A 54,531-nucleotide genomic window follows, 5' to 3' on the forward strand; every position below is an offset into this window, starting at 1 on the left:
CCGGATGGTACTGCGCACGACGGCAAAGCCTGACGACGTCATCTGTGTCACCGGCACCATCGGCGACGCGGCCCTCGGGCTGAAGCTCCACTCCGGTCCAGACTGGGCCGAGGGCCTATCGCCTGAGGAACGGGCGCATCTCGCCGACCGCTATCTCCACCCCCGGCCGCGCCATCGCCTCGCGGCAGCCCTGCGAAGCCATGCCAGCGCCGCCATGGACGTCTCGGATGGCCTCGCCGGAGATCTCGCCAAGATGATGCGGGCAAGCGGCGTCGGCGCCCTCATCGAGGCCGACCGGGTGCCGCTGTCGGGTGCCGCGGCGAAGGCTGTGCAGGCTTCGCCCGACCTGCTCGACCTCGCCCTAACCGGCGGGGACGACTACGAGATCCTCTGCACCGTGCCGGAAAAGAATCTCGACAGTTTCCGGAAAGAGGCCGATACGGTCGGGATCACCCTGTCCGTCATCGGCCGAGTCGTCTCAGGACATGACCTGCCGGTCTTTCGGATCAACGGTCTCGAAAGACGCTACGATGTCGGCTCCTACCAGCATTTCTGATAGTTCATTCCAGGCACCTTCCAGCGACGTCGTCGCCAAGCACAATGCCGTCGTCCTGGCCGTCGCCATGGCACTCGGCGGCTCGAGTCCGGCCATCGTCGTGTCGCTCGGCGGCCTCGTGGGGCAGGCGCTCGCATCGAACAGGGAACTGGCGACACTCCCCGTCAGCCTGCTCAATCTCGGGCTGGCGCTCGGCACCATCCCGGCCGCCTTGCTGATGCGCAAGGCAGGACGGCGAATCGGCTACATCATCGGCGCAGGGATCGGCCTTGCGGGAGGCTGCCTGGCCGCCTTCGGCATCGCCTCGTTCAGTTTTACCCTGTTCTGCCTCGGGACCCTGATCATCGGCAGCTACGGCTCCTTCAACCAGAGCTACCGCTTCGCCGCGACGGATTCCGCCTCCGAATCCTTCAAGCCCAGGGCGATCTCCTGGGTCATGACCGGAGGCCTGGTGGCCGGCGTGATCGGGCCGCAAACCGTGATCTGGACCAGGGATGCGGTCCAGGCAGCTCCATTTGCGGGAGCGTTCCTGGCACAGGCGACCCTGGCCCTGCTCTCGATGATCGCGATTTCGTTCCTGCGACCGGCGCCTGTCAGCCCCACGTCCACGAAGGCGGCCGGCCGTCCTCTGATCGAGATCGTGCGTCAGCCCCGGTTCATCGTGGCGGCGGTGACGGGCCTTGTGTCCTACAGTCTCATGACCTTCATCATGACGGCAGCCCCTTTGGCGATGATCGACTGCGGCCACTCGATCGGCGCGGCGGCGCTCGGCATCCAATGGCATATCCTGGCCATGTTCGGCCCGAGCTTCTTCACCGGTCGCCTGATCGCCCGATTCGGCAAGGGAAAGGTGACGGCCACGGGCCTGGTTCTGATTGCTCTTTCCGCCCTCATCGGCCTGTCGGGCATCGGCATCGCCCACTTCTGGACAGCGCTCATCCTTCTCGGGGTCGGATGGAACTTCGGCTTCATCGGCGCGACCGCCCTGGTGACCGATTGCTACCGGCCGGAGGAGCGTGCCAAAGTCCAGGCGGCCAACGACTTCCTCATCTTCGGCTCAGTCGCCATCGCCTCCTTCTCTTCAGGGAAGCTCCTGAGTGCGGGTGGCTGGGAGAGCGTGAACTGGCTGGTCTTCCCGCCCGTCCTCATCGCGCTAGTTCTGCTAGCTTGGCAGCAGAGGACGAAGGCGATCGCACCCGCTTAAAGTATTAAGGCGTTCCTGTGGGTTCTGCGTGCAGGATTGTTGCGAACGGCCTAGTTTTTTGTCACCAAATACGACGTTCGCTGGGGGTGGAGGTCCTTCAAGGCCAAAATGTGGGCCTTGAAGAGTGGCTTTTTGCTTTCCCATAACAAGGATGGCATGATGGCACTGACCCTTATTATCTTGGGTGGTCTTCTTTCGATTGCGTATGGCTTCTGGGCCATCAGCGACGTGATGAAGCGGGACGCCGGTTCTCAGCGTATGCAGGAAATCGCGGGGGCGATTGCCGAAGGCGCAAAAGCTTATCTTCGCAGGCAATATTTCACGATCGCGATCGTCGGCATCGTCCTGTTCGTGATCATCGCCTACTTGCTCGGCATTCGGGTTGCCATCGGCTTCGCCATCGGTGCCATTCTTTCCGCTGCGGCAGGCTTCATCGGCATGAACGTATCGGTTCGCGCCAATGTTCGTACGGCCCAAGCTGCAACCCAATCCCTGGGCGCCGGTCTCGACGTTGCCTTCAAGTCGGGTGCCGTGACCGGTATGCTGGTGGCGGGCCTCGCCCTTCTCGGCGTCGCAGTCTATTACGGCTATCTCACTCGCGTTGCAGGCTTGGCTCCGTCCGACCGCGTGGTCATCGACAGCCTTGTGGCCCTCGGCTTCGGAGCCTCGCTGATCTCGATCTTCGCCCGTCTCGGCGGCGGCATCTTCACCAAGGGTGCCGACGTCGGCGGCGATCTCGTGGGCAAGGTCGAGGCCGGCATTCCCGAGGACGACCCGCGCAATCCGGCGACCATCGCCGACAACGTGGGCGATAATGTCGGCGACTGCGCCGGCATGGCGGCCGACCTGTTCGAGACCTACGCGGTGACCGTGGTCGCCACCATGGTTCTCGCGGCCATTTTCTTCGCCGGCCAGGCAACGCTCGACACCATGCTGTTGTATCCGCTCGCCATCGGCGCTGCCTGTATCGTCACCTCGATCATCGGCACATTCTTCGTGAAGCTCGGGCAGAACGAGTCCATCATGGGCGCTCTCTACAAGGGGCTCATCGTGACCGGGGTTCTGTCGGCGGCGGCGATTGCCGCGGTCACCTGGCAGATGATCGGCTTCGGCCCAGTCGCCGGGGCCGACTTCACGGGTCAGGCCCTGTTCTGGTGCGCCATCGTGGGTCTGGCCGTGACGGCACTCATCGTGGTCATCACCGAGTACTACACCGGCGTCGGCTTCCGTCCGGTGCGCTCTATCGCCCAGTCTTCCGTGACTGGCCATGGGACGAACGTGATCCAGGGCCTTGCGGTCTCGCTGGAGGCGACTGCTCTGCCGACCATCGTCATCATCGCGGGCATCATCGTGGCCTTCAAGCTCGCGGGTCTGTTCGGCATTGCGATTGCGGTGACGGCCATGCTGGCTCTCGCCGGCATGATCGTTGCCCTGGATGCCTTCGGCCCGGTGACCGACAATGCCGGCGGCATTGCCGAAATGGCTGGTCTGCCGAAGGAGGTCCGCAAGTCGACGGACGCTCTCGATGCGGTCGGCAACACCACGAAGGCGGTGACGAAGGGCTATGCCATCGGCTCCGCAGGCCTCGGCGCCCTGGTGCTGTTCGCGGCCTATACGTCGGATCTGAACTACTTCACCCAGAACGCCGCGCAGTATCCGTACTTCCAGGGCGTGGCGCCGAACTTCTCCTTGACCAATCCCTATGTTGTGGTCGGTCTCCTGTTCGGCGGTCTCATCCCGTTCCTTTTCGGCGGCATTGCCATGACGGCGGTAGGCCGGGCGGCGGGGGCGGTGGTGGAGGAAGTGCGTCGTCAGTTCCGCGAGAAGCCGGGCATTATGGCCGGCACCGACCGTCCCGATTACGGGCGTGCGGTCGACATGCTCACCCGTGCCGCGATCAAGGAAATGATCGTGCCTTCGCTCCTGCCGGTGCTGGCGCCGATCGTGACCTACTTCGTCGTCTACTGGGTAGCCGGCAAGTCCGAGGCCTTCTCGGCCGTGGGCGCCATGCTGCTTGGCGTGATCGTGACGGGCTTGTTCGTCGCCATCTCGATGACCTCGGGAGGCGGCGCCTGGGACAACGCCAAGAAGTCCTTCGAGGACGGCTTCACGGATGCCTCGGGCACGACCCATCACAAGGGCTCTGAAGCCCACAAGGCTTCCGTCACGGGCGATACCGTCGGAGACCCCTACAAGGATACGGCAGGACCTGCTGTGAACCCGGCGATCAAGATCACCAACATCATCGCCCTGCTGCTCCTCGCGATCCTCGCCCACTCATAAGAGCGGCACTGCCAAACAGCATGAGACCCGCGGCGAAAGCCGGGGTTTTCGCTTTTGCAAGCGCCTCAAAGCAAAATGGCCGGGACAAAGCCCGGCCACCCTGAATTCTCGCGCCGATGTCGGATCAGCTGAACGGGTTGAAGCTGGTCACGCCCTTGAAGATCTGGCCGATGAAGCTGGCCTCTTCGCCGCCGGCCGGGGTGGTGCGGCTGATGAAGTCGAAGACCTTGCCGTCCTGGAGGCCGTAAAGGGCGATGCGCTCGACCCGCAGGCCCTGGTCGAAATAGACGGCGGTCACCTGCTGGTCCACCACCTGCTCGCCCATGAACTGCAGCGTACGGCGGGATTTCTGGCTGATGTAGTACCAGTTGCGGTTGCCGACCGTGGACACGGTCGAAGGTGTTCCGAGGGTCTGAAGGACCTGGTCGGCGCTCATGCCCTTCTTCACCTGAGCGATGGCGCGCTCATCCGCGACGTAGCCGCGTTGGAACTCGTCGCCCATCGTGCAGGCGGCTACGGACGAGGCGAGAACGGTTGCAGTAGCCAGGCGCATCAAAAGGGTATGATATCGACGCATCGTACGGTTCTTCCAGAAATGGGGCGCGGATAAGCTTGCGCCTACGGATGGTGATGGCGTAACCCGAGGCTACGATTTTGACAAGCTTGGAAGGGCAGAGCCGTGATCTTCAGTCTCTTCCGCAAGGACCCCCGGCGCACCACCATCGCATCCCTCTACAAGAGAATCGCGACGGCATCGCGCATGCCCGGGCTCTATGCGGCACTTGGCATTCCGGACACTCTGGAAGGGCGGTTCGAGGCCCTGTCGCTGCATATGGTTCTGGCCCTGCGTGCCCTGCGTGAGTTCCCGCATCCCGCCGATGAGGTCGCCAAAGACCTGACCGATGCCTTCTTCCGGGATATGGATGCCTCATTAAGAGAAATGGGCGTCGGCGATACCCTTGTGCCGAAGCGGATGAAGAAGGTCGCCGAATCCTTTTATGGGCGGGCGCATGCCTATGATACGCCCCTCAACGGCGCCGACGAGGTAGGTCTGGCGCTGGCCCTCGGCCGCAACGTCTACGGCAGCGAGGCACCGGCCACCCCCCTGGCGCGTTATGCTCTCGCAGCCGATCGGGGATTCAAGACGGTGGATCTGGATACACTTCTGGAAACAGGGCCTGTTTTCCCTGCGCCTGAGACCTTTGCTTAAGGAGGCAATCTGATGACACCCGAAACCGTGGGACCTTTGTCGCGGCTCGTCGACATCATGAGGATCCCGCCCCGTGGGCAGGAGGTCCATGTGGAGGCGACGGCCGAGGAATGTGCCGCCCTGGCTCAGGATTTCGGCTTGCCAGGAATCCAGGCACTTTCCGGCGATTACCACTTGCAAGCCTCCGCCAAGGGCATCCATGTGACAGGAGTGGTCAAGGCTTCGATCACACAGATCTGCGTGACGACCCTCGAACCCTTCGATTCCATGATCGAGGAAGAGGTCGAGGTGGATTTCGCGGAGTCTTCAGGCATGCCGGCGGAGCCGCCGACCGACATCCATGAATATGAGCCGCCGGATGAGATCGTGAATGGTCAGATCGACTTGGGCGCGCTCACGGCCGAATTTCTTGTACTCGGGCTCGATCCCTATCCGCGCAAGCCTGGTGTCGACTTCAGTTATCGGGATCCTGCGGACGAGAAGGATTCGCCATTCGCAGCATTGAACAAGCTGAAGGGGAGCAAGTAGGGGACTGGCGGCAGCGATCCTTACGGCATATGTCCGGCTGATCTCAGGACCACAGAATTCAGTTGCGGAGCGACCGCAAACCGCTATTTTCCGCCCCCTGTTGAATGACTTAAAAGAAAGAACAATCGTTCATGCCGAAGCCGGTGCGTATTTCGCTTGATGCGATGGGGGGCGATCACGGTCCGTCCGTCGTGATCCCGGGCGCAGCCTTGGCCTTGGAGCGCCACCCCGATCTCCGCTTCCTGATGTTCGGCAATGAAACGATTGTTGCGCCTCTCCTGAACGCTCATCCCAAGCTGAAGGAAGCCAGCGAGCTGCGCCATACGGACATCGCCATCGCCATGGACGAAAAGCCCAGCCAGGCCATCCGGATGGGGCGGGGCAAATCCTCCATGTGGCGGGCCGTCCAGGCCGTCCGTGATGGAGAAGCTGATGCTGCCGTCTCAGCCGGCAACACCGGGGCTCTGATGGCGACCGCCAAGGTCTGCCTCAAGACGATGGCGCATATCGAACGCCCGGCGATTGCATGCATGTGGCCGACCATGAGGGGCGAGAGCATCGTGCTCGATGTCGGTGCGACCATCGGCGCGGATGCGGGCCATTTGGTGGATATGGCAATCATGGGCGCTGCCATGGCGCGCATCGTGTTCGACCTGGATCGCCCGACCGTGGGGCTTCTCAATGTCGGCACAGAGGAAATCAAGGGGATCGAAGCGGTCAAGGAAGCCAACCGAATCCTGAAGGAATCGAACCTTCCGCACTTGGATTATCGCGGGTTCGTGGAGGGTGACGATCTCGGCAAAGGCACCGTCGATGTGGTCGTGACCGAAGGGTTCACGGGCAATATCGCCCTGAAGACCGCTGAGGGAACGGCTAAGCAGATCGCCCAGTACCTGCGCTCGGCCATGAGCCGTACCTTGATGGCGAAAATCGGCTACCTGTTCGCGAAACAGGCCTTTAACGCTCTCCGGGACAAGATGGACCCGCGCAAGGTCAATGGCGGTGTCTTCCTGGGTCTCGAAGGAGTGGTCGTCAAAAGCCATGGCGGCACGGACGATCTCGGCTTCGCAAGCGCCATCGACGTCGCTTACGACATGGCGCATTTTGAATTGATGAACACAATCCGGAGCATGTTGGACCATGATCCGGTGGGCCAAACGGCCTGAGGAAGGCGCATCTTGAAACGCACCCGTTCCGTCGTACGCGGCATCGGCTCCTATCTGCCGAGGCGCAAGCTGACAAACCAGGACCTCGAGAAGTTCGTGGAAACTTCGCACGAGTGGATCGTGCAGCGGACCGGCATCGAGGAGCGCCACATCGCCGACGATGACGAAACCACGTCCGTTCTCGGGATCAAGGCAGCGGAAGCGGCCCTGGCGGACGCCGGGCTCACGGCCGACGACATCGATCTGGTCATCTGTGCCACCTCGACGCCCGATTATACATTCCCATCGACGGCCACGATGATCCAGACCGGCCTCGGCATGACCCATGGGGCAGCCTTCGACCTCCAGGCCGTCTGCACGGGCTTCGTCTATGCCGTGGCTACGGCGGACAAATTCCTGCAGTCCGGCTCGCACAAGCGTGCCCTTGTGGTCGGTGCCGAGACCTTTTCCCGCATCCTCGATTGGAATGACCGCACCACCTGCGTGCTGTTCGGCGACGGGGCAGGGGCCATCGTCCTCGAGGCCCAGGAGGGGGAGGGCACGTCCGCCGACCGTGGCGTCCTGACGTCCCACCTCCGTTCAGATGGGCGCTACCGCGACAAACTTTACGTCGACGGCGGCCCGGGCTCGACGAAAACAACCGGCGTTCTGAAGATGGAGGGCCGCGAGGTCTTCAAATTCGCCGTCGGCATGGTGGCGGACGTCGTGCAGGACGCCTTCAAGGCGACCGGCACGAGCGCCGAGGAGCTGAAGTGGTTCGTGCCGCACCAGGCCAACAAGCGCATCATCACGGCGAGCGCGGACAAGCTGGGTATCGCGCCGGAGAAAGTCGTCATTACCGTCAACAAGCACGGCAATACCTCTGCTGCTTCGATTCCCCTCGCTTTGGACGCTGCCCGAAGGGATGGGCGGATCAGGGACGGGGATCTCGTCATGATCGAGGCCATCGGTGGCGGCTTTACCTGGGGAAGCGCCCTGATCCGCTGGTAGCTCCGAAGGACTTCGACTCTGGTGGTATCCGGTATTTCTACCTTGGCGGTTGACCATAGGGAGCCATCTGCATAGCGTCGTCGGGGACGACAAGACCAACGAACTCATTCGCGCTGGGGAGCTCAATGGCTGGCAAGACGATAACGAGAGCGGATCTGAGCGAGGCCGTCTATCAGAAGGTGGGTCTCTCGCGGACCGAATCGGCTGAACTGGTGGAGCGGGTCCTGGGCGAAATCTGCGACAGCCTGGCCGCCGGGGAGACCGTGAAGCTCTCATCCTTCGGATCGTTCATCGTGCGCAGCAAGGGAGAGCGTGTCGGCCGCAATCCCAAGACCGGTGTCGAGGTTCCAATCGATCCCCGTCGGGTCATGGTGTTCAAGCCTTCGAACGTCTTGAAGGCGCATATCAACGGTGAGACCTTCGAAGGCGAGGATTGATCCGGCTATGGCGAGCGGCGTCATGGACAAAAGCCCCGACGCATTCCGCACGATCAGCGAGGTCGCTGAAGACCTCGACGTCCCTCAGCATGTGCTGCGCTTCTGGGAAACCCGCTTCAACCATATCAAGCCGCTCAAGCGTGGCGGCGGGCGGCGCTATTACCGTCCTGACGACGTCGACCTGCTAAAGGGCATACGCCAGCTTCTCTACGGCGAAGGCTATACGATCAAAGGCGTTCAGCGGATCCTGAAAGAGGAAGGGGTTCGCTTCGTCCAGGGCATCGGGCGCGGAGAGCAGAGCGTCACGACGCTTCATCCCGAGGCGACACAAGCAGGCGTCAGGGAGATTGAGCTTCCTGACGGAAGTCACCTTTACGAGGACGAGGATGCAGCCTGCGCCCGTCTTCAGCAGGGTTTGTCTCCGGAGGCACTTCATGGACTCCAGGCTGCCCTCGAGGAGCTCTATGAGTGTGACCGGGTGCTGTCCTCCCTGAAGAGTTCGGGTGAGGTCCCGGCGGGTGAGTGAGGCCTCGTATGATAGGAGCCTCGGCCGAGGTCCGAGATGCCTTATCGCCTCTGCAATTCCGTTTTTTGCAGGCTTTCCAAAATGAGCGCATTCAACCCTTGACAGGGGTCAGGGTGGCCCTTAAACCGCACCCACACCGCTTCGGCGGTCCGATGCGCGGGCGTAGCTCAGTCGGTTAGAGTGCCGGCCTGTCACGCCGGAGGTCGCGGGTTCGAGCCCCGTCGCCCGCGCCACTTTTCTTCCTCAAAGTCAGTTCGATACCAGTCCGAATGGATGAATTCCGGGCGCGATTCGACATTCCGATAGTCGTGCTCGTGGATAGAAAGCGGCACTTTTCCCGCAGAGCTGCATTCCCTCCATGGTTTTGAGGCGCTTGGCGAAGCTGGACGTTATCGGCGCGTGAGTGTGGTTCCGTTGCCTATGTCGACGTCCAGATCGTTCACGAGCTTCTCCAACGGGGTGGCTCAGGTTGCGGGTCGTCCTGTCACGTTCGGAATCTGCCTCATCGTGAACACAGGAACGACCATCATAACCTTCCTGATGGTGTTTCTGATTCAAAACACCCAGAATCGCGATGCCGCCGCCATTCAGGCCAAGCTTGACGAGCCGACCCGGGCTAACGCCGTCTAGAACGTGTTCATCGGCATCGAACATTTGACCCAGGTGGCGCTCAACGGGATTCGGGTCAGGTACGAGGCTAAGGCCAAGGCGGAGATCGCCGCCGGGGCAAGCCGAGGCCGCGGCCAGCCGAAAGGCGGCGAAAGCAGCCGACATGGCCATATCCTAGTTTGGAATGGTTCTTTTTGCGGCAGTGCAAACACTTGTCAGGGAAGGGGAACTCAGCTAAGCCTCCCGCGCAATCAGCGCGTTGTCGCAGGGGCTTTTATCGGGCCTTTCTGGGGCTTAAATGCGTTTCAGATTGCCGGCTTTCGGCCGCGCTCCGTTCGTTCTAGGTGTCGTATGACGAATCTCCTCGCCGACTACCTGCCTCTCGTAATCTTCATCGGCGTGTCGCTCCTGATCGGGGTGGCGCTGCTCGTGGCGCCTTTCATCGTGGCCTACAGCCGTCCCGATACCGAGAAGCTGTCCGCCTACGAGTGTGGTTTCAATGCCTTCGACGATGCCCGCATGAAGTTCGACGTGCGGTTCTACCTCGTCGCCATCCTTTTCATCATTTTCGACCTGGAAGTGGCATTCCTGTTCCCCTGGGCCATCACGTTCGGGAACCTGGGCTGGTTCGGCTTCATCTCCATGATGATCTTCCTCGGTGTCCTGACGGTCGGATTCATTTACGAGTGGAAGAAGGGGGCCCTTGAATGGGATTGATCTCCGATAACCAGTCGACCCTGGTCGCTCCCGCGCCGCGCGGCATCGTCGACCCGAATACCGGCAAGCCGGTTGGATCGACGGACCCATACTTCGTCTCCCTCAACGAGGAGCTGTCCGACAAGGGCTTTCTCGTCACCTCGACCGAGGATCTCATCACCTGGGCGCGCACCGGTTCGCTCATGTGGATGACCTTCGGCCTGGCGTGCTGCGCCGTCGAGATGATGCAGATGTCCATGCCGCGGTATGATGTCGAGCGCTTCGGCTTCGCTCCGCGCGCCTCGCCGCGCCAGTCCGACGTGATGATCGTGGCCGGTACGCTCACCAACAAGATGGCTCCCGCCCTCCGCAAGGTTTACGATCAGATGCCGGAGCCGCGCTACGTCATCTCCATGGGCTCCTGTGCCAATGGCGGCGGCTACTATCATTACTCCTATGCCGTGGTTCGTGGCTGCGACCGCATCGTGCCGGTCGACATCTACGTTCCGGGCTGCCCGCCGACGGCTGAGGCGCTCCTGTACGGGGTGCTGCTTCTGCAGAAGAAGATCCGCCGGATCGGCACCATCGAGCGCTGAGCAAAGGTCATTGCATGAGTGCTGATCTCCAAGCCCTGAGTGACTATATCGCCTCATCCCTCGGTGAGACGATCGAGAACCGGGCCATAGCTTTCGACGAGTTGACGATCGTCGTCCGCCGCGAGGATATCGTGCGGGCGGCGACATTCCTGCGGGACGACCCGCAGTGCCGCTTCGTCTGCTTCATCGATATCTGCGGCGCCGATTATCCGGCCCGCGAAAAGCGCTTCGACGTGGTCTATCACTTCCTGGCTCCGCACCATAACCGCCGCATCCGCGTGAAAGTGGAAACTGACGAGGTGACGCCAGTTCCTTCTCTGGTTGAAGTCTGGCCGGCGGCGAACTGGTTTGAGCGCGAGGCCTATGACCTCTACGGGATCCTGTTCTCGGGTCATCCTGACCTCCGCCGCATCCTCACCGATTATGGCTTCGAGGGGCACCCCCTGCGTAAGGATTTCCCCATGACGGGCTATGTGGAGGTCCGCTATGACGATGGTCAGGGTCGCGTGGTCTACGAGCCAGTGAAGCTCAGTCAGGAATTCCGCAACTTCGACTTTCTCTCTCCATGGGAAGGCACGGACTACGTGCTCCCGGGGGACGAGAAGGCCAAGGCTTAAGAGGAGCGGAAAGGGCGACCCATGGGCGAGCATAATATCCGCAACTTCACGATCAATTTCGGCCCGCAGCACCCGGCTGCGCACGGCGTTCTGCGCCTCGTTCTGGAGCTGGACGGCGAGGTGGTCGAACGCGTCGATCCCCATATCGGTCTGCTGCATCGCGGCACCGAGAAGCTGATCGAGTACAAGACCTACGTTCAGGCCAATCCCTATTTCGACCGATTGGACTATGTCGCGCCGCTGAACCAGGAACATGCCTACTGCATGGCGGTCGAGAAGCTCCTTGGCATCGAGGTTCCGCGCCGTGCCGAGCTGATCCGAGTCCTTTACTCCGAGATCGGGCGCCTTCTCTCCCACCTTCTCAATGTGACCACGCAGGCCATGGACGTCGGCGCTCTCACGCCGCCGCTTTGGGGCTTCGAGGAGCGCGAGAAGCTCATGATCTTCTACGAGCGGATTTCCGGCTCGCGCATGCACGCCAATTACTTCCGTCCCGGCGGCGTGAACATGGACATCCAGCCGGAGCTGATCGACGATATCGAGGCTTTCTGCGATCCGTTCCTGAAGGTTCTCGACGATCTCGACACCCTTGTCATCGGCAACCGCATCTTCAAGCAGCGTAACGTCGACATCGGCGTTCTCACCCTGGACGATTGCTGGAAGTGGGGCTTCTCCGGGGCTATCGTCCGCAGCTGCGGCGTCGCCTGGGATCTGCGTAAAGCTCAGCCGTATTCGCTCTACGAGGAGATGGAATTCGACGTCCCCGTCGGCAAGAACGGTGACAATTACGACCGCCAGGTCATCCGCATGGAGGAGATGCGCCAGAGCGTGCGGATCATGCGCCAGTGCCTGAACAAACTACGGGTGCCGGATGGGCAGGGTCCGGTGACGACGCTCGACGGCAAGGTCGCTCCGCCTTCGCGCAAGGATATGAAGCGCTCCATGGAAGCGCTGATCCATCACTTCAAGCTTTATACGGAAGGCTTCCACGTCCCCGCGGGCGAGGTCTATGTGGCCGTCGAGGCTCCGAAAGGCGAGTTCGGCGTGTACCTCGTGTCAGACGGTACCAACAAGCCTTACCGCTGCAAGGTCCGTGCTCCGGGCTTCGCCCACCTTCAGGGTATGGATTTCATGTGCCGCGGCCACATGCTGGCCGACGTCGCAGGTGTCCTGGGTTCCATCGACATCGTGTTCGGCGAGGTCGACCGCTAACGAAAACCGCCCCGGTTCCGGGACGGATATCCACGCTGTTTGAAGCGTGCTGGACAAGTTCAAGTCGCGAGTGGCCGGGCCTCATGCCCGGCCATGGCGATGAGGAGAAGAGTGTATGGCCGTTCGTAAGCTCGCGCCTGAAAACATGCAGCCCGAGAATTTCGTTCTCTCCGCCGAGACCGAAGCTTTCGCGGACAAGGAAATCGCCAAGTATCCGCCCGGCCGGCAGGCTTCGGCCGTGATCGCTCTCCTGGGCAAGGCTCAGGAGCAGGCGGGCGGCTGGCTGCCGCGCAAGGCCATCGAGGCCGTGGCGACCAGGCTCGACATGCCGGTGATCCGCGTGATGGAGGTGGCGACCTTCTACACGATGTTCAACCTTGAGCCGGTCGGAAAGTATTTCATCCAGTTCTGCGGCACGACGCCCTGCGTCCTGCGCGGGGCCGGGGACATCAGACAAGTGCTGGAGCGCCGTATCGGCGATCAGAACCATGTGACGGCGGATGGGAACTTCTCCTGGCTCGAGGTCGAGTGCCTGGGCGCCTGCTCCAATGCGCCGATGGTGCAGATCAACGACGACTATTACGAAGACCTGACGACGGAGAACTTCGAGAAGCTTCTCGACGATCTCGCCGCCGGTCACCCTGTGAAGGTGGGTTCGCAGATCGGCCGCAGTCGATCGGAGCCCTTTGAGGCGGTGAACACCCTTCAGGATCCGACTCTCTACGACGGCTCTCTCGTCGGTGCCTGGCGCAAGCGCTTCGAGGAGCAGGCAAAGGCGGCCGAGACGGCAGAACCCGCAGCTGCCATGGCTTCGATTCCTCAGGAGGTGAAGGCCGCCAAGCCGACCGCCGGACGACCGATCGAGAGCGATGCTGCCGATACGCCGGCCAAGCGCGCGAAGGAAGGCGAAACACCGATCAATCCGGCTGACCAAAGGGAAGCCGCTGATCCGTCGAAAGCCACCAAAGGGCAGTCGCACACGGAAGCCGAGCCGAGACATGCTCCACAGAGCGGCAAGTCTTACGTTGCGTCGCCGAAGAAAGACGGTGAGGCCGTGCCGAGCAGCCCGACGACACCGGTTGCCGGCACGCCGCCTGCACAAGCCGAGACCCGCCGCGACGGTAGCGAAAGCAAACCGGACGTGATCGTCGATAAAGACAACAAGTCGTCCTGATGGAGTGATCGGGAATGCTTCAGGACAATGATCGTATCTTCACCAACCTCTACGGCTTTCATTCGCCGGACCTTAAGGCCGCGAAGATGCGCGGCGCCTGGGACGGAACGAAGTTCCTCCTAGAGCAGGGGCGCGACTGGATCATCAACGAGATGAAGGCGTCCGGCTTGCGCGGCCGCGGCGGCGCAGGCTTTCCCACGGGCCTGAAGTGGTCCTTCATGCCCAAGCAGTCGGATGGCCGGCCGCACTACCTGGTCGTGAACGCGGACGAGTCGGAGCCGGGCACCTGTAAGGACCGCGAGATCATGCGGAACGATCCGCATCTTCTCGTGGAGGGCTGCCTCATTGCGTCCTTCGCCATGGGGGCTCACGCGGCCTACATCTACATCCGCGGCGAGTACGTGGCCGAGCGCCACGCGCTTCAGCGCGCGGTGGAAGAGGCCTACGAGGCCAAGCTCATCGGCAAGGACAACATCCACGGCTATCCCTTCGACCTCTACGTCCACCACGGCGCTGGTGCTTACATCTGCGGCGAGGAGACGGCTCTCATCGAGAGCATGGAAGGCAAGAAGGGCATGCCGCGTCTGAAGCCGCCGTTCCCGGCCAATATGGGCCTGTACGGTTGCCCGACCACGGTGAACAACGTCGAGTCGATTGCAGTTGCCGGCACGATCCTGCGCCGCGGCGCCTCCTGGTTCTCCAGCATCGGCCGCCCGAACAACGTCGGCACCAAACTCTTCTGCGTGTCGGGCCACGTCAACAAACCCTGCAACGTGGAAGAGGCGATGGGCCTCACCTTCCGGGAACTGATCGACCGCCATTGCGGCGGCATCCGGGGCGGCTGGGACAACCTGCTCGGCGTCATCCCGGGCGGTTCGTCCGTGCCGATCGTTCCGGCCGAGCAGATCGCCGACGCCTACATGGATTTCGACACCCTGCGGAATCTCAAGTCCGGCCTCGGCACCGCCGCCGTGATCGTGATGGACAAGTCTACCGACATCGTTCGCGCAATTGCCCGCATCTCGTACTTCTACAAGCATGAGAGCTGCGGCCAGTGCACCCCGTGCCGGGAAGGTACGGGCTGGATGTGGCGTGTGCTCACCCGCATGGCCGAAGGCCGCGCCCAAAAGCGCGAAATCGACATGCTCCTCGAAGTTTCGACTCAGATCGAAGGCCACACCATCTGCGCGCTCGGCGACGCGGCGGCTTGGCCGGTTCAGGGTCTGATCCGCCACTTCCGTCACGAGATTGAGAAGCGGATCGACGATTACGCGGCAAACCCGCATTCCGAATCCGTCCTGATTGCGGCGGAGTGAGATTGAAGATGGCGAAAATCATCGTTGATGGCGTCGAGGTCGACGTTCCCGCGGAATACACACTGCTCCAGGCCGCTGAGGCAGCGGGAGCAGAAATTCCGCGCTTCTGTTACCATGAGCGGCTCTCGATCGCCGGCAATTGCCGCATGTGCCTCGTGGAGGTTAAGGGCGCGCCGAAGCCGGTCGCATCCTGCGCCTGGGGCGTGCGCGACTGCCGTCCCGGCCCGAACGGCGAGCCGCCGGAGATCTCCACGAAGTCGCCGACGGTGAAGAAGGCGCGGGAAGGAGTGATGGAATTCCTCCTCATCAACCACCCGCTCGATTGCCCGATCTGCGACCAGGGCGGCCAGTGCGACCTGCAGGATCAGGCCATGGCCTATGGCGTCGACACCAGCCGCTACCACGAGAACAAGCGCGCGGTGACCGACAAGTATCTCGGCCCGCTAGTGCGCACCTCCATGAACCGGTGCATCCACTGCACCCGCTGCGTGCGCTTTTCCGCCGAAGTGGCTGGCGTGCCGGATCTCGGCGCCCTGTGGCGCGGCGAGGACATGGAGATCACGAGCTATCTCGAGCGAGCCCTTGGATCGGAGCTGCAGGCCAACGTGGCGGATCTCTGCCCGGTCGGCGCGCTCACCCATAAGCCGGAATCCTTCCACTATCGTCCCTGGGAGCTCACCAAGAGCGATTCCGTCGACGTGATGGATGCGGTCGGCTCCTCGATCCGCATCGATTCCCGTGGCCGCGAGGTCATGCGCATCCTGCCGCGCGTGAACGAGGCGGTGAACGAGGAGTGGATCACCGACAAGACCCGCCAGATCGTGGACGGACTGCGCCTCCAGCGCCTCGACCGCCCCTTCGTGCGTGAAAACGGGCGCCTGCGTCCTGCTTCCTGGCAGGAAGCTTTCGCTACCATCGCCAGCCGCGTGAAGGGCACGGATCCGAGACGAATCGGCGCCATCGTGGGCGATCTTGCCGCTGTCGAGGAGATGTATGCCCTGAAGCTCCTCATGGAAAGCCTCGGCGTTACCAACATCGACGCCCGCCAGGATGGAACTGTGCTGTCGCCGGTCTATGGCCGTGGCTCCTATCTCTTCAACACCACCATTGCCGGTGTCGAGGACGCGGACGCGATCCTGATCGTGGGTTCGAACCCGCGCATCGAGGCTTCGCTGGTCAATGTCCGCATCCGTAAGCGCTGGCGTATGGCTCCGCCGCCGATTGCCATGATCGGTGAGCACGCGGATCTGACCTATCCCTACGATTACCTCGGCGCTGGTCCCGAGACGCTGGCCGAGCTTGCTGCGGGCCGTCACAGCTTCATCGAAAAGCTTCGTGGTGCCGAGCGTCCGCTGATCATCGTGGGGCAGGGCGCTCTCTTCCGTCCGGATGGTCTCGCCGTTCTCTCGGCTGCCGCGCAGCTTGCCCGCGATGTGGGCGCCGTCAAGGACGGCTGGAGCGGTTTCTCGGTCCTGCACACCGCAGCTTCCCGCGTCGGTGCGCTTGATCTCGGACTCGTGCCGGGCGAGTGGGGCCTGAACGCTCAGACGATGGCGCAGGGTAACGTGGACGTGCTGTTCAACCTCGGCGCGGATGAGATCGACATCGCTCCCGGCGCCTTCGTGATCTATCAGGGAACCCATGGCGACCGTGGCGCACACCGCGCTGACGTGATCCTGCCGGCCGCGACCTACACGGAAAAGTCCGGTACTTACGTGAACACGGAAGGACGGGTGCAGCTCGCCAATCGTGCGGCCTTCGCTCCGGGCGAGGCTCGCGAAGACTGGGCCATCCTGCGCGCGCTCTCCGACGTGCTGGGTCACCGTCTGCCGTTCGACTCGCTCAATGCTCTGCGGGCGAAGCTCTATGCGCATTACCCGCACTTCGCAACCATCGACACGGTCCAGCCGGCGGATGGGTTTGCGGCCGTCCAGGCGCTTGCCGGCATCGGCGGCACGCCTGGCCGCGAGCCGTTCGTGAGCCCGGTGAAGGACTTCTATCTGACGAACCCGATTGCCCGCGCCTCCGGCGTCATGGCCGAGTGCTCTGCGCTCGCCCGTGAGCTGAAGCTCGAGGCGGCTGAGTAAGAGGAACGGATCATGGAATTTGGAGACATCCTCCTCGCGGTCGCGATCATGCTGGGCAAGAGCCTGCTCATGCTGGTGGCGCTTCTCATCTTCATCGCCTATGCGCTCTATGCCGACCGCAAGGTCTGGGCGGCGGTTCAGCTGCGCCGCGGCCCGAACGTGGTCGGTCCCTGGGGGCTGCTCCAGTCCTTTGCCGACCTGCTCAAGTTCGTACTGAAGGAGCCGGTCATTCCGGCTCCGGCCAACAAGGGCATGTTCCTGCTGGCCCCGCTGGTGATGTGTACCCTGTCACTCGCGGCCTGGGCGGTCATTCCGCTGAATGCCGGCTGGGCCATCGCCGACATCAACGTGGGCATTCTCTACATCTTCGCGATCTCGTCGCTCGGCGTTTACGGCGTCATCATGGGTGGCTGGGCGTCGAACTCGAAGTATCCATTCCTCGGTGCACTTCGCTCCGCGGCCCAGATGGTGTCCTACGAGGTCTCCATCGGCTTCGTCATCGTGACCGTGCTGATGTGCGCTGGAACGCTGAACCTGTCGCAGATCGTGGAATCGCAGAACACCCGCCTCGGCATCCTGGGCTGGTACTGGCTGCCGCTCTTCCCGATGTTCGTGGTGTTCTTCATCTCGGCCATGGCCGAGACGAACCGCCCGCCTTTCGACCTGCCCGAGGCAGAATCGGAGCTGGTCGCCGGGTACATGGTGGAATATTCCTCCACGCCGTACCTCCTCTTCATGCTCGGCGAGTACGTGGCCATCATGACCATGTGCGCCCTTGGAACGATCCTGTTCCTCGGTGGCTGGCTGTCGCCGATCCCATTCGCACCCTTCACATGGGTGCCGGGCGTGATCTGGTTCGTACTGAAGGCGAGCTTCCTCTTCATCCTCATCGCCATGGTGAAAGCCCTGGTGCCACGCTACCGCTACGATCAGCTTATGCGCCTCGGCTGGAAGGTCTTCCTTCCGCTCTCCCTGGCCATGGTCATCATCGTGGCAACTGTCCTGATGGCGACCGGCAATGCGCCGGGCGTCCGCTAAAGGAGATCGGCCATGCAGCTCGACCGCATTGCCCAATCCCTCCTGCTGAAGGAGTTCATCTCGGGCTTCATCCTGACGGTGAAGTACTTCTTCAAGCCGAAGGCGACCCTCAACTACCCCTTCGAAATGGGCCATCGCGGGCCTCGCTTCCGTGGTGAACACGCCCTGCGTCGCTATCCCAACGGGGAAGAGCGCTGCATCGCCTGCAAACTCTGCGAGGCCATCTGCCCTGCCCAGGCGATCACCATCGAAGCCGGTCCGCGTCGCAACGACGGCACCCGCCGCACGACGCGCTACGACATCGACATGGTGAAGTGCATCTATTGCGGCATGTGCCAGGAGGCGTGCCCGGTGGACGCCATCGTGGAAGGCCCGAACTTCGAGTTCTCCGTGGAGACCCGCGAGGAACTCTATTACGACAAGGCCAAGCTTCTCGATAATGGGGAGCGTTGGGAGCGGGAAATCGCGCGCAACATCGCGAAGACTGCGCCTTACCGGTAAGAGAGCTTTCTACCCGACTAGGGCAGGGGGCAAGCAGGTCCGGCGGGTTGTGCCCTTCGGATTCGGATTTTATAGACAGGCCGCCGGATTCTCCGGCGCCACGTCGGAAGGGGCCGCCTCGGGCGGCTTGAGTTGAACATGACGGTTACCGCCGCCTTCTTCTACCTGTTCGCGACGATCACGATCGCCTCCGGCTTCATGGTGATTGCCTCCCGCAATCCCGTGCAGTCGGTGCTTTTCCTCATCCTGGCCTTCGTCAATGCGGCGGGGCTGTTCCTGATGATGGGGGCCGAGTTCCTGGCGATGATCCTGGTCATCGTCTACGTGGGCGCGGTCGCGGTGCTCTTCCTCTTCGTCGTGATGATGCTCGACGTCGACTTCGCCGCGCTACGCCAGGGCTTCCTGCAATACCTGCCCATCGGCGGATTGATCGGCGTGATCTTCCTGCTCGAGCTGATCCTGGTCGTAGGTGCCTATGCGGTCGATCCGGGGCTCGTCCGCTCGCCGGCCGTTCCGATTCCGGCGCCCGACGTCATGACCAACACCGAGGCGCTCGGCCAGGTTCTCTACACCCGCTATTTCTATTTCTTCCAGGCAGCCGGCCTGATCCTGCTGGTCGCCATGATCGGCGCAATCGTGCTGACCCTGCGTGAGCGTGTGGGCGTACGGCGCCAGGACATTTCCAAGCAAAACGCCCGGACGCAGGAAACCGCCGTCGAAGTGCGGAAGGTTCCCTTCCGTCAGGGAATCTAAGGAGGCACGCAATGGTTATCGGACTGGGCCACTATCTCACCGTCGCCGCCGTGCTCTTCACGCTCGGGGTGTTCGGCATTTTCATCAACCGGAAGAACGTGATCGTCATTTTGATGTCCATCGAGCTGATCCTGCTCGCAGTGAACATCAACATGGTCGCCTTCTCGACCCACCTGAACGATATCGTCGGTCAGATCTTTGCCATGCTGATCCTCACGGTCGCGGCGGCGGAGGCGGCCATCGGCCTTGCCATTCTGGTGGTCTTCTTCCGCAACCGCGGCTCCATCGCGGTCGAAGACGTCAACATGATGAGGGGCTAGGCCCGAACGGACTGGCGAAGTAAACGAACATGTATCACGCAATCGTCTTCCTGCCGCTCGTCGGCTTCCTCATCGCAGGCATTTTCGGGCGCGTCCTCGGCGCCCGGCCGAGCGAAATCATCACCACGGCTCTGCTCTTCGTGGCGGCCGTCCTGTCCTGGGTGTCCTTCATCCAGGTGGGCTTCGGCGACGGTGCCACCCGCGTCCAGGTCGCTCAATGGATGTCGGTCGGCGATCTCCAGGTCGATTGGGCGTTCCGGATCGACACACTGACCGCCATGATGCTGGTGGTGGTCAACACCGTCTCGGCGCTCGTGCATCTCTATTCCATCGGCTACATGCACGAAGATCCGCACCGTCCGCGATTCTTCGCCTATCTGTCGCTCTTCACCTTCGCCATGCTCATGCTGGTGACGGCCGACAATCTGGTGCAGATGTTCTTCGGCTGGGAAGGCGTGGGCCTCGCGAGCTACCTGCTCATCGGCTTCTGGTATCAGAAGGACTCGGCCAACGCGGCCGCCATGAAGGCGTTCATCGTCAACCGTGTCGGTGATTTCGGCTTCCTGCTCGGCATCTTCACGATCTTCGTTCTGTTCAACGGCGTCACCTTCGACCAGATCTTCCCGCGCGTCGGCGAGTTCGCGAATGCCCGGTTCAACTTCCTCGGGATCGAGTGGCATGCCCTGACCATTGCCGGCCTGCTGCTCTTCATGGGCGCCATGGGCAAGTCAGCGCAGTTCCTGCTGCACACCTGGCTCCCGGACGCGATGGAAGGCCCAACCCCGGTATCCGCGCTCATCCATGCCGCCACCATGGTGACCGCCGGCGTATTCATGGTCGCTCGCCTGTCTCCGGTCTTCGAGTATGCTCCGGCGGCTCTCACGGTCGTTACCATCATCGGCGGCATCACGGCTTTCTTTGCCGCGACCATCGGTCTGGTTCAGAACGACATCAAGCGCGTCATCGCCTATTCGACTTGCTCGCAACTCGGCTACATGTTCGTCGGTCTGGGCGTCGGCGCCTACGGCGCTGGTGTTTTCCACCTGTTCACGCACGCCTTCTTCAAGGCGCTGCTGTTCTTGGGCGCCGGCTCGGTTATCCATGCGATGCACCATGAGCAGGATATGCGCCACATGGGCGCCCTGCGCCGTTACATCCCGCTCACCACGGCGATGATGGCGATTGGCACGCTGGCACTTACCGGCTTCCCGTTCACGGCCGGCTATTACTCGAAGGATGCGATCATCGAGGCGGCCTACGCGGCTCATTCCTCGGCCGGCTCTTTCGCCTTCCTGGCTACGGTCGTCGCCGCCTTCATGACCTCGTTCTACTCCTGGCGTCTATTCTTCCTCACCTTCGAGGGAGCCGCACGCTGGGGTCATGGACACCAAAGTCATTCCGCCCATGCTCCGCATGACCACGAGGGTGTGGAGCATGACGATCACAGCCGCGACGTCGAGGCGGCGCATCATGCCCAGCATGAACACGGTCACCATGGGGCTCACACCCCTCATGAGAGCCCACTTGTGATGCTTTTGCCTCTCATCGTGCTCGCCATCGGCGCGGTCGTGGCTGGCGTAGTCTTCCACGGGGCCTTTATCGGCGAGGGTTACCAAGAGTTCTGGAAGGGCGCTCTGTTCACCCGTCCGGAGAACCACATCCTTGAGGAGATGCACCACCTCCCGGGCTGGGTGCCGCTGCTGCCGACAATCATGATGATCCTGGGTTTCCTGCTCGCGGTGTATATGTACATCGTCGACGCCAAGCAGCCGGCGAAGCTCGCGGCCGATCATCCGATCCTGTACCGCTTCCTGTTGAACAAGTGGTACTTCGACGAGCTGTACGATGCGATCTTCGTGCGTCCAGCCATGGCGATCGGACGCTTTTTCTGGCGCACGGGCGACCAGCGCATCATCGACGGGCTTGGACCTGATGGCATCTCCGCGCGCGTCCTCGACGTGACGCGCGGCGTGGTGCGGGTCCAGACGGGCTACGTCTATCACTATGCCTTCGCCATGCTGATCGGTGTTGCGGCTCTCGTGACCTTCTATCTTTTCAGGGGAGCCCACTAATGCTTGGCTTCGGCATTCTCTCCGGCCTTCTCATTCTGCCGCTCGTCGGAGCGGCCTTTATCCTGACCCTGCGTGGCGACAGCGAGGCAGCTCGCTCCAACGCCCGCTGGGCTGCCCTTGCCACGACGATTGCGACCTTCCTGCTGTCGCTGGTGGCCTGGGCGCGCTTCGACGTATCGTCGGCTTCGTTCCAGCTCGTGGAAAGCCATGTCTGGCTGACCGAGACCATCCGCTTCAAGCTCGGCGTCGACGGCTTCTCGATGCCGCTCATCCTGCTCACCACGTTCCTGATGCCGTTCTGCATTTTGGCCTCGTGGGAATCAATCGAGAGCCGGGTCAAGGAATATTTCGTCGCCTTCCTCGTCCTCGAGACCACGATGATCGGCGTGTTCTGCGCCCTCGACCTCGTGCTGTTCTACCTGTTCTTCGAGGCGGGCCTCATCCCGATGTTCCTCATCATCGGCATCTGGGGCGGCAAGCGGCGCATCTATGCGAGCTTCAAGTTCTTCCTCTACACGCTCCTTGGCTCCGTTCTGATGCTTCTGGCCATCATGGCCATGTACTGGACCGCAGGCACGACCGACATTCCGACTTTGCTTGCCTATAAATTCGCGTCGAACCTGCAGATATGGCTCTGGCTTGCCTTCTTTGCCTCGTTTGCGGTGAAGATGCCCATGTGGCCGGTCCATACCTGGCTCCCTGATGCGCACGTGGAAGCGCCGACGGCGGGCTCGGTCATCCTGGCCGGCGTTCTCCTGAAGATGGGCGGCTACGGCTTCATCCGAGTGTCGCTGCCCATGTTCCCGGATGCGTCGCTCTATTTCGCCCCGCTGGTCTATGCTCTCTCCGTCATCGCGATCATCTACACCTCGCTGGTCGCCCTGATGCAGGAGGACATCAAGAAGCTCATCGCCTATTCATCGGTGGCGCATATGGGCTTTGTCACCATGGGCCTGTTCAGCATGAACGAGCAGGGCATCCAGGGTGCCATGTTCACCATGATCTCTCACGGCCTCGTCTCGGGCGCGCTCTTCCTGTCCGTTGGCGTGATCTACGACCGGATGCATACCCGCGAGATCAAGGCCTATGGCGGCTTGGTGAACCGGATGCCGCTCTACGCGGCGGTCTTCCTCATCCTGACCATGGCGAACGTGGCTTTGCCCGGTACCTCAGGCTTCATCGGCGAATTCCTGACCCTCATGGGAGCTTTCCGCTCCAACACCTGGGTCGCCTTCTTCGCCGCGAGCGGCGTGATCCTTTCGGCAGCCTATGCGCTCTGGCTCTACCGGCGCGTGGTTTACGGAAAGCTCGACAAGCCGGCCCTTCAGGGCATCACGGATCTGAATCGTCGCGAAATCATCACCTTCGCACCGCTCATCCTGCTCATCATCTACTACGGCGTGCAGCCCGGCCCCATCCTCGACGCCTTCGCGGCACCGACGGATGCGCTCATGAACAGCGTCCAGGCTGCGCTCGCCACTGTGAAAACGGCCGCTGTCGCCGCACACTGAGGTTCCGATGAATCCCGCCTTCACCATTCCCGCTTTCGGTCCGATGCTGCCAGAGATCCTCATGGCAGTCGGAGTTCTCGTCCTGGTCCTGTTCGGCGCTTTTCGCGGCGAACGGCCGGGCTATGGAATGAGCATCATTGCGCTGGCGCTTCTCGCCGTCACCTTCGTGGCGGTCTTGATGCTTCCGTCCGAGCGGGTCGAGACCATGGCCGGCTCCTTCGTGGTCGATGGCTTCGCCAAGTTCATGAAGGCGCTCACGCTCCTGGCGTCCGCCGGCGGGATCATCCTCTCTCTGGACTATATGCGCCGCGAGGGGATCTACCGGTTCGAATACCCGATCCTGATCGTGCTCTCGACCATTGGCATGATGATGGTGATTTCGGCGAACGACCTGATCGCGCTCTATCTCGGTCTCGAACTGCTCAGCCTCTCGTCCTACGTGATCGCGGCCTTCGACCGTGACAACCTGCGCTCGACCGAGGCTGGCCTGAAGTACTTCGTGCTCGGTGCGCTCTCCTCGGGCATGCTGCTTTACGGCGCCTCGCTAGTCTATGGGTTCACCGGCAGCGTGTCCTTCCCGGTTATCGCCACGGTCCTGCAGGGCGATGTGGGCATCGGCGCCATCGTTGGCCTCGTCTTTGTCGCTGCCGGCATCGCTTTCAAGATTTCTGCTGTGCCTTTCCACATGTGGACGCCGGACGTGTATGAGGGCTCTCCGACTCCTGTGACAGCCTTCTTCGCCGCTGCCCCCAAGATGGCCGGCATGGCCATGGCCACCCGCGTGTTCATCGATGCCTTCCCAGGCATTCTGATCCAATGGCAGCAGATCATCGTCTTCATCTCGATCGCTTCGATGGCTCTCGGTTCCTTCGCGGCCATCGGCCAGCGCAACCTCAAGCGCCTGATGGCCTATTCCTCCATCGGCAACGTGGGCTATGCGCTGATCGGTCTTGCTGCCGGCACGCCGGAGGGCATCCAGGGCGTCGTCATCTACATGGCGATCTACCTTGCCATGACGCTCGGCTCTTTCGCAGTCATCCTCGGCATGCGCCGGGGCAATGTGATGTTCGAGTCGATCGACGATCTTTCGGGCCTTGCCCGCACTCATCCTGCGCTGGCGTTCTGCCTGGCCATGATGATGTTCTCGCTGGCCGGCATTCCGCCGTTGGCAGGCTTCTTCGCCAAGTTCTATGTCTTTGCCGCCGCCATCCAAGCCAACCTCGTGACCCTTGCTGTCATCGGCGTCGTGACGAGCGTGATCGGCGCCTATTATTACCTGCGCATCATCAAGGTCATGTACTTCGATGCGCCGGTCGAGAGGTTCGAGCGCATGTCGCCGGGCGTGAGCTTCGTCCTCGTGGTGTCGAGCGCCGTGGTGCTGCTGTTCTGGCTTGTCCCGGCCCCCATCGTCAACGCAGCGGGCGCCGCCGCGCGCTCCTTGTTCTGATCGTGCGTCTGTCGCCTGAGACTGAGTCCGCCGGTTATCGGCTTCTCTCGCTCGAGGCGACGAACTCGACGAACGACGACGCACTCCAGGCTGCCCGGTCGGGTGATCCCGGACAGATTTGGATCACTGCGGCCGAGCAGCTTGCGGGACGGGGGCGGCATGGCCGGCAGTGGTCGTCTCCTCCCGGAAATCTCTATGCCAGCCTGCTTCTGATCGATCCTTGCGATACGCCGTCTGCACCGCAGCTCGGATTCGTGGCCGGGCTAGCGTTGCATGAGGCAGTCGAGTCCGTCACGGGTGTCAGCGCGCCGCGCCTTTCCCTGAAATGGCCGAATGACCTCCTGCTCGATGGCGCCAAGGTGTCCGGCCTATTGCTGGAAGGTCATCGACTTCAACCTGACGGACCACTCGCCATCGTCATCGGCTTCGGGGTGAACGTGGCTTTCGCGCCCACCGGTACGCCCTACCCAGCTTCCGCGTTGCAGGCTGTCAAGTCTGGCCTTAACAGGGACGAGATATTCCGCGCCCTGTCCTCCGCTTTCGCCCGAACGTTCTCGGCGTGGCGCATGTCAGCCCGGATGAATGCATCAGATTCGTTCGGAGCGATTCGGCGGCTTTGGCTTGAGCGTGCGGCGGGAGTCGGACAGGAGGTGACCCTTCGACTTCCCTCGGGCGATAAGATGGGCGTCTTCAAGGGGCTCGACCGTTTTGGGCGTCTGCAGCTGAAAAGCGACGATCGGATGGAACTCATCGATGCAGGCGACCTTTATTTTCCCAATTTGCTGCACGATATAGCCAAGCCTAGCGCTGGCTCGAAAAGGTCTCAAATTTAATGGCTTCCCACCAGGACGAATTGGTCTTTCTTCCCCTCGGAGGACTCGGCGAAATCGGGATGAATGCCGCGCTCTACGGCTTCGGGCCAGAGGACGATCGGCAGTGGATTCTGGTCGATTGCGGCATGGGTTTCGGCGGTGAGGAGAACCTGCCTGGCATCGACGTCGTGTATCCCGATTTGCGCTTCATCGAGGAAGAACGCCACAACCTGCTGGGCATCTTCATCACCCATGCGCACGAGGACCATATCGGTGCCCTCGTCGAGATGTGGCCGCGCCTTAACGTCCCGGTCTACGCGACGAAATTCGCCATCGGCCTGTTGGAAACGCGTCGCTTGTCGGAGGCCGATGCCCCAAAGGTCGATCTCAGGGAAATCGTGCCCGGTCAGCGTTTGGAGATCGGTTCCTTCGATATCGAATATGTGCCTGTCGCGCACTCGATCCCGGAATCCAATGCTCTCGCCATCCGCACGCCTCACGGGCTCGTGGTGCATACGGGTGACTGGAAGCTCGACAACACGCCCTATCTCGGCAGCCTGACATCGGAAGAGACCTTCCGTGCTTTGGGTGACGAGGGAGTGCTGGCGCTCATCTGCGATTCCACCAACGTGGTCCGCGAAGGTACGAGCCCAAGCGAATCCGATGTCTCCAAGAACTTGGCGCAGCTGATCAAGGATGCGCCGCATCGCGTGGCGGTCACTACCTTTGCCTCCAACGTTGCGCGCATCCGCTCCGTGGCGGAAGCGGCTCGCGAGTGCGGTCGCGAGGTGGTGGTGGTTGGCCGTGCCATGGATCGGGTGGTCGATGTGGCAAAGGAATGCGGCTTCCTTGACGGCCTGCCGGAATTCCGCTCCGCGGAAAACTTCGGCTATATGCCTCGTGACAAGATCGTTGCCATCCTGACGGGCTCGCAGGGCGAGCCCCGGGCGGCTCTTGCCCGTATTGCACAGGACGAGCACCCGGATATCGCGCTCTCGGCAGGAGACCGGGTAATCTTCTCGTCCCGTGCCATTCCCGGGAACGAGAAAGGTGTGGGCTCGATCATCAACAGCCTGATCGAACAAGGTATCGAGGTCATCACCGACCGGACGGAGCTCGTTCACGTCTCCGGCCATCCTCGTCGGGGCGAACTGGCGCAGATGTACCAATGGACCCGGCCGCGTATTGCCATTCCTGCCCACGGCGAACCGTTGCACCTGAGCGAGCATGCGAAGTTTGCGAGAGCCCAGGGTGTACAGGAGGTCGTTCGAGCGAAAAATGGAACCGTCGTGCGCCTCTCGCCCGGTCCTGCCGAGATCGTCGACAATATTCCGACGGGCCGTCTTTATCGCGATGGCAACATCGTCATCGGAGCAGGTGAGCGGGCCCTGCCGGAGCGCCGCAAGCTTGCTTTCGCCGGTATCGTCACAGTGGCGATTGCCATCGATGACCGGGGGGAGCTCGTCGGCGATCCTGTGATCGATGCCATGGGCCTGCCGGACAAGAACCGGCATGGGCGCGACCTGACGGACATCATTGCCGACACCGTGGCCGATCTGCTGGATGGTCTGTCGAAAGCCAAGCGGCGGGATCCGGAGGCCGTTGAGAATGCCGTCCACCGGGCTGTCCGCGCAGCCGTGAATCAGGAATGGGGCAAGAAGCCCGCCTGCCACGTGCTCGTCATCGAGGCGTAAGGTCCGGAAGGGGAAAATGCCGATGATCGGACGTCTCAACCATGTGGCCATCGCCGTACGCGATATTGCAACCGCGTCAGAAGTCTATCGTAAGACTCTGGGGGTCGACGTCTCACCACCCGAGGCGCTGGAAGAGCACGGCGTCACCGTCGTCTTCATCACCCTGCCCAATACCAAGATCGAGCTCCTGGAGCCCTTGGGCGGAGAATCGCCTATCGCCCGGTTTCTGGAGAAGAACCCCGACGGCGGCATCCATCATATCTGCTACGAGGTGGACGATATCGCCGCGTCGCGGGATCGGCTTGTGAATTCCGGGGCGAGGGTACTCGGCTCCGGCGAGCCTAAGATCGGGGCCCATGGAAAGCCTGTGCTTTTCCTCCATCCTAAGGATTTCAACGGCACACTCATCGAACTTGAGCAAGCCTGAGGACAAGCTGTTGATAAGCTTTGTAAAAAATCTGGCGGGATCGCTCTGGTCCACGATTGCGGTCGTCGTGGTCGTGTCATGCATCGCCGTCGCCATTGCCGTCACTGCTTTTGGCCTGAGGGTGAGCGGAGGCTTGGCTCTTTATTTCGTGATCTGGTGGATCCTGCTCTTTGCGGTCCTGCCCTTCGGCGTCCGCAGCCAAGCGGAAAGCGGGGAGGTCGTCCAAGGAAGCGAGCCTGGGGCGCCGACGCTTCCGGCCCTGCGGGAAAAGGCGATCTGGACGACGTTCATCGCGTCCATCGTTCTCGTAGTGGTCGCGGCGGTTTTTCCGCTGACTGGCCTTTAATCGGAAGAAGAAGGGAAGGCCCAAAAAAGAAAAGCAAGGCTTTCGCCTTGCCTAAACTGCCTTTTGGCAATTTTTGATCCCTGGCTTTCTAAGACCAGCGCCTCATGGCGCTTGGAGATCTTGTTCCTCCCGAAACTCGGACCGTAGCCTCTGACCTTTGAAGGTCTAAGACGTTAGCGTTTTGTTTATAGTCACCTTGCCGAGCGGTGTCACCTTTTATGGGCACTTTCTGATGCATTTTTCGGCATTTCTTGTATTGATCTTTGGTCTAATCCATCTCGCCGCAGGTCCCGTCAGGCGATGACAGCTTGTCTTTTCCCCAGGGCCTGTGTTGTGTGCTGGAAGCGAGTCGCTACCCTTTTCCTGTTCTGATCGAGACCCAAAGGCGCCCTATGCGTTTGAGCCGCTACTTCCTCCCCATTCTCCGCGAGACGCCGAAGGAGGCGGAGATCGTCTCCCATCGTCTGATGTTGCGCGCTGGCATGATCCGCCAGGAAGCGGCGGGAATCTATGCCTGGCTGCCGCTCGGGTTGAAGGTGCTGAACAAGGTCAATGCCATCGTCCGGGAGGAGCAGAACCGATCTGGTGCCATCGAACTTCTCATGCCCACGATCCAGTCGGCTGACCTCTGGCGGGAATCAGGCCGGTACGACGCCTACGGCAAGGAGATGCTGCGCATCCAGGACCGGCACGAGCGCGAGATGCTCTTCGGCCCGACCAATGAGGAGATGATCACGGAGATCTTCCGGGGCTATGTGCGCTCCTACAAGGATCTGCCGCTGAACCTTTATCACATCCAGTGGAAGTTCCGTGACGAGGTACGCCCGCGCTTCGGCGTCATGCGCTCGCGCGAGTTCCTGATGAAGGATGCCTATTCCTTCGATCTGGATCAGGCAGGCGCCGTGCATTCTTATAACAAGATGTTCGTGGCTTACCTTCGGACCTTCGCCAGGATGGGATTGAAGGCGATCCCGATGCGTGCCGATACGGGCCCCATCGGCGGAAATCTCAGCCACGAATTCATCATCCTGGCCTCGACTGGCGAAAGCGAGGTTTTCTGCCACGCGGACTACCTGAATTTCGACCTTCCGCCGGCCGACACGAATTTCGACGATATTCCTGGTCTGCAGAGCACTGTCGACAAGTGGACTTCGCTCTATGCGGCCACGTCCGAAATGCACGACGCAGCGGCTTTCGACGCGGTTTCGGAGGACAAGAAGATGTCCGCCCGCGGCATCGAGGTCGGCCACATCTTCTATTTCGGCACCAAGTATTCCGAGCCCATGGGCGCGAAGGTCATGGGACCTGACGGGCAGGAGAAGCCAGTTCATATGGGCTCCTACGGAATCGGCCCGAGCCGTCTGATCGCTGCCATCATCGAGGCGAGCCACGACGAGAACGGCATCGTCTGGCCGGAAGCGGTTGCTCCCTTCGACGTGGCGATCCTCAATCTGAAGACAGGTGATGCGGCGACCGATGCCGCCTCGGAGCGTCTCTATCGCGAGTTGGGCGCCGCCGGACGCGACGTGCTCTATGACGATCGAGACGAGCGTCCGGGCGGCAAGTTCGCGACCGCCGATCTTATCGGAGTTCCGTGGCAGGTTCTGATCGGACCGAAAGGGCTTGCCGAGGGCAAGGTGGAGTTGAAGCATCGCGCCACCGGAGAGCGTGAGCATCTCGCGCTCGAGGATGTGATCGCCCGCCTCACAACGCATAGATAAGCTGTCATGGCCAAGGACAGAGAAGCCAAGACGGCGCCAGCCGGGACGACGAAACCCTTCTCGCTCTTCGAGTGGATGCTCGCCGGGCGCTACCTGCGCACGCGGCGGCGGGAAGGCTTCGTCTCGGTCATTGCCGGCTTCTCCTTCCTCGGCATCATGCTCGGCGTCGCCACGTTGATCGTGGTTCTCTCGGTCATGAACGGCTTCCGCAAGGAGTTGCTCGACAAGATCGTCGGCATCAATGGCCACATCTTCGTGGCGCCGCTCGAGAGTCCGCTCACCGATTACCCGGAGGTTGCGGCGCGCATCGCGGCGGTGCCGGGGGTCAAGCGTGCCATTCCCCTCGTCGAGGGACAGGCCTTCGGCTCCTCGCAGTACAACGGCAGCGGCGTCTTGGTGCGCGGCATCCGCCCGGAGGATCTGCGGAAGATTGAGCATATCGCCGGCAGTCTGCGTCAGGGCACGCTCGAGAATTTCGAGGAAGGCGAGGGGGTTGCCATCGGTCGGCGTCTGGCCGATGCCCTCTCGCTCCAGGCTGGCGATACCTTCACACTCATCACGCCGAGGGGAGCCTCGACACCCTTCGGCACCGCACCTCGGGTCAAGGGCTACCCGGTCAAGGCGATCTTCGAGATCGGCATGTCGGAATTCGACTCGACCTTCGTCTTCATGCCGCTGACCGAGGCGCAGAACTACTTCAATCGGCAGAACGATGTGCAGCTCATCGAGGTCTATCTCGATAACGCCGACAAGGTGGACGAGGCCCGCGTCGCCATCGACGAGGCGGCGGGCCGCCCGATCTTGATGACCGATTGGCGCCAGCGCAACCGAACGTTCTTCGGTGCGCTCGAGGTCGAGCGGAACGTGATGTTCCTGATTCTCACGCTCATTGTGCTGGTGGCTGCGCTCAACATCATCTCCGGCCTCATCATGCTTGTGAAGGACAAGTCGGAGGACATCGCAATCCTGCGCACCATGGGGGCGACGCGGGGCGCCATCATGCGGGTCTTCCTGATCACCGGCGCGTCGATCGGCATCGTGGGAACGATTGCGGGCTTCGGCCTCGGGCTGCTGCTCGCGCTCAATGTCGAAACCATCCGCGATGTCATCTCACGATTGACGAACACCAATCTCTTCCCGGCGGAGCTCTATTTCCTGAGCCGTCTGCCGGCAGAGGTGAATCCGACCGAAGTGGCGACTATCCTCATCATGGCGATGGTGTTGTCGCTGCTGGCGACCCTCTATCCTTCCTGGAGGGCCGCAAAGCTCGATCCGGTCGAAGCGTTGCGTTACGGATAAGTATGTCGCCAGCCCAGTCACAACCCGCCCTGTATCTCGCCAAGGTCGAGCGCCGTTATCCGCAAGGCGACAGCTTTCTGGAGGTGCTGCGCGGCGCCGATCTCGCGATCTGGCCTGGTGAGATCGTTGCTCTCATCGCGCCTTCAGGCACAGGCAAGTCGACTCTGCTTCATTTGGCGGGCCTGCTCGAAAAGCCCGATGGGGGCGAGGTCTTCGTCGGCGCGAAACAGACGGCCGCCATGAATGACCAGGAACGCACCCGCGTTCGGCGCGAGGAACTCGGCTTCGTCTACCAGTTTCATCACCTCCTGCCGGAGTTTTCAGCGCTTGAGAACGTGGTGATCCCGCAACTCATCCGCGGTCTGCCGAAGACGGAGGCTCAGGATCGTGGGACACAGCTTCTGACATTCCTGGGCTTGGGGAAGCGCCTCGATCACCGTCCCGGCGAACTGTCTGGCGGCGAGCAGCAGCGCGTCGCCATCGCCCGCGCCGTCGCCAATGCTCCACGCCTGCTCCTGGCCGACGAACCTACCGGCAATCTCGATCCCAATACGGCAGACCGCGTCTTCCAGACGCTTGTCGCCATCGTCCGCGCCTCGAAGCTCGCTGCCTTGATCGCCACGCACAACATGGATCTCGCAGCCCGGATGGACCGGCGCGTGACGATCCGCGATGGCCTGATCGTCCAGCTGCCGTAGCGCCTCAGCAGCATCGACTGACGCGATCAAAGCCGCCTCCGCGCCCTGGTAGCGGGTGCTCCCTTGCGCCTTAACGATCTGTTGACTCCGTCCGGAGGCTGGAGTCTGCACAGGCTTTACACAGAACATTCAATGAACAAGGATGAACATATTGGGAACACGGAGATCAAAACCATGCTTCGCTTCATCCTCGAAACCACCGCCGAAATCGCTTCCCTCGCAATGTTCGGGTCAGCCGTGGCAATCTGGGCTCTGGTCCTTTCTCCCATCGCTTGATACCGGGATCCACAACAACCCACCGGGATTCACAGGAACATAGTCCTTGAGATCGGAGGTTAGGCTTCCTTAGCAAAGAATCGTGCCACTATGCGTGCCGTTCGATGAGTAGAGTTTTATGGCGCGCATACTTCACGATATCGGTTTCATCCATCTGCATGTCCATTCCTCATACTCATTGCTTGAAGGGGCATTGAAGGTCGCGCAGCTGGCAAAACTCGCCGCCGCCGACAAGCAGCCGGCACTTGCTCTCACCGATACCAACAATCTCTTCGGCGCCCTCGAATTCTCCGAGAAACTCGCAGGCTCCGGTATCCAGCCCATCGCGGGTGTCCAACTCTCCGTGTGCTTCGAGGAGCCGGACCCGGTCGCCCGCGTGGCGCCGCAGCCGTCCGACATCGTGCTGCTCGCGCAGACGGAGGAGGGCTACCGCAACCTCATGCGTCTCGTGAGCCACGCCTATTTCGGCGTGCCTTTGGGGGAGGATCCGCGTGTGATGGCGCCGGTTTTGTCGGCCTATAGCGACGGGCTGATCGCTTTGACCGGCGGATTCTCGGGACCGCTCGATTGCGCCCTGCGCAACGGTGGACGTCAGGACTTGGCGCAAGCGCGGCTCGACATTCTCAAGAACGCCTTCGGCCGTCAGCTCTATGTGGAAATTCAGCGCCACGGCCTTGAAGATGAACGGCTGATCGAAGGAGAACTGCTCGCTCTGGCGGACCGCAACGGATTGCCCATCGTCGCGGCAAACGAGCCCTTCTTCTCGTCGGCGAAGGATTACGAAGCACACGATGCCCTTCTGGCCATCGCTGAAGGGCAGATTGTTTCCAATCCTGATCGGCGCCGCGTCTCGCCGGAGCATCATTTCAAGACGCGCCGGCAGATGATGGAGCTGTTCGCGGATCTGCCGGATGCGCTACAGGCCAGCGTCGAAATCGCCATGCGCTGCGCAACGCGCGTGAAAACCCACAAACCCATCCTGCCGAATTTCGGCACAGGCCCCGATGCCGCCTCTCTGGACGAAGGCGAGGAGTTGAAACGACAGGCGGAAGAGGGACTTGAAAGGCGTCTCGCCGCGCATGGGCCCGCACCGGGCCTGACCGAGCAGGACTACCGCGACCGCCTTGCCTACGAGATCAATATCATCCGGAACATGAAGTTTCCGGGTTACTTCCTGATCGTGGCCGACTTCATCAAGTGGGCGAAGGATCACAACATTCCGGTCGGTCCGGGCCGTGGCTCGGGTGCAGGTTCGCTTGTTGCTTACGCGCTCACCATCACCGATCTCGATCCACTGCGGTTCGCTTTGCTCTTCGAGCGCTTTCTTAATCCTGAACGTGTCTCGATGCCGGACTTTGACATCGACTTCTGCGTCGAGGGTCGCGAGCGCGTCATCGAATATGTGCAGCAGCGCTATGGCGAGGAGCAGGTCGCGCAAATCATCACCTTCGGTACGCTGCTCGCCCGCGGTGTGATGCGCGATGTCGGCCGCGTCCTTGAGATGCCTTACGGTCAGGTGGACAAGCTCACCAAACTCGTGCCGCAGAATCCGGCCAATCCGGTGACACTTGCGCAAGCCATCGAGGGCGAGCCGAAATTGCAGGCGGCCATCGATGAGGAGCCGGTCGTCAAGCGCATGCTCGGCATCGCGCAGAAACTCGAAGGCCTTCATCGGCACGCCTCGACCCATGCCGCCGGCGTCGTGATCGGCGACCGTCCGCTTCAGGAACTGGTCCCGCTCTACCGAGACCCGAAGACCGGCATGCGCGTGACCCAGTTCAACATGAAATGGGTCGAGCAGGCAGGCCTCGTGAAGTTCGACTTCCTGGGTCTCAAGACGCTCACCGTCCTGCGTACCGCTGTCGACCTCATCCGGCGAAAAGGGATCGAGGTCGATCTCTCGGCCCTGCCGCTCGACGACCGCAAGACCTACGAGATGCTCCAGCGCGGAGAGACGGTCGGCGTGTTCCAGGTGGAATCGGCGGGCATGCGCAAAGCGCTCGTCGAGATGGAAACCGACCGTTTCGAGGACATCATCGCTCTCGTGGCGCTCTATCGCCCGGGCCCGATGGCGAACATTCCGGTCTATTGCGCGCGCAAGCTTGGTAAGGACGAGCACAACAAGAAGGATTGGTACCCGCACGACAAGCTGGAGCCGATCCTGCGCGAGACCTTCGGCATCATCGTCTACCAGGAGCAGGTGATGGAGGTGGCGAAAGTCCTCTCCGGATACTCGCTCGGCGACGCGGACCTTTTGCGTCGCGCCATGGGTAAGAAGATCAAGGCCGAGATGGACGCCCAGCGTGAGCGCTTCGTCTCAGGTGCCACCAAAGGCGGTCTCGACAAGGCGAAGGCGAACGAGATCTTCGACCTTCTCGCCAAGTTCGCGGATTACGGCTTCAACAAGAGCCACGCGGCGGCCTATGCGCTGGTTGCCTTCCAGACTGCCTATCTCAAGGCTAATTATCCGGTCGAGTTCCTGGCCGCGTCGATGACGCTCGATCTCGACAACACCGACAAGCTATCCGAATTCCGCCGTGAGGCCCAGCGCCTCGATTTCAAGGTGATCCCGCCCTCGATCAACCGCTCGCGCGTGGTCTTTGACGTGGAGTATGATGCGGACGGCAAAGGCCAGATTCTCTACGCGCTCGCTGCTGTCAAAGGCGTCGGACGCCAGGCCATCGAGAGCGTGGTCGAGGCGAGGGGTGACAAGCCTTTCAAGGATCTTGCGGACTTCGCCCGGCGGATCAATCCGCGCATGCTCAATAAGCGCACGTTGGAAAACCTGACCGCTGCCGGCGCCTTCGACGAATTGGAGCCGGATCGAGCCAAGGCCTGCGCCTCAATCGACGCCATGATGAGCCTTGCCCAGCAATCGCATGAGGCAGCCAATGGCGGCATGATCGACATGTTCGGCGGGGTCGCCTCGGCGGATGTGCAACTGCGCATCGGGCCTTATGAGCCCTGGCCTACCGCGGAAAGGCTGCAGCGGGAATTCGATGCCGTCGGCTTCTTCCTCTCGGGCCATCCGCTCGATGAATATGGCGATCTTCTCAAGAAGCTGCGGGTACAGACCTGGGTCGAATTCTGCCGCTCGGTGAAAGCCGGCAATTCCGTGGGGCGGGTTGCCGCCACGATCCTGGATCGTCAGGAACGCCGGACCAAGACCGGCAACAAGATGGGCATCCTCACCCTGTCGGATCAGACCGGGCAGTTCGAAGCCATCATCTTCTCCGAGGGACTCCAACGTCTGCGCGATGTCCTGGAGCCCGGATCGGCCGTGGTCCTGATGCTGCAGGCCGGCGTCGAGGGCGAAGAGGTGAGGGCGCGCATCGGGATGGCCGAGCCCCTGGAGGAGGCTGTCGCCAAGCACCAGAAGGGCATGCGGATCTTCCTGCGCGACGAACGCCCGATCACGAGCGTCTTCGAGCGGCTGAAGGTACGAGGCGAGGGTGAAGTCTCCCTCGTGCTCATCCTCGACGACGGCGACCGAGAGGTCGAGGTCAAGCTGCCCGGCAAGTACATGGCCAGCCCCCAGATCGCCGGAGCGCTCCGTGCCGTGCCGGGTGTCGTGGACGTGCACATGAACTGAGCCGGTCAGGGCGGCTTATGCTACGGCATGAGCCACTAACTCATCGGTGAGGTTATGGATGAGCGTCTTCCTGATATCCGCATAACAGTCGAGCCTGATCCTGACACCTTCGCGGCGGAGATCGAGACACGCCTTCTCGATTCCTTGAAGCAGAATGTTCCGGCGAGCGATTATGCTCCTTTCGGAGTTCTCGCCCGGTATAGTGAAGGCACGATCCTAGGCGGGCTCATCGGAGGAACGTCCTATGGATGGCTGCTGATCAAATATCTCTGGGTTGCGGAGGACCTCCGCTGCCAGGGCCTCGGTGCCAGAATCATGCGATTGGCCGAAGAGGAGGTCTTGAGCCGAGGCTGCCATGGGGCTTGGCTGGATACCTCCAGCCAGCGCGCCCGAAACTTCTACGCGAAGCTTGGCTATGATATTTTCGGAACGCTGGAGAACAGGGAGGGGGAGAAGCCTCAAGGCCATGCCCACTCCTTTCTCTACAAGCGATTTCCGGTCACGGATAAGCCGATTGAGGCCTCCTCCCAGGGCTGACATCCTTTGGCTTGCATTCCAGCGACTTTACCCCTATATGCGCGCCTATCCCACACGCGGAATCCACCTCATAAGCCTATGAGGTATCCCGGTGGCCGGCTGGACCGGTCCACTGTTCCGCGGAGGCTTAACCGGAGAATAAACTATGGCGCTTCCCGATTTTTCGATGCGCAGCCTGCTTGAGGCTGGCGCGCACTTTGGACACCAGTCCCACCGTTGGAACCCGAAGATGGGTCAGTACATCTTCGGCACCCGCAACAACATTCACATCATCGACCTCGCGCAGACGGTTCCGATGCTGCACCGCGCCCTTCAGGCCGTCAGCGACACGGTTGCCAAGGGCGGCCGCGTGCTCTTCGTCGGCACCAAGCGTCAGGCTTCCGATGCGGTTGCCGATGCGGCCAAGCGCTCGGCTCAGTATTACGTCAACTCCCGCTGGCTCGGCGGCATGCTGACGAACTGGAAGACGATCTCCGGCTCGATCTCGCGTCTGCGCAAGGTCGACGAGATCCTTTCCGGCGGCGGCCAGGGCCTCACGAAGAAAGAGCGCCTGATGCTCGCTCGTGAGAAGGAGAAGCTCGAGCGCGCTCTTGGCGGCATCAAGGACATGGGCGGCACGCCCGACCTGATCTTCGTCATCGACACCAACAAGGAGCAACTGGCGATCCAGGAGGCCAAGCGCCTCGGCATCCCGGTGGCTGCCATCGTCGACACGAACTGCGATCCGGACGGCATCACCTTCCCGGTCCCAGCCAATGACGACGCTGGCCGTGCGATTTCGCTCTACTGCGATCTGGTTGCCCGCGCAGCTCTCGATGGCATCTCCCGTGGCGCGGGCGCCATGGGCATCGACATCGGCGAATCCGAGAACCCGATGGCCGAGGAGCTCCCGGCGAACGATACGGCTGTCGCCGCCTATGAAGGCGAGCAGTTCGAGCGTCTGGCTGCCCCACGTGGCGCTCCCGACGATCTGACCAAGCTGAACGGCGTCGGCCCGCAACTCGAGAAGAAGCTGAACGAGGCTGGCATCTTCCACTACTGGCAGCTGGCCGCCATGCAGCCGGGCGATACCGCCCAGCTCGACAAGGATCTGAAGCTGAATGGCCGCCTCGAGCGCGATGGCTGGATCAATCAGGCCCGCTCGATGATCGAAGCGGCTGCTGCGTAAGCCTTACGGTGGCGCAACATGCAGCGCCGCTTGAACGAATGATCGAGCCCGGCGTTCCACGAGCGCCGGGCTCCCTCTATGCGTGAACCTTTGAAAGGAAAAGCCATGGCGAACATTACCGCTGCGATGGTGAAAGAGCTGCGCGAGACGACCAGCGCCGGCATGATGGACTGCAAGGTTGCCCTCGCTGAGACCAATGGCGACATGGAAGCCGCGATCGACTGGCTCCGCAAGAAGGGCCTGTCGAAGGCTGCCAAGAAGGCCGGCCGCGTGGCGGCCGAGGGCCTTGTTGCCGTCGAGTCCTCCGGTCACACCGCCACGATCCTCGAAGTCAACTCCGAGACGGACTTCGTCGCCCGTAACGACCAGTTCCAGGCTTTCGTGCGCGAAGCCGCCAAGATCGGTCTGATGGGCAACGGCACCGTCGAGTCGCTCGAAGCTGCCCACTTCCCTGGTTCGCAGACGACCGTGAGGGACCGCCTGCAGGAGCTCATCGCTACCATCGGCGAGAACATGACCCTGCGCCGGATCGCGAAGCTCGAAGTGCCCAAGGGCGTGATCGCGTCCTACGTCCATAACGCGGTGACCGATGGTCTCGGCAAGATCGGCGTCCTGGTGGCGCTCGAGTCCGAGGGCGATGTGACCGTTCTCGGCACGCTCGGCCGCCAGATCGCCATGCACGTGGCTGCCACCAGCCCGGTCGCCCTCGATGCGTCCGGCGTGGATCAGGCGACCGTCGAGCGCGAGAGCGCCATCCTGCGCGACAAGAACGCCGGAAAGCCGGATCATGTCATGCAGAAGATCATCGAAAGCGGCCTGAAGAGCTACTTCAAGGAGGTCACCCTCCTGGAGCAGCCTTTCGTTCACGATCCTTCGAAGACCGTGACCCAGGTCCTCAAGGAAGCCGAGTCCAAGGCCGGCAAGCCGGTGACCCTCAAGGCCTTCGTCCGCTTTGCCCTCGGCGAGGGTATCGAGAAGGAAGAGGCTCCCGACTTCGCGGCGGAAGTGGCCGCCCAGGCCGGTCTCAAGGCCTAAATCGAACCCAGGCAAACGGCGGCTGAAGAGCCGCCGTTTTCATGAGAGGTTTCGAAAAGAAAGGTCTGACGATGGCAACGTTCCGGCGCATCCTGGTGAAGCTTTCGGGTGAGGCCTTGATGGCTCCCGATGGGTACTGGCTCGACTCTCAGATCCTGTCCTCTCTGGCAGCCGACCTGGCTCAGGCCACCCGCGCCGGATTCGAGATCGCCGTCGTCATCGGTGGCGGCAACATCATCCGCGGGGCCCGCATGAGCGCTGCCGGCTGGATCGACCGCCCCACCGCCGATTCTATGGGCATGCTCGGCACCGTGATGAACTCGCTCGCCATCGAGACGGCCCTGAACGCGGCCGGCGTTCCGGCGCGCACCATGTCGGCAGTCTCCATGCCGACGATCTGCGAGACTTATGCCCGTCAGCCGGCTCTGCACCACCTCGACAAGGGGCAGGTGGTGGTTCTGGCCGGAGGCACCGGCAATCCCTTCTTCACCACCGACACCGCGGCCGTCCTTCGCGCCGCCGAACTGCGCTGCGATGCGGTCCTGAAGGCGACCCAGGTCGATGGCGTCTACTCGGCGGATCCGAAAAAGGACCCTCATGCAATCCGATTCGACCGCCTGACCCATGACGAGGCTATCGCCAGGGATCTGAAGGTCATGGATACGGCGGCGTTTGCCCTGGCTCGCGAGAGCAGGCTCTCGATCGTCGTGGGCTCGGTGCACGCTCCCAGCTCGGTGACCGCTCTTCTTCAGGGGAAAGTGCCCTCCACGGTCGTTGCCCCTTGATCCAAGGGCCTTGATGCTGGACCCTGGGAAGCGTAAGCCCGTTTAAATAGTTCGCGTAAGGACAGAATCTGATGGCCACGACCTTTGATCTCGCCGATGTGAAGCGCCGCATGCAGGGCGCCATCAACGCTTTCAAGAACGACCTGGCTAGCCTGCGGACCGGGCGCGCCTCGCCGAATCTGCTGGACCCCATTCAGGTCGATGCCTATGGCTCCCTGATGCCGATCTCGCAGGTTGCCACCGTCAATGTGCCGGAGCCGCGCCTGCTGAGCGTCCAGGTGTGGGACCGGGGCATGGTATCCGCCGTGGAGAAGGCGATCCGGGAATCGGACCTCGGCCTCAATCCGCAGACCGAGGGCCAGGTGATCCGCCTGCGCATCCCCGAGATGAACGAGCAGCGCCGCAAGGAGATGGTGAAGGTGGCGCATAAATATTCCGAGGAGGCGCGTGTCGCGGTTCGGCACGTCCGCCGCGACGGTCTCGATCTCCTCAAGAAACTTGAGAAGGATAGCGCGATCAGCGAGGATGATGGCAAGCGTCATGCTGATCAGGTTCAGAAGGCCACCGACCAGTTCGTAGCCGAGATCGACAGCCTTCTCGCGACCAAGGAAAAGGAAATCATGCACGTCTGATCGTCAGGCGTGCATCGGGACGGAAATATGAGCGGCGAAGCCAAAAGGTCGGCCCCAAGCTTTGCCTGCAAGGAAGCAGGCGAGGGGATGCCGACCCATGTTGCCATCATCATGGATGGGAACGGCCGTTGGGCCGCTCAGAGAGGGCTGCCCCGCTTCGAAGGGCACCGGCGCGGGGTCGAGGCCATTCGCCGTGCCGTGCGAACGGCAGGCGATCTCGGAATTCGATACCTGACGGTCTACAGTTTCTCGGCTGAAAACTGGCGCCGCCCGGCTCAGGAAGTGTCCGACCTCATGGGGCTGCTCAAGCGTTTCGTGCGCCACGATCTTGCCGAGCTTCATGCCAATAATATCCGGGTCCGGATCATCGGCGAGCGCGAAGGCTTGGCCTCTGACATCCGGTTGCTGCTGGACGAGGCGGAGCAGCTCACCCGGGGCAACACCGGTCTGACTCTGGTCATTGCCTTCAATTATGGCGGGCGCCAGGAGATCGTCAGCGCCATGCGAGCTCTTGCGCGCAGGGTGCAGGAGGGGACGCTCGATCCGGCCGACATCGATATGGATACGGTGGGAGCGGCCCTCGATACTCATGGCATTCCAGATCCGGATCTGGTGATCCGGACTTCGGGCGAGCAGCGGGTATCGAATTTCCTCACTTGGCAGACGGCCTATGCCGAGTTCGTTTTCCTGCCCTGCTTCTGGCCGGATTTCGACGAGGCGACTTTCAGGTCCGCCGTTGACGAATACTGCAGGCGCGATCGCCGTTTCGGTGGTTTGAGCGTCAGGGCAGGCTGACAATGGTCGCAGACCAGGGTTCATCCTTGCCGTCCAGCCCTAAATCAGCCTCATCCAAGGAACTGACGAGACGGATTTTGTCCGCCGTGGTCATGATCGCCTTGGCACTTGTGATGGCCTATTGGGGCGGATGGCCTTTTGCCCTGTTCTGGCTGGCAGCCGGTATCGCCATCATGGTGGAATGGACCGATATGACTGGCATTGAGCCGCGCCGGCTGGTGCAGGCGATCCTGGGCTCCGGCCTTGCCATTCTGACGCTGCTTTTTCTGGCCGATGCAAGCTTTGGCTTGGGCGCGGCGGCCGGTCTCGCCTTTCTCGCGGCCGGCGTCCTCGCCACGAAGGGGGCATCGAACAAGAAATGGGCTACTTCGAGCTTTCTCTATGCGTCGCTGATCGTTCTCGTTCCGCCGATCGTGCGCGACCATCTCGAACTCGGCATCCTAGGGCTGCTTTGGATGTTCGCCGTGGTTTGGGCAACGGATATCGCGGCCTATTTTACGGGCCGCACCTTCGGCGGTCCTAAGCTTTGTCCCTCCATCAGCCCGAAGAAGACCTGGTCCGGGTTCATCGGGGGCGTCGTCGCAGGGGCCTTGGGTGGGGTATTGGTCGCCTGGGCCGGGGAGAAATATGGGTTGAGCCTGCCATTCGGTCTTCTCGGTACAGCTATTATCTCCGTCATCGCTTCCGTCGCGAGCCAGATCGGAGATCTCGGCGAGTCGGCTCTCAAGCGCCATTGCAACGTCAAGGATTCGAGCCATCTCATCCCAGGGCATGGTGGCGTGATGGATCGCCTGGATGGCTTCTGGGCCGTATGCCTCATCGTTGCGGCCGTTCTTCTGACCATTCATTTCACCGCATAGGCATTGATGACCCGTTCTCTCACGATTCTTGGAGCCACCGGATCGATCGGCCGCTCGACGGCCGATGTCGTTCTGGCTCACCGAGATGAGTTTCGTGTCGAAGCTGTCGTTGGTGGGCGCGATGCCACGGCTCTGGCGAAAGTCGCCCGGCGACTTGGAGCCAAGTTCGCGGCTCTGGCCGATGAGCGTGAGGGCGAGGCGTTAAAGCAGGCCTTGTCCGGAACCGGGATTGGGAACGGCGCGGGCCACTCTGCTGTTCTCGAGGCTGTTGAGCATGATGCTGACACCGTGCTTGCCGCAATCAGCGGGACCGCCGGATTGGCTCCGACCCATGCGGCCCTGAAGCCCGGCAGGCGGATTGCCCTTGCCAACAAGGAAAGCCTTGTTTGTGCCGGCAGCGCTTTCATGGCCGATGCCCGCCGTCTCGGCGTCGAGATCATGCCAGTGGATTCCGAGCATAACGCTCTGGATCATGCTCTCGCGGCAGGCCTCAACAGGGATGTGGAAAAGGCGGTGATAACCGCATCCGGTGGTCCCTTCCGCACCTGGGCCCGGGAACGCATAGCAAAAGCCAATACCAAGGAGGCCTCGGCTCATCCAGTCTGGTCCATGGGATCGAAGATCAACATCGACTCGGCCACTTTGATGAACAAGGGGCTCGAGCTGATCGAGGCCCATCACCTGTTCGACCTCGAGGTGGAACGTCTCGATGTGCTGGTTCATCCGGAGGCGATCGTCCATGGACTCGTTCAGTGGAGCGATGGCGCCGTAACGTCCGGTCTCGCCCTGCCGGATATGAAGGTTCCGATCGCCAATGCCCTGCGAAATCAGGGGCGCCTTAAGATGAATCTACCCCGTCTCGATCTCGCCGCGATTGGCCGATTAAGCTTCGAGCGACCTGACGAGGAGCGGTTCCCGTGCCTATCTCTGGCCAAGGCAGTGCTCAAGGCCGGAGGGGCTATGCCTACGATCCTGAATGCGGCCAATGAGATTGCTGTCGAGGCCTTTATGGCAGACCGGATTAAGTTTTACGATATTTCAGAGTTAGTTGAGAGCATTTGCTCGACTTTCTCGGGAAGAAACAATCCGGCGCCTGCAACCGTAGCGGATGCCCTTGGCATCGATCATGAGGCCCGACAGGCGGCACGGCGACTCATTCCGGTCTATGCTGAAGCGACGCGGCTCTAAAGAGCGCGAAAGGGACAACGATGGACTTTCTCACAACGATCAGTGGTGCAACAGGCTCCCTGTTCTTGACCCTGATCTCCTTCCTTGTGGTTCTCACGGTCGTCGTGTTCATCCACGAGTTCGGCCATTTTTGGGTTGGACGGCTCTGCGGGGTCGGTGTGACGGCCTTTTCCGTCGGCTTCGGGCGCGAACTGATCGGCTGGACCGACAGGAAAGGAACCCGCTGGAAGATCTCTGCGATTCCCCTCGGCGGTTACGTTAAATTCGTCGGAGATCTCAACGCCGCGAGCGTTCCAGACCACGATCAGCTCGATCGTATGCCGTTAGATCAGCGGGCGATCAGTTTTCCCCACCAGAATGTGGCCAAGCGTGCCGCTATTGTCGCTGCGGGTCCCATCGCCAATTTCATCCTGGCCATCGCGATCTTCGCGGGCTTCAACTACTTCAACGGGCGACAGGTTCTCGAGCCGCGGATCGAGGCGGTCCAACCTGGCAGCGCGGCCGAGAAGGCGGGCTTTCAGTCTAAGGACCTGATTCTGACGGTTGACGGCCGCCAGATCCAGACTTTCGCCGACATGCAGCTCATCGTGAGCTCCAGCGCCGGTGAACCCCTGAATTTCACAGTCGAGCGCAACGGCCAAGCTGTTGCCCTTACGGCAACGCCGAACTTCGTCGAGAGGACCAGCCCCTTCGGCAAGCAGCGCATCGGGCTTCTTGGGGTCGAAGCATCGAGGGACCCGTCTGCGATCAAGCGTCTGACCTATACCCCTTGGGGAGCCGTCAAGGCCGCCGTGGTCGAAACCTGGAACCTCGTCGACCGGACCCTCAACTTCATCCGGCGCTTGGTGATGGGCTGGGAATCGGCCGATCAGCTCTCAGGTCCCATCGGAATTGCCCGGGCCTCGGGGACTGCTTTCGACGTTGGAGGGGTCTATAGCCTGGTCAGTCTAATCGGTTTCATGTCGGTCTCGATCGGTCTCATTAACCTTTTTCCCATTCCGTTGCTGGATGGCGGCCATCTTCTGTTCTATGCCATTGAGGCGGTTCGCGGGCACCCCTTGAGCGAGAAAGCCCAGGAAATCGGCTTTAGAATCGGATTTGCCCTGGTGGCGATGCTCATGCTTTTCGCCACTTGGAATGATCTTGTTCACCTTGGCACCAGTTTTCTGGATCAGGGATCGTGACAAGGACGCCACGCTATTTAAAAATTGGTACTCTGTTGTGGATGTGCCGTTTGCAATAGCGGCGAAAGTTTGTACAAGCGGACCACACAGATAAGGTTGGGGGCACTCGTCTCCAACCTGCGGGGCCTTCCTCGCTAGGGACAGAATATAAAGAACGGGCCAGTTGATGATGTCGACGACCACTCCTCGCCGGAAAAAGCCGGCCACGACCGCCATTGTCGCGATCAGCGCGCTGATGGCCGGGATTACTGCCGCGGAGAGCGCCTTCGCGCAGCAGGTAGTCCCGGGGAATCGCCGCGCTTCGGCTGCACAGGGCCCCGTCGTCAACCGGGTGGTGATCGAAGGTAACAAGAGGGTTGAGAAGGCCCTGATCGAGGATCAGCTACAGGCTCGGGCCCGTGCGCCTTACAACCAAGCTGCCGTGGATGCCGACGTCCAGCGAATCCTCGAGGTCTATCGCCGCTCGGGTCGCGGTCTTGCCCAGGTGACCCCCCGTCTGGTCGATCTGCCCAACGGCACGGTCGACGTGGTCTACACCATCAACGAGGGTGACAAGACCGGCGTCGAGGAAATCCGCTTCGTTGGAAACAATCAGGTTTCGTCCAGCCGCCTGCGTGGCATCATGCAGACCACCGAGACGAATCTCCTGAGTTTCCTCAAGAGCACCGACGTTTATGATCCGGACCGGCTCTCGAACGATCTGGACCTCATCCGCCGGTACTACCTGAAGAACGGCTATGCCGACTACCGTCTCGTCTCCAGTGACGTTCAGTTCGACCCGAACGAAGGCGGCTACGTCATCACCATCACCGTGGACGAGGGTGAGCAGTACCGGTTCGGCAGCGTGAGCGTCGATCCCCGTCTCGGCGGCGTCGATGCGGAGGCTATCCGCAGGGGAATCACGACCTCGGAAGGTTCGATCTACAACGCCGAAGCCGTCGAGAAGTCGGTTCAGGCGCTGACTAGCAATGTCGGGCGCCAGGGCAATCCGTTCGCTCAGGTGCGTCCGGTCGGCACGCGCGATCCTTCGACCCGCACGGTCAACCTCGCCTATGTGGTCGAGGAAGGGCCTCGGATCTACATCGAGCGCATCAACGTGCGCGGCAACAGCCGTACCCGCGACTACGTGATCCGTCGCGAGTTCGAACTCGGCGAGGGCGATGCCTACAATCAGGTGCTCGTCGACCGCGCCGAGCGTCGCCTGAACAACCTCGGGTATTTCAAGCGCGTCCGTATCTCCAACGAGCCCGGTTCGTCGGCCGACCGCGTGGTCGTGAACGTGGATGTGGAAGATCAGTCCACCGGTTCGTTCGCCATCTCGGGCGGCTACTCGACGGCCGATGGCTTCATCGGTGAAGTCTCCGTAACCGAAACCAACTTCCTCGGCCGCGGCCAGTTCGTCCGTCTTGCCGGCCAGCTCGGCCAGCGAGCTCACGGCGTCGACTTCTCGTTCACGGAGCCGTACTTCCTCGGCTACCGGATGTCGGCCGGTATCGATCTGTTCTCGAAGTTCAGCGACCAGACCCGGTATTCCCGTTACGAGAACCGCATGACCGGCGGTACGCTGCGCCTCGGCCTTCCGATGACGGAAGAGTTCACGATCACCGCACGTTACTCGCTCTATCAGCAGTCGCTGGATATCCCGAACGACACCGATCAGCCCTTCAACGACTGCTCGGCTCCGATCCCGGGCTACACGCAGCTGAACGCCAATGGGACCCCGAACCGCCAGTTTTGTGAAGGCAACGGTGAAGCTTCCTTGGCAATCAAGGAATCGCAGGGCGATACCATTACCTCGCTGGCAGGCCTGACATTCAACTACAACACGCTCGACAGCGTCCGTGAGCCGCGTAATGGCTTCTATGCTGAAGTGAAGACGGACTTCGCTGGTCTCGGCGGCGACTCCCGCTACTTCCGTGTGACAGGCGACGCTCGCTACTACCGCGAGTTCTTTGAGGACGTGGTCGGTATCGCTCGTCTCCAGGGCGGTCACATCATGGGCTTCAACGGCGGCGACGATGATGGCAATAACGGCGATCTGCGCATCGTCGACCACTTCTTCATGGGGCCGTCTCTGGTCCGCGGCTTCGCGCCGAACGGCATTGGCCCACGCGATATCTCGAGCCTCGACAGCCGTGCCAACGCCATCGGCGGCACCACCTATTTCGGCGGTACGCTTGAAGTGCAGTTCCCGATCTGGGGTCTGCCACGTGAGCTGGGCCTGAAGGGCGCTGTCTTCGCCGATGCCGGTACGTTGTTTGGCTACGAAGGTCCGACAACCTTTAACGGGAGCGGCAGCATTCTAGACCCCGTCAACGGCTGCGCGCAGGTTAATAACGAGCCGCAGAACTGCATCGAGGTTCTCGACAGCGAGAAGATCCGCTCCTCCGTCGGCGCCTCCATCTTGTGGACCTCGCCGCTGGGTCCGATCCGTTTCGACTACGCATTTGCGCTCTCAAAGGAAGAGGGCGTTTGGAGAGATGGAACTCGGGTCGGCGCCGACCGCACTCAGGCCTTCCGCTTCTCCGGCGGAACACGCTTCTAATCGGGGAGGGCGCCGGTGGGCGCCCTCACTTATTATTCATGACAGAATCCAATTTTTTTCCGCAAAGCCGGACGCTGAATCTGCGTCAGGTGGCGGAGATGGCAAATGCGACTCTCCGCGACGGCACCGACGGGGAGTTTTTGCTTAGGGGCGTCGCTCCTCTGGAAAGTGCAGGCCCGGGCGATCTCGCCTATATGGACAACCCGGCCTATGTGGGCGCCTTGGCCGCAACGCGGGCTGGGGCTTGTCTTGTGACGCCGCGCTACGCCGCGAAGGTGCCTTCCCAGACTGTCGCCATCGTGACGCCGCAGGCTTATCGCGTATTCGCGCAGGTGCTTGGGATCCTGTTCCCCTCTGCAATGCGCCCGGAATCGTCCTTTGCGTCGACGGGAACCTCGCCCGGCTCCTTCGTTCATCCGTCTGCGCGGCTGGAGCACGGGGTCCGGGTCGATCCGGGAGCCGTCATTGGTCCTCACGCTGAGATCGGCTCGGGAACACTGATCGGGGCACATTCCGTGATCGGCCCGCAGGTGAAGATCGGGCGCGACTGCTCCATCTCGGCCAATGTGACCGTGTCTCACGCCTTCCTCGGCAACCGGGTCATTCTTCATCCGGGCGTGCGCATCGGGCAGGACGGCTTCGGCTTTGCGATGGGGCCGCAGGGGCACCTCAAGGTGCCGCAGGTCGGCCGAGTCATCATTCAGGACGACGTGGAAATCGGCGCCAATACGACCGTGGACCGGGGTGCCAGCCGCGATACCGTGATCGGCGAGGGTACGAAGATCGATAACCTCGTCCAGATTGCCCATAACGTGGTGATCGGGCGCCATTGCGTAATTGTCGCGCAGGTCGGCATCGCCGGCTCCACGACGATCGAGGATTATGTGGCTCTCGGCGGACAGGTCGCCGTGAAGGGCCATGTGAGGATCGGCATGGGCGCTCAGATTGCGGCGACCAGCGGCGTCAACGGGGATGTTCCCCCCGGCGCCCGCTGGGGCGGCATTCCCGCTCGTCCCATGCGCGAATGGTTCCGTGAGATCACGGCTCTGAAAAAGCTTGCATCCCAGGGCGATTCCGCCAAAGACGACGATGCGTCTTCATAATGTTCGTTGAAGGCATCCACTACCGCCTGGAGTTCACGTCATGTCCGAAGCGCCCACCACGCTTCAAACCGCCGATATCATGGAGATCCTGGAGCTGCTACCGCACCGGTATCCCTTCCTGCTGGTCGACAAGATCATCGAGATCGACGGCGACAATTCGTGCATCGGCATCAAGAACGTCACCTTCAATGAGCCACAATTCACGGGCCATTTTCCCTCCCGCCCAATCTTTCCGGGAGTTTTCCTGATTGAGGCGATGGCTCAGACGGCCGGCGCCATCTGCGTCAAGGCGAAGATTGCACAGCAGGCCAAGCCGAAGCAGGTATTTTTCATGACGATTGACAAGGTGAAGTTCCGCAAGCCTGTGGAGCCTGGCGACAGGGTCGAGTTCCACATGCGTAAGCTGAACAATCGCCGCAACATGTGGTGGTACAAGGGCGAGGCAAAGGTCGACGGCACGCTCGTCTGCGAAGCCGAAGTCAGTGCCATGCTGGTACTCGAATAATGGAAACTGTGATTCATCCGACCGCCATCATCGAGGATGGCGCGAAGATCGGCCCGGGTGTGAAAATCGGTCCCTTCTGCACCGTCGGTCCCGAGGTCGCGTTGGGCGAGGGTTGTCAGCTCATGAGCCATGTGGCTCTGGCCGGGCGGACGACGGTCGGCCCTCGGACGCGCATCTTTCCCTTCGCCTCCATCGGCCATATCCCGCAGGACTTGAAATACAAGGGCGAGGCCTCGACGCTTGAGATCGGCGCTGATTGCATGATCCGCGAAGGCGTGACCATGAACCCCGGTACCGAAGGCGGTGGTCTGCGCACGGTCATCGGTGACCGCTGCGCCTTCCTGGCCAACTCCCATGTCGGTCACGACACCAAGGTCGGCAACGACTGCATTCTCTCGAACAACGTGATGCTAGCAGGCCATGTCACGGTGGGCGACTTCGTCATCTTCGGCGGCGGTTCTGCCGTCATCCAGTTCGCCCGCGTCGGCTCCCACGCTTTCGTAGGGGGCATGTCGGGCCTGGAGAACGATCTCATTCCCTATGGCATGGCCATGGGCAACCGGGCGCATCTGGCGGGCCTCAATATCATCGGTCTGCGCCGCCGCGGCTTCACCCGTGAGCAGATCCACGACATCCGCCGCGCCTATCGCCTGCTGTTCGCGGATGAAGGCACCCTGTCCGAGCGGGTCGAGGACGTGGCCGGCGAGTTCGACGATCACCCCTTCGTGCACGAGATCCTCGACTTCATCCGTGAGGGCAAGGAGCGCGCGATCTGCACGCCGCGGGACCCCGTCAATTCGGTCGCCTGATGCCCGCAGGCCCAATCGCGGTTCTCGCCGGGGCCGGGCAGCTTCCCATCCAACTCGTGAACCATCTCGAGCGGACGGGACAGGAGGTGCGTGTACTGGCATTCCGCGGCTTTGCCGAAGTCGAACTACAGTGCCGCGCTGATGCCACCGTCGATCTTCTCGACCTCAAGACCATCATGAGCACCTTGGAGGGATGGCGGCCGCAGGCCGTCTCCCTCGTCGGCGCCGTGCGCCGTCCCGGCTTTTCCGCGCTTCTCAGCGCCTATTCACTGTTGCGAAACATGCACGAAGTGAAGGAGGTGATCACCCGCGGGGACGATCAGGTGCTGCGCGGGGCCGTGATGCTGCTTGAGGAGCGGGGGCACCGGGTCGTCGGCGCCCATGAGCTTGCTCCCGATCTCGTTGCCTCCCAATCCTTGATCGGGAAGCTGACACCCAATGCGGATGACTGCGAGACGATCGGGTTCGGCCTCGATCTCCTCAAGTCTCTCTCCGACTTCGATATCGGCCAAGGCGCGGTCATTGCGCGCCGGCATGTCCTTGCGATCGAGGGGCCGGAGGGCACCGACCGGATGATGCGGCGGGTGATGAAAATGCGCCAGTCCTGGTTCGGCCTTCGTCGGCGGGAGGAGGGCGGGGTGCTGATCAAGGCTGCAAAACGCGGCCAGGATCTCAGGGTCGACATGCCGACCATTGGGCCCCGCACCGTTATGGAGGCGGCCAAGGCAGGGCTTTCCGGGATCGCCATCGGCGCAGGCTCCACCTTCGTGCTGGAACAGGAGAAAACCCTGCGCACAGCTGACCGTCTCGGCCTGTTTCTCATCGCCGTCGACCTGCCCTGGATGGAGAGTTCCCGTGGCTGAGGACAAGCCTCTGACGATCTGGATCGTATCGGGTGAGGAATCGGGCGATCAGCTCGGTGCGAAACTGATGCGATCCCTGAAGGCAAGGTTCGGAGGCGAGCGCCTGCGCTTCGGCGGTGTTGGCGGGCATGCCATGGGGAAGGAAGGGCTGAAAAGCCTGTTTCCTCTCGAGGAAATCGCCGTCATGGGTTTTTCCGCAGTCATCGCGCGGCTGCCCTCGATTTTGAAGCGCATCCGGTTCACTGCCGATGCGGCTGTTGCGGCAAACCCGGACATGCTCATCATCATCGACAGCCCGGACTTCACGCACCGGGTTGCCAAGGCAGTCCGGCAACGGGCGCCTCAAATCCCTATCATCGATTATGTCAGCCCCTCGGTTTGGGCCTGGCGACCCGGCCGCGCGTCGAAGATGCGGGCTTACGTGGATCACCTGTTGGCGCTGCTGCCCTTCGAGCCTGCCGCCCACAGGCGTCTGGGCGGTCCACCAACTACCTATGTCGGTCACCCGCTGATCGAGCGTCTCGCGGAGATCAGGCCCGCGCCTAGTGAGCGGGGGAGTGCTGATCCCGGGCCCATCGAATTGCTGGTTCTGCCGGGCAGCCGTCGCTTGGAGGTAAGCCGCCTCATGGAGCCCTTCGGTGAGGCTCTAACGCTCCTGAGGAAGCGTTCGCCACGTCCCTTCGAGGTCACGATCCCGGCGGTCCCGCACCTCGCCCAGGAGATCAGGAAGCGAGCGGAATCCTGGAGCGTGAAACCGAGAATCGTCGAGGGAGAAGCCGCCAAATGGGCTGCTTTTCGCAAAGCGGATATGGCGCTCGCGGCCTCCGGCACCGTGACTCTGGAACTCGGGCTCTCTGGCGTGCCGATGGTTGTCGCCTACCGGGTCTCGAAAATCGAGGAGGTGCTGAAATATCTCATCAAGGCCCCCTCCATCGTGCTGACCAACTTGGTGCTTGGCGAAAACGTCATTCCTGAGCTGATCCAATGGGATTGCACACCTGAAAAGCTCGTCGATGCGCTCCTTCCGCTCCTCAGCGACAGCCCTGAACGACGAAAACAGATCGAAGCCTTCAGCAAGCTCGATGAAATCATGAAGATCGGCAATGAGGATCCAAGCGAGCGGGCGGCGAGAATCGTGGAAGAAGTGCTGACCTGCAGAGGAAAAGCATAGGCGGCTCTCCCGCGTCTCATCCCCGACAGCCCTGGGCCGGGAAAGGAACCACCAACAGACTCAGCGCTATGGATGCCCTTCTTCTCCGCTGACGCTCGGGCCGGGAGTGACACGCATTCAATAAGCAGCACCAATGAAAAAGGGGCCTTTCGGCCCCTTTCCAATTCCAGCGTTTCCGATTGTCTCACCCGCGTTGGGCGACCGTGACGTAGTCGCGCTCCGGCGAGCCGGTATAGAGCTGGCGCGGGCGGCCGATGCGCTGGGACGGATCCTCGATCATCTCGCTCCACTGGGCGATCCAGCCGACCGTGCGGGCCAGCGCGAACAACACCGTGAACATGGAGGTGGGGAAGCCCATCGCCTTGAGGGTGATGCCCGAATAGAAGTCGATGTTCGGGTAAAGCTTCTTCTCGACGAAGTACTCGTCCTTGAGCGCGATCTGCTCGAGTTCCACGGCCACGTCGAGGAGCGGGTCGTCCTTGATGCCGAGTTCGTTGAGCACCTCGTGGGTGGTCTTCTGCATGATGCGCGCGCGCGGGTCGTAGTTCTTGTAGACCCGGTGACCGAAGCCCATGAGGCGGAACGGATCGTTCTTGTCCTTCGCCTTGGCGATGTATTCGGGAATGCGATCCGGCGTGCCGATCTCTTCGAGCATCTTCAGAGCCGCCTCGTTGGCGCCGCCATGGGCGGGACCCCACAGGCAGGCGATGCCGGCCGCAATGCAGGCGAAAGGATTGGCGCCCGACGAGCCGGCGAGGCGCACGGTCGACGTGGAGGCATTCTGCTCGTGATCGGCGTGCAGGATGAAGATCCGGTCCAGCGCACGCGAGAGCACCGGATTGACCTTGTATTCCTCAGCCGGAACCGCAAAGCACATGCGCAGGAAGTTGGAGGTGTAGTCCAGCTCGTTCTGCGGATACACGAAGGGCTGGCCGATCGAGTACTTGTAGGCCATGGCAGCCAGCGTCGGCATCTTCGCGATCATGCGCATGGACGCAATCATGCGCTGATGAGGATCCGAGATGTCGGTGGAGTCGTGATAAAAGGCCGACAGGGCGCCCACGCAGGCGACCATGATCGCCATCGGGTGCGCATCGCGACGGAAGCCGGTGAAGAACCGGTTCATCTGGTCGTGCACCATCGTGTGGCGCGTGACGCGATAGTCGAAATCGGCCTTCTGGGCGGCGGTCGGCAACTCTCCGTAGAGCAGCAGATAGCAGGTCTCAAGGAAGTCGCCGTGCTCGGCGAGCTGATCGATCGGATAGCCACGATAAAGCAGAATGCCCTTGTCGCCGTCGATATAGGTGATCTTCGACTCGGTGGCCGCCGTCGAGGTGAAGCCGGGATCGTAGGTGAACATCCCGGTCTGACCGTAGAGCTTCGAGATGTCGATGACGCTCGGGCCGATGGTGCCATCTTTGACCGGCAGTTCCACGGACTTGTTGTCGACGGTGACTGTGCTGGAGTTGGAACTCATGCGTCATGGCCCTTTCAAAAAGGAGGCCGGGCAGAACCTAGAGCAACCTGTGAAACGGAGAAGGTCTCCGGGGCTGCCGAACCGAGGTTTGCCGGTCGGTCGGTAGGATAATGGCGCCTTCGGTAGCTTATCCGTGGGGACGGAGCAAGCAGGTCTAAAGGCGAGATGCGCCTGCTATGCAGCAGGCGCATCTTTGGTTTGGTCCCTCAAGCGCAACAGGGTTTCGTCTTTGCCGAGGACAGCCATGACGTCGAAGAGTCCGGGCGAGGTCGCCCGCCCCGTCAAGGCTGCTCTCAGGGGCTGTGCCACCTGACCGAGCTTCGCTCCGATTGCTTCAGCGTGCTCACGCACGACAGCCTCCACGCTCTGGGCCGACCAGTCGGAAAGGGCTTCGAGCTTCTCGGCAACACCGACGAGGCGCGAACGGCCGTCCGCCAGCAGGCTTGCCGCCTTCTCGTCGAGATGCAGCGGACGCTGGGCATAGAGGTAGTAGGCGCTGTCGAGCAGCTCCACGAGGGTTTTCGCACGCTCCTTCAGGCCGGGCATGGCGGCGATCAGCTTCTGGCGCAGAGCCGGCTTGAGGGTCCGTCCCAGATGGTGCTCATCCTTGTCCAGCTCCGGCAGCAGATCCTCGAGCGCCTGCACCAGCTGCTCGTCATCGGCTTGGCGCATGTAATGCCCATTGAGGTTTTCGAGCTTGGCGAAATCGAAGCGCGCTGGCGAACGACCAATGCTGCCGAGATCGAAGGCGTCGATCATCTCCTGGGTGGAGAAGATTTCCTGATCGCCGTGACTCCAGCCGAGGCGCACGAGATAATTGCGCAGGGCCTCAGGCAGGTAGCCCATGCTGCGATAGGCCTCGACACCGAGCGCACCGTGACGCTTGGACAATTTGGCACCGTCAGGACCATGGATAAGCGGAATATGGGCCATCTTCGGCACACCCCAACCGAGCGCTTGATAGATCTGCGTCTGGCGTGCCGCGTTGGTGAGATGGTCGTCGCCACGGATGACATGGGTCACGTCCATATCATGATCATCCACCACGACCGCGAGCATGTAGGTGGGCGTCCCGTCCGAGCGCAGGAGGACGAGGTCGTCGAGATCCTTGTTCTGCCAGACGACGCGGCCTTGCACCTCGTCTTCGACGACCGTCTCGCCCTCCGTCGGGGCCTTGAGGCGAATGACAGGCTTTACGCCCTCCGGAGCCTCGGATGGATCCCGGTCGCGCCAGCGGCCGTCATAGCGCAAAGGGCGGCCCTCTTTGCGGGCGGTCTCGCGCATCTCTTCCAGCTCTTGCTGACTGGCATAGCAGTAATAGGCACGGCCTTTCGCCAGAAGGCTCTCGGCAACCTCGCGATGTCGGGCGGCGCGGGAGAACTGATAGACCACGTCCCTGTCCCAATCGAGGCCGAGCCACTTTATGCCATCGAGGATCGCGGCAATGGCGGCATCCGTGGAGCGTTCCCGGTCGGTATCCTCGATGCGCAACAGCATCTTGCCTCCATGCCGCTTGGCATAGAGCCAGTTAAACAGGGCCGTGCGTCCCCCTCCGATATGCAGGAAACCGGTGGGAGAGGGAGCGAAGCGGGTGACGACGGTCATCGCAGAAAACCTTGACTTGAAAACCTGGGGGCATGCGGCCTGTCTCATCCGCAAGCGTCATCCGACTCAATCCACAGGGCGGTTTGGGCCGGAGCGTGCGGTCGTCTAGCATGCAACCGCACCCGCGTTAAGCCGAAGCCACGATGGAAGACAACCACGAAAAGCCCCACCGGATCCCGCGCAGCTCTGCGCAGGTCGCGGCGCTGCCACGGTCCTGGGGCTCTCCTATCGAATGGAGCTTCCTCGACGGTCGCGGCTGGCTCCTGAAGAACATTGCTCGGGAGATCGAGCAGCGCCGGCTTTTCCCCTGGGTCGCGGTCCTCTTCGGGATCGGCATCATCCTGTTCTTCCAGGCCGATGGTCAGCCGGCCCTCTGGGCACCCGTTGGAGCCTTTGCACTTTTCGGTGCCGCCGCGATCGCCTTCCGCTGGAACTCTTATGTTCAAATGCAAGCGGCACGGCCACGACTGTTCATCCCGCCAATCATGGCTGGTCCCGCATCGTGGAGCTCATGCGCAATGTAGGAGACAGGGCCTCAAGACGACGGTTTGCAAA

General features: G+C 61.8%; 51 protein-coding genes and 1 tRNA gene (1 of these 52 running past the window's edge). 48 read left to right on the forward strand and 4 right to left on the reverse strand.

Annotated features, from left to right (window positions below):
• The 3 genes from thiL to FS320_RS03470 all read left to right on the forward strand — a co-directional run.
• On the forward strand, positions 1-556 hold the 3' portion of the coding sequence (thiL, locus tag FS320_RS03460) for a thiamine-phosphate kinase (protein ID WP_152709256.1). 431 nt of this gene lie to the left of the window's left edge; 556 of the gene's 987 nt are visible here — the last part of the coding sequence; the start codon falls outside the window, past its left edge; its stop codon occupies positions 554-556.
• Entirely contained in the window at positions 531-1,760 is a 1,230-nt protein-coding gene (locus FS320_RS03465; protein WP_152709258.1) for an MFS transporter, read from the forward strand. The genes thiL and FS320_RS03465 overlap by 26 nt, the downstream gene beginning before the upstream one ends.
• A 156-nt stretch (positions 1,761-1,916) precedes the next feature.
• On the forward strand, positions 1,917-4,043 hold the full coding sequence (locus FS320_RS03470) for a sodium-translocating pyrophosphatase (protein ID WP_152709261.1): 2,127 nt from the start codon (positions 1,917-1,919) through the stop codon (positions 4,041-4,043).
• A gap of 124 nt (positions 4,044-4,167) precedes the next feature.
• Here the strand turns inward: FS320_RS03470 and FS320_RS03475 are convergent, their stop codons facing one another.
• Complete coding sequence (locus tag FS320_RS03475) at positions 4,168-4,620, reverse strand: outer membrane protein assembly factor BamE (protein WP_152709263.1); 453 nt, start codon at positions 4,618-4,620, stop codon at positions 4,168-4,170.
• 102 nt (positions 4,621-4,722) lie between these two features.
• Between FS320_RS03475 and FS320_RS03480 the strand changes: the two genes are divergently transcribed.
• From FS320_RS03480 to FS320_RS03510, 7 genes are all read left to right on the forward strand, one after another.
• Positions 4,723-5,253 carry a ubiquinol-cytochrome C chaperone family protein gene (locus FS320_RS03480; protein ID WP_162002784.1) on the forward strand — a complete coding sequence of 177 codons (531 nt, stop codon included), beginning with the start codon at positions 4,723-4,725 and terminating at the stop codon, positions 5,251-5,253.
• A 12-nt stretch (positions 5,254-5,265) separates the two neighbouring features.
• Positions 5,266-5,781, forward strand: coding sequence for a YceD family protein (locus FS320_RS03485; RefSeq protein WP_152709266.1), 516 nt, complete (start codon positions 5,266-5,268; stop codon positions 5,779-5,781).
• A gap of 131 nt (positions 5,782-5,912) precedes the next feature.
• Positions 5,913-6,947, forward strand: a complete 1,035-nt coding sequence (plsX, locus tag FS320_RS03490) for a phosphate acyltransferase PlsX (RefSeq protein WP_152709269.1) — start codon at positions 5,913-5,915, stop codon at positions 6,945-6,947.
• Positions 6,948-6,959: 12 nt separating this feature from the next.
• Positions 6,960-7,937, forward strand: coding sequence for a beta-ketoacyl-ACP synthase III (locus FS320_RS03495; protein WP_152709272.1), 978 nt, complete (start codon positions 6,960-6,962; stop codon positions 7,935-7,937).
• 125 nt (positions 7,938-8,062) lie between these two features.
• Positions 8,063-8,374: an integration host factor subunit alpha gene (locus tag FS320_RS03500; protein ID WP_152709275.1), complete on the forward strand. Its 312-nt coding sequence runs from the start codon at positions 8,063-8,065 to the stop codon at positions 8,372-8,374.
• Positions 8,375-8,396: 22 nt separating this feature from the next.
• Positions 8,397-8,900: a MerR family transcriptional regulator gene (locus FS320_RS03505; RefSeq protein ID WP_152709277.1), complete on the forward strand. Its 504-nt coding sequence runs from the start codon at positions 8,397-8,399 to the stop codon at positions 8,898-8,900.
• A 156-nt stretch (positions 8,901-9,056) separates the two neighbouring features.
• A tRNA-Asp gene (locus FS320_RS03510) sits at positions 9,057-9,133 on the forward strand.
• Positions 9,134-9,149: 16 nt separating this feature from the next.
• Here the strand turns inward: FS320_RS03510 and FS320_RS50650 are convergent.
• Complete coding sequence (locus FS320_RS50650; protein WP_425294297.1) at positions 9,150-9,674, reverse strand: hypothetical protein; 525 nt, start codon at positions 9,672-9,674, stop codon at positions 9,150-9,152.
• A gap of 186 nt (positions 9,675-9,860) precedes the next feature.
• Between FS320_RS50650 and FS320_RS03520 the strand changes: the two genes are divergently transcribed.
• The 37 genes from FS320_RS03520 to lpxB all read left to right on the forward strand — a co-directional run bounded on the left by FS320_RS03520 (position 9,861) and on the right by lpxB (position 50,894).
• A complete protein-coding gene (locus tag FS320_RS03520) occupies positions 9,861-10,226 on the forward strand; it encodes an NADH-quinone oxidoreductase subunit A (protein ID WP_036351452.1) in 366 nt (121 codons plus the stop codon).
• Complete coding sequence (locus FS320_RS03525; RefSeq protein ID WP_152709280.1) at positions 10,217-10,801, forward strand: NuoB/complex I 20 kDa subunit family protein; 585 nt, start codon at positions 10,217-10,219, stop codon at positions 10,799-10,801. Before FS320_RS03520 ends, FS320_RS03525 begins: the two co-directional genes overlap by 10 nt.
• Before the next feature lie 14 nt (positions 10,802-10,815).
• Positions 10,816-11,418 carry an NADH-quinone oxidoreductase subunit C gene (locus FS320_RS03530; protein ID WP_152709283.1) on the forward strand — a complete coding sequence of 201 codons (603 nt, stop codon included), beginning with the start codon at positions 10,816-10,818 and terminating at the stop codon, positions 11,416-11,418.
• Positions 11,419-11,439: 21 nt separating this feature from the next.
• Positions 11,440-12,630 (forward strand): NADH-quinone oxidoreductase subunit D, encoded by a 1,191-nt coding sequence (locus FS320_RS03535; RefSeq protein ID WP_152709286.1) that lies wholly within the window; start codon positions 11,440-11,442, stop codon positions 12,628-12,630.
• Between the two features lie 115 nt (positions 12,631-12,745).
• The gene (gene nuoE / locus FS320_RS03540) at positions 12,746-13,804 is read left to right on the forward strand and encodes an NADH-quinone oxidoreductase subunit NuoE (RefSeq protein WP_152709290.1); all 1,059 of its coding nucleotides are present in this window, start codon (positions 12,746-12,748) and stop codon (positions 13,802-13,804) included.
• Positions 13,805-13,818: 14 nt separating this feature from the next.
• Positions 13,819-15,120, forward strand: a complete 1,302-nt coding sequence (gene nuoF / locus FS320_RS03545; RefSeq protein ID WP_152709293.1) for an NADH-quinone oxidoreductase subunit NuoF — start codon at positions 13,819-13,821, stop codon at positions 15,118-15,120.
• 8 nt (positions 15,121-15,128) lie between these two features.
• Positions 15,129-17,207, forward strand: a complete 2,079-nt coding sequence (gene nuoG / locus FS320_RS03550) for an NADH-quinone oxidoreductase subunit NuoG (protein WP_152709295.1) — start codon at positions 15,129-15,131, stop codon at positions 17,205-17,207.
• A gap of 12 nt (positions 17,208-17,219) precedes the next feature.
• Positions 17,220-18,245, forward strand: a complete 1,026-nt coding sequence (gene nuoH, locus FS320_RS03555; RefSeq protein ID WP_152709298.1) for an NADH-quinone oxidoreductase subunit NuoH — start codon at positions 17,220-17,222, stop codon at positions 18,243-18,245.
• Positions 18,246-18,257: 12 nt separating this feature from the next.
• Positions 18,258-18,746: an NADH-quinone oxidoreductase subunit NuoI gene (nuoI, locus tag FS320_RS03560; RefSeq protein WP_152709301.1), complete on the forward strand. Its 489-nt coding sequence runs from the start codon at positions 18,258-18,260 to the stop codon at positions 18,744-18,746.
• Positions 18,747-18,884: 138 nt separating this feature from the next.
• Positions 18,885-19,499, forward strand: a complete 615-nt coding sequence (locus FS320_RS03565) for an NADH-quinone oxidoreductase subunit J (RefSeq protein ID WP_152709304.1) — start codon at positions 18,885-18,887, stop codon at positions 19,497-19,499.
• An 11-nt stretch (positions 19,500-19,510) separates the two neighbouring features.
• Positions 19,511-19,819: an NADH-quinone oxidoreductase subunit NuoK gene (nuoK, locus tag FS320_RS03570; protein WP_027316571.1), complete on the forward strand. Its 309-nt coding sequence runs from the start codon at positions 19,511-19,513 to the stop codon at positions 19,817-19,819.
• Positions 19,820-19,848: 29 nt separating this feature from the next.
• Positions 19,849-21,891, forward strand: a complete 2,043-nt coding sequence (gene nuoL / locus FS320_RS03575; RefSeq protein ID WP_152709307.1) for an NADH-quinone oxidoreductase subunit L — start codon at positions 19,849-19,851, stop codon at positions 21,889-21,891.
• Positions 21,891-23,402 carry an NADH-quinone oxidoreductase subunit M gene (locus FS320_RS03580; RefSeq protein WP_152709310.1) on the forward strand — a complete coding sequence of 504 codons (1,512 nt, stop codon included), beginning with the start codon at positions 21,891-21,893 and terminating at the stop codon, positions 23,400-23,402. The genes nuoL and FS320_RS03580 overlap by 1 nt, the downstream gene beginning before the upstream one ends.
• 7 nt (positions 23,403-23,409) lie before the next feature.
• A complete protein-coding gene (gene nuoN / locus FS320_RS03585; protein ID WP_152709314.1) occupies positions 23,410-24,849 on the forward strand; it encodes an NADH-quinone oxidoreductase subunit NuoN in 1,440 nt (479 codons plus the stop codon).
• A gap of 2 nt (positions 24,850-24,851) precedes the next feature.
• On the forward strand, positions 24,852-25,682 hold the full coding sequence (locus FS320_RS03590; RefSeq protein WP_338105275.1) for a biotin--[acetyl-CoA-carboxylase] ligase: 831 nt from the start codon (positions 24,852-24,854) through the stop codon (positions 25,680-25,682).
• Complete coding sequence (locus tag FS320_RS03595) at positions 25,682-27,355, forward strand: ribonuclease J (RefSeq protein ID WP_152709317.1); 1,674 nt, start codon at positions 25,682-25,684, stop codon at positions 27,353-27,355. The genes FS320_RS03590 and FS320_RS03595 overlap by 1 nt, the downstream gene beginning before the upstream one ends.
• A 22-nt stretch (positions 27,356-27,377) precedes the next feature.
• Positions 27,378-27,782, forward strand: a complete 405-nt coding sequence (gene mce / locus FS320_RS03600; protein WP_152709320.1) for a methylmalonyl-CoA epimerase — start codon at positions 27,378-27,380, stop codon at positions 27,780-27,782.
• 10 nt (positions 27,783-27,792) lie between these two features.
• Positions 27,793-28,128, forward strand: coding sequence for a DUF1467 family protein (locus FS320_RS03605; RefSeq protein WP_244626950.1), 336 nt, complete (start codon positions 27,793-27,795; stop codon positions 28,126-28,128).
• Positions 28,129-28,520: 392 nt separating this feature from the next.
• Positions 28,521-29,849, forward strand: a complete 1,329-nt coding sequence (gene proS / locus FS320_RS03610) for a proline--tRNA ligase (protein ID WP_152709323.1) — start codon at positions 28,521-28,523, stop codon at positions 29,847-29,849.
• Positions 29,850-29,855: 6 nt separating this feature from the next.
• A complete protein-coding gene (locus tag FS320_RS03615; protein WP_152709326.1) occupies positions 29,856-31,148 on the forward strand; it encodes a lipoprotein-releasing ABC transporter permease subunit in 1,293 nt (430 codons plus the stop codon).
• Positions 31,149-31,150: 2 nt separating this feature from the next.
• Positions 31,151-31,846 carry an ABC transporter ATP-binding protein gene (locus FS320_RS03620; RefSeq protein ID WP_152709330.1) on the forward strand — a complete coding sequence of 232 codons (696 nt, stop codon included), beginning with the start codon at positions 31,151-31,153 and terminating at the stop codon, positions 31,844-31,846.
• A gap of 394 nt (positions 31,847-32,240) precedes the next feature.
• A complete protein-coding gene (dnaE, locus tag FS320_RS03625; protein WP_152709333.1) occupies positions 32,241-35,714 on the forward strand; it encodes a DNA polymerase III subunit alpha in 3,474 nt (1,157 codons plus the stop codon).
• Between the two features lie 54 nt (positions 35,715-35,768).
• Positions 35,769-36,251, forward strand: coding sequence for a GNAT family N-acetyltransferase (locus tag FS320_RS03630; protein ID WP_152709336.1), 483 nt, complete (start codon positions 35,769-35,771; stop codon positions 36,249-36,251).
• A 145-nt stretch (positions 36,252-36,396) separates the two neighbouring features.
• Complete coding sequence (locus FS320_RS03635) at positions 36,397-37,419, forward strand: 30S ribosomal protein S2 (RefSeq protein ID WP_152709339.1); 1,023 nt, start codon at positions 36,397-36,399, stop codon at positions 37,417-37,419.
• 105 nt (positions 37,420-37,524) lie between these two features.
• The gene (tsf, locus tag FS320_RS03640; protein ID WP_152709342.1) at positions 37,525-38,454 is read left to right on the forward strand and encodes a translation elongation factor Ts; all 930 of its coding nucleotides are present in this window, start codon (positions 37,525-37,527) and stop codon (positions 38,452-38,454) included.
• Positions 38,455-38,525: 71 nt separating this feature from the next.
• Positions 38,526-39,239: a UMP kinase gene (gene pyrH, locus FS320_RS03645; RefSeq protein ID WP_420846697.1), complete on the forward strand. Its 714-nt coding sequence runs from the start codon at positions 38,526-38,528 to the stop codon at positions 39,237-39,239.
• Positions 39,240-39,310: 71 nt separating this feature from the next.
• Positions 39,311-39,871 carry a ribosome recycling factor gene (frr, locus tag FS320_RS03650; RefSeq protein ID WP_152709345.1) on the forward strand — a complete coding sequence of 187 codons (561 nt, stop codon included), beginning with the start codon at positions 39,311-39,313 and terminating at the stop codon, positions 39,869-39,871.
• 27 nt (positions 39,872-39,898) lie between these two features.
• Positions 39,899-40,666: an isoprenyl transferase gene (locus FS320_RS03655; protein ID WP_152709349.1), complete on the forward strand. Its 768-nt coding sequence runs from the start codon at positions 39,899-39,901 to the stop codon at positions 40,664-40,666.
• Between the two features lie 86 nt (positions 40,667-40,752).
• Positions 40,753-41,526: a phosphatidate cytidylyltransferase gene (locus tag FS320_RS03660; RefSeq protein ID WP_420846698.1), complete on the forward strand. Its 774-nt coding sequence runs from the start codon at positions 40,753-40,755 to the stop codon at positions 41,524-41,526.
• A 6-nt stretch (positions 41,527-41,532) separates the two neighbouring features.
• Entirely contained in the window at positions 41,533-42,714 is a 1,182-nt protein-coding gene (gene dxr / locus FS320_RS03665) for a 1-deoxy-D-xylulose-5-phosphate reductoisomerase (RefSeq protein ID WP_152709354.1), read from the forward strand.
• 20 nt (positions 42,715-42,734) lie between these two features.
• Positions 42,735-43,898 carry an RIP metalloprotease RseP gene (gene rseP / locus FS320_RS03670; protein ID WP_152709357.1) on the forward strand — a complete coding sequence of 388 codons (1,164 nt, stop codon included), beginning with the start codon at positions 42,735-42,737 and terminating at the stop codon, positions 43,896-43,898.
• A 166-nt stretch (positions 43,899-44,064) separates the two neighbouring features.
• Entirely contained in the window at positions 44,065-46,443 is a 2,379-nt protein-coding gene (gene bamA / locus FS320_RS03675) for an outer membrane protein assembly factor BamA (RefSeq protein ID WP_152709360.1), read from the forward strand.
• Positions 46,444-46,481: 38 nt separating this feature from the next.
• Complete coding sequence (gene lpxD, locus FS320_RS03680) at positions 46,482-47,546, forward strand: UDP-3-O-(3-hydroxymyristoyl)glucosamine N-acyltransferase (protein ID WP_152709363.1); 1,065 nt, start codon at positions 46,482-46,484, stop codon at positions 47,544-47,546.
• 40 nt (positions 47,547-47,586) lie between these two features.
• The gene (fabZ, locus tag FS320_RS03685) at positions 47,587-48,051 is read left to right on the forward strand and encodes a 3-hydroxyacyl-ACP dehydratase FabZ (RefSeq protein ID WP_152709366.1); all 465 of its coding nucleotides are present in this window, start codon (positions 47,587-47,589) and stop codon (positions 48,049-48,051) included.
• A complete protein-coding gene (gene lpxA, locus FS320_RS03690) occupies positions 48,051-48,860 on the forward strand; it encodes an acyl-ACP--UDP-N-acetylglucosamine O-acyltransferase (protein WP_152709369.1) in 810 nt (269 codons plus the stop codon). The genes fabZ and lpxA overlap by 1 nt, the downstream gene beginning before the upstream one ends.
• On the forward strand, positions 48,860-49,723 hold the full coding sequence (locus tag FS320_RS03695; protein ID WP_152709372.1) for an LpxI family protein: 864 nt from the start codon (positions 48,860-48,862) through the stop codon (positions 49,721-49,723). Before lpxA ends, FS320_RS03695 begins: the two co-directional genes overlap by 1 nt.
• Positions 49,716-50,894 carry a lipid-A-disaccharide synthase gene (gene lpxB / locus FS320_RS03700; protein WP_162002785.1) on the forward strand — a complete coding sequence of 393 codons (1,179 nt, stop codon included), beginning with the start codon at positions 49,716-49,718 and terminating at the stop codon, positions 50,892-50,894. Before FS320_RS03695 ends, lpxB begins: the two co-directional genes overlap by 8 nt.
• Positions 50,895-51,078: 184 nt before the next feature.
• Here the strand turns inward: lpxB and gltA are convergent, their stop codons facing one another.
• Positions 51,079-52,371, reverse strand: coding sequence for a citrate synthase (gene gltA, locus FS320_RS03705; RefSeq protein ID WP_152709376.1), 1,293 nt, complete (start codon positions 52,369-52,371; stop codon positions 51,079-51,081).
• A 174-nt stretch (positions 52,372-52,545) separates the two neighbouring features.
• Positions 52,546-53,976 carry a glutamate--tRNA ligase gene (gene gltX, locus FS320_RS03710; protein WP_152709379.1) on the reverse strand — a complete coding sequence of 477 codons (1,431 nt, stop codon included), beginning with the start codon at positions 53,974-53,976 and terminating at the stop codon, positions 52,546-52,548.
• Between the two features lie 143 nt (positions 53,977-54,119).
• Between gltX and FS320_RS03715 the strand changes: the two genes are divergently transcribed.
• Positions 54,120-54,500 (forward strand): hypothetical protein, encoded by a 381-nt coding sequence (locus FS320_RS03715; protein ID WP_192926247.1) that lies wholly within the window; start codon positions 54,120-54,122, stop codon positions 54,498-54,500.
• The last annotated feature ends 31 nt before the right edge of the window (positions 54,501-54,531 follow it).

The sequence above is a fragment of the Microvirga tunisiensis genome (assembly GCF_009296175.1).
Classification (GTDB): Bacteria; Pseudomonadota; Alphaproteobacteria; order Rhizobiales; family Beijerinckiaceae; genus Microvirga; species Microvirga tunisiensis.

What these genes read in the sequence shown, in the direction of transcription:
- FS320_RS03715 (WP_192926247.1), top strand. Translation starts at nt 54,120, where the DNA reads ATGGAAGACAACCACGAAAAGCCCCACCGGATCCCGCGCAGCTCTGCG.
- FS320_RS03595 (WP_152709317.1), top strand. Translation starts at nt 25,682, where the DNA reads ATGGCTTCCCACCAGGACGAATTGGTCTTTCTTCCCCTCGGAGGACTC.
- FS320_RS03500 (WP_152709275.1), top strand. Translation starts at nt 8,063, where the DNA reads ATGGCTGGCAAGACGATAACGAGAGCGGATCTGAGCGAGGCCGTCTAT.
- tsf (WP_152709342.1), top strand. Translation starts at nt 37,525, where the DNA reads ATGGCGAACATTACCGCTGCGATGGTGAAAGAGCTGCGCGAGACGACC.
- frr (WP_152709345.1), top strand. Translation starts at nt 39,311, where the DNA reads ATGGCCACGACCTTTGATCTCGCCGATGTGAAGCGCCGCATGCAGGGC.
- FS320_RS03615 (WP_152709326.1), top strand. Translation starts at nt 29,856, where the DNA reads ATGGCCAAGGACAGAGAAGCCAAGACGGCGCCAGCCGGGACGACGAAA.
- nuoH (WP_152709298.1), top strand. Translation starts at nt 17,220, where the DNA reads ATGGAATTTGGAGACATCCTCCTCGCGGTCGCGATCATGCTGGGCAAG.
- proS (WP_152709323.1), top strand. Translation starts at nt 28,521, where the DNA reads ATGCGTTTGAGCCGCTACTTCCTCCCCATTCTCCGCGAGACGCCGAAG.
- FS320_RS03475 (WP_152709263.1), bottom strand. Translation starts at nt 4,620, where the DNA reads ATGCGTCGATATCATACCCTTTTGATGCGCCTGGCTACTGCAACCGTT.
- dxr (WP_152709354.1), top strand. Translation starts at nt 41,533, where the DNA reads ATGACCCGTTCTCTCACGATTCTTGGAGCCACCGGATCGATCGGCCGC.
- nuoG (WP_152709295.1), top strand. Translation starts at nt 15,129, where the DNA reads ATGGCGAAAATCATCGTTGATGGCGTCGAGGTCGACGTTCCCGCGGAA.
- gltA (WP_152709376.1), bottom strand. Translation starts at nt 52,371, where the DNA reads ATGAGTTCCAACTCCAGCACAGTCACCGTCGACAACAAGTCCGTGGAA.
- rseP (WP_152709357.1), top strand. Translation starts at nt 42,735, where the DNA reads ATGGACTTTCTCACAACGATCAGTGGTGCAACAGGCTCCCTGTTCTTG.
- nuoN (WP_152709314.1), top strand. Translation starts at nt 23,410, where the DNA reads ATGAATCCCGCCTTCACCATTCCCGCTTTCGGTCCGATGCTGCCAGAG.
- FS320_RS03535 (WP_152709286.1), top strand. Translation starts at nt 11,440, where the DNA reads ATGGGCGAGCATAATATCCGCAACTTCACGATCAATTTCGGCCCGCAG.
- bamA (WP_152709360.1), top strand. Translation starts at nt 44,065, where the DNA reads ATGATGTCGACGACCACTCCTCGCCGGAAAAAGCCGGCCACGACCGCC.
- gltX (WP_152709379.1), bottom strand. Translation starts at nt 53,976, where the DNA reads ATGACCGTCGTCACCCGCTTCGCTCCCTCTCCCACCGGTTTCCTGCAT.
- FS320_RS03655 (WP_152709349.1), top strand. Translation starts at nt 39,899, where the DNA reads ATGAGCGGCGAAGCCAAAAGGTCGGCCCCAAGCTTTGCCTGCAAGGAA.
- FS320_RS03525 (WP_152709280.1), top strand. Translation starts at nt 10,217, where the DNA reads ATGGGATTGATCTCCGATAACCAGTCGACCCTGGTCGCTCCCGCGCCG.
- FS320_RS03530 (WP_152709283.1), top strand. Translation starts at nt 10,816, where the DNA reads ATGAGTGCTGATCTCCAAGCCCTGAGTGACTATATCGCCTCATCCCTC.
- plsX (WP_152709269.1), top strand. Translation starts at nt 5,913, where the DNA reads ATGCCGAAGCCGGTGCGTATTTCGCTTGATGCGATGGGGGGCGATCAC.
- FS320_RS03465 (WP_152709258.1), top strand. Translation starts at nt 531, where the DNA reads ATGTCGGCTCCTACCAGCATTTCTGATAGTTCATTCCAGGCACCTTCC.
- FS320_RS03470 (WP_152709261.1), top strand. Translation starts at nt 1,917, where the DNA reads ATGATGGCACTGACCCTTATTATCTTGGGTGGTCTTCTTTCGATTGCG.
- fabZ (WP_152709366.1), top strand. Translation starts at nt 47,587, where the DNA reads ATGTCCGAAGCGCCCACCACGCTTCAAACCGCCGATATCATGGAGATC.
- lpxA (WP_152709369.1), top strand. Translation starts at nt 48,051, where the DNA reads ATGGAAACTGTGATTCATCCGACCGCCATCATCGAGGATGGCGCGAAG.
- lpxD (WP_152709363.1), top strand. Translation starts at nt 46,482, where the DNA reads ATGACAGAATCCAATTTTTTTCCGCAAAGCCGGACGCTGAATCTGCGT.
- dnaE (WP_152709333.1), top strand. Translation starts at nt 32,241, where the DNA reads ATGGCGCGCATACTTCACGATATCGGTTTCATCCATCTGCATGTCCAT.
- nuoK (WP_027316571.1), top strand. Translation starts at nt 19,511, where the DNA reads ATGGTTATCGGACTGGGCCACTATCTCACCGTCGCCGCCGTGCTCTTC.
- FS320_RS50650 (WP_425294297.1), bottom strand. Translation starts at nt 9,674, where the DNA reads ATGTCGGCTGCTTTCGCCGCCTTTCGGCTGGCCGCGGCCTCGGCTTGC.
- FS320_RS03580 (WP_152709310.1), top strand. Translation starts at nt 21,891, where the DNA reads ATGCTTGGCTTCGGCATTCTCTCCGGCCTTCTCATTCTGCCGCTCGTC.
- FS320_RS03630 (WP_152709336.1), top strand. Translation starts at nt 35,769, where the DNA reads ATGGATGAGCGTCTTCCTGATATCCGCATAACAGTCGAGCCTGATCCT.
- FS320_RS03635 (WP_152709339.1), top strand. Translation starts at nt 36,397, where the DNA reads ATGGCGCTTCCCGATTTTTCGATGCGCAGCCTGCTTGAGGCTGGCGCG.
- FS320_RS03695 (WP_152709372.1), top strand. Translation starts at nt 48,860, where the DNA reads ATGCCCGCAGGCCCAATCGCGGTTCTCGCCGGGGCCGGGCAGCTTCCC.
- FS320_RS03505 (WP_152709277.1), top strand. Translation starts at nt 8,397, where the DNA reads ATGGACAAAAGCCCCGACGCATTCCGCACGATCAGCGAGGTCGCTGAA.
- FS320_RS03565 (WP_152709304.1), top strand. Translation starts at nt 18,885, where the DNA reads ATGACGGTTACCGCCGCCTTCTTCTACCTGTTCGCGACGATCACGATC.
- FS320_RS03485 (WP_152709266.1), top strand. Translation starts at nt 5,266, where the DNA reads ATGACACCCGAAACCGTGGGACCTTTGTCGCGGCTCGTCGACATCATG.
- FS320_RS03520 (WP_036351452.1), top strand. Translation starts at nt 9,861, where the DNA reads ATGACGAATCTCCTCGCCGACTACCTGCCTCTCGTAATCTTCATCGGC.
- mce (WP_152709320.1), top strand. Translation starts at nt 27,378, where the DNA reads ATGATCGGACGTCTCAACCATGTGGCCATCGCCGTACGCGATATTGCA.
- FS320_RS03620 (WP_152709330.1), top strand. Translation starts at nt 31,151, where the DNA reads ATGTCGCCAGCCCAGTCACAACCCGCCCTGTATCTCGCCAAGGTCGAG.
- nuoI (WP_152709301.1), top strand. Translation starts at nt 18,258, where the DNA reads ATGCAGCTCGACCGCATTGCCCAATCCCTCCTGCTGAAGGAGTTCATC.
- nuoE (WP_152709290.1), top strand. Translation starts at nt 12,746, where the DNA reads ATGGCCGTTCGTAAGCTCGCGCCTGAAAACATGCAGCCCGAGAATTTC.
- nuoL (WP_152709307.1), top strand. Translation starts at nt 19,849, where the DNA reads ATGTATCACGCAATCGTCTTCCTGCCGCTCGTCGGCTTCCTCATCGCA.
- pyrH (WP_420846697.1), top strand. Translation starts at nt 38,526, where the DNA reads ATGGCAACGTTCCGGCGCATCCTGGTGAAGCTTTCGGGTGAGGCCTTG.
- nuoF (WP_152709293.1), top strand. Translation starts at nt 13,819, where the DNA reads ATGCTTCAGGACAATGATCGTATCTTCACCAACCTCTACGGCTTTCAT.